General features: G+C 72.9%; 38 protein-coding genes. 25 read left to right on the forward strand and 13 right to left on the reverse strand.

Annotated elements, in window-relative coordinates:
* Window positions 1-285 precede the first annotated feature (285 nt).
* The 3 genes from ACFXGA_RS03555 to ACFXGA_RS03565 all read left to right on the forward strand — a co-directional run bounded on the left by ACFXGA_RS03555 (window position 286) and on the right by ACFXGA_RS03565 (window position 2,406).
* On the forward strand, window positions 286-744 hold the full coding sequence (locus ACFXGA_RS03555; RefSeq protein ID WP_378084024.1) for a helix-turn-helix domain-containing protein: 459 nt from the start codon (window positions 286-288) through the stop codon (window positions 742-744).
* Between the two features lie 14 nt (window positions 745-758).
* Window positions 759-1,568 (forward strand): RICIN domain-containing protein, encoded by an 810-nt coding sequence (locus ACFXGA_RS03560; RefSeq protein ID WP_378084025.1) that lies wholly within the window; start codon window positions 759-761, stop codon window positions 1,566-1,568.
* 94 nt (window positions 1,569-1,662) lie between these two features.
* Window positions 1,663-2,406 carry an SDR family oxidoreductase gene (locus ACFXGA_RS03565; protein ID WP_378084026.1) on the forward strand — a complete coding sequence of 248 codons (744 nt, stop codon included), beginning with the start codon at window positions 1,663-1,665 and terminating at the stop codon, window positions 2,404-2,406.
* Here the strand turns inward: ACFXGA_RS03565 and ACFXGA_RS03570 are convergent.
* Window positions 2,403-3,095 (reverse strand): hypothetical protein, encoded by a 693-nt coding sequence (locus ACFXGA_RS03570; RefSeq protein ID WP_378084028.1) that lies wholly within the window; start codon window positions 3,093-3,095, stop codon window positions 2,403-2,405. The genes ACFXGA_RS03565 and ACFXGA_RS03570 overlap by 4 nt on opposite strands.
* On the opposite strand from ACFXGA_RS03570, the gene ACFXGA_RS03575 reads away from it, so the two are divergent.
* Both ACFXGA_RS03575 and ACFXGA_RS03580 read left to right on the forward strand, forming a co-directional pair.
* Complete coding sequence (locus ACFXGA_RS03575; RefSeq protein ID WP_378084030.1) at window positions 3,094-3,693, forward strand: hypothetical protein; 600 nt, start codon at window positions 3,094-3,096, stop codon at window positions 3,691-3,693. The two genes, ACFXGA_RS03570 and ACFXGA_RS03575, sit on opposite strands and share 2 nt — an antisense overlap.
* Window positions 3,690-4,358 (forward strand): fibronectin type III domain-containing protein, encoded by a 669-nt coding sequence (locus ACFXGA_RS03580; protein ID WP_378084033.1) that lies wholly within the window; start codon window positions 3,690-3,692, stop codon window positions 4,356-4,358. Before ACFXGA_RS03575 ends, ACFXGA_RS03580 begins: the two co-directional genes overlap by 4 nt.
* Here the strand turns inward: ACFXGA_RS03580 and ACFXGA_RS03585 are convergent.
* Complete coding sequence (locus ACFXGA_RS03585) at window positions 4,355-5,038, reverse strand: aspartate/glutamate racemase family protein (protein WP_378084034.1); 684 nt, start codon at window positions 5,036-5,038, stop codon at window positions 4,355-4,357. The two genes, ACFXGA_RS03580 and ACFXGA_RS03585, sit on opposite strands and share 4 nt — an antisense overlap.
* Before the next feature lie 114 nt (window positions 5,039-5,152).
* Here ACFXGA_RS03585 and ACFXGA_RS03590 point away from each other — a divergent pair, with 114 nt between their 5' ends.
* On the forward strand, window positions 5,153-6,775 hold the full coding sequence (locus ACFXGA_RS03590; protein WP_378084036.1) for an AMP-binding protein: 1,623 nt from the start codon (window positions 5,153-5,155) through the stop codon (window positions 6,773-6,775).
* Window positions 6,776-7,058: 283 nt separating this feature from the next.
* On the opposite strand, the gene ACFXGA_RS03595 is transcribed toward ACFXGA_RS03590, so the two are convergent.
* Both ACFXGA_RS03595 and ACFXGA_RS03600 read right to left on the reverse strand, forming a co-directional pair.
* Entirely contained in the window at window positions 7,059-8,915 is a 1,857-nt protein-coding gene (locus ACFXGA_RS03595) for an ABC transporter ATP-binding protein (protein WP_378084176.1), read from the reverse strand.
* A gap of 46 nt (window positions 8,916-8,961) precedes the next feature.
* The gene (locus ACFXGA_RS03600) at window positions 8,962-10,167 is read right to left on the reverse strand and encodes an FAD-dependent monooxygenase (protein ID WP_378084038.1); all 1,206 of its coding nucleotides are present in this window, start codon (window positions 10,165-10,167) and stop codon (window positions 8,962-8,964) included.
* Window positions 10,168-10,259: 92 nt separating this feature from the next.
* Here ACFXGA_RS03600 and ACFXGA_RS03605 point away from each other — a divergent pair, with 92 nt between their 5' ends.
* From ACFXGA_RS03605 to ACFXGA_RS03615, 3 genes are read left to right on the forward strand one after another with little or no spacing between them, the layout of a single operon-like run.
* Entirely contained in the window at window positions 10,260-11,192 is a 933-nt protein-coding gene (locus ACFXGA_RS03605) for a TetR/AcrR family transcriptional regulator C-terminal domain-containing protein (protein ID WP_378084040.1), read from the forward strand.
* A gap of 19 nt (window positions 11,193-11,211) precedes the next feature.
* The gene (locus ACFXGA_RS03610; protein ID WP_378084041.1) at window positions 11,212-12,111 is read left to right on the forward strand and encodes a proteasome assembly chaperone family protein; all 900 of its coding nucleotides are present in this window, start codon (window positions 11,212-11,214) and stop codon (window positions 12,109-12,111) included.
* A 55-nt stretch (window positions 12,112-12,166) separates the two neighbouring features.
* Complete coding sequence (locus tag ACFXGA_RS03615; protein ID WP_378084043.1) at window positions 12,167-12,478, forward strand: chorismate mutase; 312 nt, start codon at window positions 12,167-12,169, stop codon at window positions 12,476-12,478.
* A gap of 185 nt (window positions 12,479-12,663) precedes the next feature.
* Here ACFXGA_RS03615 and ACFXGA_RS03620 read toward each other — a convergent pair whose 3' ends face one another.
* The 3 genes from ACFXGA_RS03620 to ACFXGA_RS03630 form a co-directional block, all read right to left on the reverse strand.
* Entirely contained in the window at window positions 12,664-13,632 is a 969-nt protein-coding gene (locus ACFXGA_RS03620; protein ID WP_378084045.1) for an LLM class flavin-dependent oxidoreductase, read from the reverse strand.
* 534 nt (window positions 13,633-14,166) lie between these two features.
* Window positions 14,167-15,246 (reverse strand): acyl-CoA dehydrogenase family protein, encoded by a 1,080-nt coding sequence (locus ACFXGA_RS03625; RefSeq protein WP_378084047.1) that lies wholly within the window; start codon window positions 15,244-15,246, stop codon window positions 14,167-14,169.
* A 22-nt stretch (window positions 15,247-15,268) separates the two neighbouring features.
* A complete protein-coding gene (locus tag ACFXGA_RS03630; protein WP_378084048.1) occupies window positions 15,269-16,507 on the reverse strand; it encodes a ricin-type beta-trefoil lectin domain protein in 1,239 nt (412 codons plus the stop codon).
* A 136-nt stretch (window positions 16,508-16,643) separates the two neighbouring features.
* Here ACFXGA_RS03630 and paaZ point away from each other — a divergent pair, with 136 nt between their 5' ends.
* Window positions 16,644-18,668, forward strand: a complete 2,025-nt coding sequence (gene paaZ, locus ACFXGA_RS03635) for a phenylacetic acid degradation bifunctional protein PaaZ (RefSeq protein ID WP_378084049.1) — start codon at window positions 16,644-16,646, stop codon at window positions 18,666-18,668.
* A gap of 121 nt (window positions 18,669-18,789) precedes the next feature.
* On the forward strand, window positions 18,790-19,629 hold the full coding sequence (locus ACFXGA_RS03640) for an aldo/keto reductase (protein ID WP_378084051.1): 840 nt from the start codon (window positions 18,790-18,792) through the stop codon (window positions 19,627-19,629).
* Window positions 19,630-19,636: 7 nt separating this feature from the next.
* Here ACFXGA_RS03640 and ACFXGA_RS03645 read toward each other — a convergent pair whose 3' ends face one another.
* Window positions 19,637-20,296, reverse strand: coding sequence for an MOSC domain-containing protein (locus tag ACFXGA_RS03645; protein ID WP_378084053.1), 660 nt, complete (start codon window positions 20,294-20,296; stop codon window positions 19,637-19,639).
* A 94-nt stretch (window positions 20,297-20,390) separates the two neighbouring features.
* Here ACFXGA_RS03645 and ACFXGA_RS03650 point away from each other — a divergent pair, with 94 nt between their 5' ends.
* Entirely contained in the window at window positions 20,391-21,128 is a 738-nt protein-coding gene (locus tag ACFXGA_RS03650) for a hypothetical protein (RefSeq protein ID WP_378084055.1), read from the forward strand.
* Here the strand turns inward: ACFXGA_RS03650 and ACFXGA_RS03655 are convergent.
* The 4 genes from ACFXGA_RS03655 to ACFXGA_RS03670 all read right to left on the reverse strand — a co-directional run bounded on the left by ACFXGA_RS03655 (window position 21,125) and on the right by ACFXGA_RS03670 (window position 28,060).
* Window positions 21,125-24,076 carry a helix-turn-helix transcriptional regulator gene (locus tag ACFXGA_RS03655; RefSeq protein WP_378084057.1) on the reverse strand — a complete coding sequence of 984 codons (2,952 nt, stop codon included), beginning with the start codon at window positions 24,074-24,076 and terminating at the stop codon, window positions 21,125-21,127. The two genes, ACFXGA_RS03650 and ACFXGA_RS03655, sit on opposite strands and share 4 nt — an antisense overlap.
* Window positions 24,077-24,163: 87 nt before the next feature.
* The gene (locus ACFXGA_RS03660) at window positions 24,164-24,376 is read right to left on the reverse strand and encodes a hypothetical protein (protein WP_378084058.1); all 213 of its coding nucleotides are present in this window, start codon (window positions 24,374-24,376) and stop codon (window positions 24,164-24,166) included.
* A complete protein-coding gene (locus ACFXGA_RS03665) occupies window positions 24,373-27,210 on the reverse strand; it encodes a type 2 lanthipeptide synthetase LanM family protein (RefSeq protein WP_378084059.1) in 2,838 nt (945 codons plus the stop codon). The genes ACFXGA_RS03660 and ACFXGA_RS03665 overlap by 4 nt, the downstream gene beginning before the upstream one ends.
* 298 nt (window positions 27,211-27,508) lie before the next feature.
* A complete protein-coding gene (locus ACFXGA_RS03670; protein WP_378084061.1) occupies window positions 27,509-28,060 on the reverse strand; it encodes a hypothetical protein in 552 nt (183 codons plus the stop codon).
* Between the two features lie 81 nt (window positions 28,061-28,141).
* On the opposite strand from ACFXGA_RS03670, the gene ACFXGA_RS03675 reads away from it, so the two are divergent.
* The 6 genes from ACFXGA_RS03675 (at window position 28,142) to ACFXGA_RS03700 (ending at window position 34,486) form a co-directional block, all read left to right on the forward strand.
* Window positions 28,142-28,684: an enoyl-CoA hydratase/isomerase family protein gene (locus ACFXGA_RS03675; RefSeq protein WP_378084062.1), complete on the forward strand. Its 543-nt coding sequence runs from the start codon at window positions 28,142-28,144 to the stop codon at window positions 28,682-28,684.
* On the forward strand, window positions 28,681-29,682 hold the full coding sequence (locus ACFXGA_RS03680) for a LacI family DNA-binding transcriptional regulator (protein ID WP_378084064.1): 1,002 nt from the start codon (window positions 28,681-28,683) through the stop codon (window positions 29,680-29,682). Before ACFXGA_RS03675 ends, ACFXGA_RS03680 begins: the two co-directional genes overlap by 4 nt.
* A gap of 195 nt (window positions 29,683-29,877) precedes the next feature.
* Window positions 29,878-31,236, forward strand: a complete 1,359-nt coding sequence (locus tag ACFXGA_RS03685; protein ID WP_378084066.1) for an ABC transporter substrate-binding protein — start codon at window positions 29,878-29,880, stop codon at window positions 31,234-31,236.
* Window positions 31,236-32,105, forward strand: coding sequence for a carbohydrate ABC transporter permease (locus ACFXGA_RS03690; RefSeq protein ID WP_378084068.1), 870 nt, complete (start codon window positions 31,236-31,238; stop codon window positions 32,103-32,105). The genes ACFXGA_RS03685 and ACFXGA_RS03690 overlap by 1 nt, the downstream gene beginning before the upstream one ends.
* A complete protein-coding gene (locus tag ACFXGA_RS03695) occupies window positions 32,102-32,941 on the forward strand; it encodes a carbohydrate ABC transporter permease (protein ID WP_378084070.1) in 840 nt (279 codons plus the stop codon). The genes ACFXGA_RS03690 and ACFXGA_RS03695 overlap by 4 nt, the downstream gene beginning before the upstream one ends.
* A 24-nt stretch (window positions 32,942-32,965) precedes the next feature.
* Window positions 32,966-34,486, forward strand: a complete 1,521-nt coding sequence (locus ACFXGA_RS03700) for a glycoside hydrolase family 13 protein (RefSeq protein ID WP_378084072.1) — start codon at window positions 32,966-32,968, stop codon at window positions 34,484-34,486.
* On the opposite strand, the gene ACFXGA_RS03705 is transcribed toward ACFXGA_RS03700, so the two are convergent.
* Window positions 34,470-34,967: a MarR family winged helix-turn-helix transcriptional regulator gene (locus ACFXGA_RS03705; protein WP_378084074.1), complete on the reverse strand. Its 498-nt coding sequence runs from the start codon at window positions 34,965-34,967 to the stop codon at window positions 34,470-34,472. The two genes, ACFXGA_RS03700 and ACFXGA_RS03705, sit on opposite strands and share 17 nt — an antisense overlap.
* A gap of 110 nt (window positions 34,968-35,077) precedes the next feature.
* Here ACFXGA_RS03705 and ACFXGA_RS03710 point away from each other — a divergent pair, with 110 nt between their 5' ends.
* From ACFXGA_RS03710 to ACFXGA_RS03740, 7 genes are all read left to right on the forward strand, one after another.
* The gene (locus ACFXGA_RS03710; RefSeq protein WP_378084075.1) at window positions 35,078-36,139 is read left to right on the forward strand and encodes an alkene reductase; all 1,062 of its coding nucleotides are present in this window, start codon (window positions 35,078-35,080) and stop codon (window positions 36,137-36,139) included.
* Window positions 36,140-36,558: 419 nt separating this feature from the next.
* Complete coding sequence (locus ACFXGA_RS03715) at window positions 36,559-37,320, forward strand: DeoR/GlpR family DNA-binding transcription regulator (RefSeq protein ID WP_378084076.1); 762 nt, start codon at window positions 36,559-36,561, stop codon at window positions 37,318-37,320.
* 69 nt (window positions 37,321-37,389) lie between these two features.
* Window positions 37,390-38,733, forward strand: coding sequence for an ABC transporter substrate-binding protein (locus tag ACFXGA_RS03720; RefSeq protein WP_378084078.1), 1,344 nt, complete (start codon window positions 37,390-37,392; stop codon window positions 38,731-38,733).
* Window positions 38,734-38,773: 40 nt separating this feature from the next.
* On the forward strand, window positions 38,774-39,715 hold the full coding sequence (locus tag ACFXGA_RS03725; RefSeq protein WP_378084177.1) for a carbohydrate ABC transporter permease: 942 nt from the start codon (window positions 38,774-38,776) through the stop codon (window positions 39,713-39,715).
* Window positions 39,712-40,512: a carbohydrate ABC transporter permease gene (locus tag ACFXGA_RS03730; protein WP_378084079.1), complete on the forward strand. Its 801-nt coding sequence runs from the start codon at window positions 39,712-39,714 to the stop codon at window positions 40,510-40,512. Before ACFXGA_RS03725 ends, ACFXGA_RS03730 begins: the two co-directional genes overlap by 4 nt.
* The gene (locus ACFXGA_RS03735) at window positions 40,509-41,498 is read left to right on the forward strand and encodes a zinc-dependent alcohol dehydrogenase family protein (RefSeq protein WP_378084081.1); all 990 of its coding nucleotides are present in this window, start codon (window positions 40,509-40,511) and stop codon (window positions 41,496-41,498) included. Before ACFXGA_RS03730 ends, ACFXGA_RS03735 begins: the two co-directional genes overlap by 4 nt.
* Window positions 41,499-41,639: 141 nt before the next feature.
* The gene (locus ACFXGA_RS03740) at window positions 41,640-42,215 is read left to right on the forward strand and encodes a hypothetical protein (RefSeq protein WP_378084083.1); all 576 of its coding nucleotides are present in this window, start codon (window positions 41,640-41,642) and stop codon (window positions 42,213-42,215) included.
* The last annotated feature ends 33 nt before the right edge of the window (window positions 42,216-42,248 follow it).

Raw genomic sequence — 42,248 nt, forward strand, 5'->3', positions numbered from 1 at the left:
GCGCGCCGCCCACCCCCCCGCCCGGGTCGGTTACGTGTACCTCCCAACCCGGGGTTTCTCCCCGCCGGGGGGCCACGGCGCGCGCGGGCCCCGCCCCGGGCCGCGCCGCACCCCTCGTTCGGCGCGGTTCGAGCGTCGCCGAGCCCGCCCGCACCGGCAAGAGGTCCGGTGCGTCCCGGACAAGTCCGCGGTGTCCGGGCAGGTCGGCCGCCCGCCGTCCGGCGTGCCGGACAGCCGCCCGGCCACTTGCCCGGCATCGCCGGCGACCAGCAGGATGCGCGTGTGATGTCGGAGGGTGGCCGGCCGGACACCGCACGTGACGCGGCCGGGTTCGTGGCGATGCTGCGGGAGCTGAAGGAGCGGTCGGGGCTGACCCTGCGCGGGCTGGAGGAGCGTGCCGCGGCGCGCGGCGAGGTGCTGGCCCGCAGCACCGTCGCCGACATGCTGCGCAAGGACGCCCTGCCCCGCCCGGAACTGCTCGCCGCGTACGTGCGGGCGTGCGGGGTCGAGCACCCGGAACCCTGGCTCCGGGCCCGCGAACGACTGGCCGTCGGCCTGGTCGATCCGAGCGCGCCGCCCCCCCCACCACCCCGTCTGTGCCGCCTGTGCCGCCTGTGGAGCCGTCCGCCACCCCGCCCGTGGCGTCGCCGGTGGATCCGCTCGCGCCACCGCCCGGCCGGCCGCCTTCGCCGCCGTCCGCGCCGCCGTGGGGAGGGTCGCCCTCGCTGCCGTCCGAGACACTGACGGGAGAGCCGCCCGTGCCGCCGTTCGACCGGTCGCCCTCGCCGCTGTCGGGCGAGTCGCCCGCCGTGCCGCCCGTGCCGCTCGTGCCGCCCGGCGAGTCGCCCGCGCCGCCGTCTCCGCCGCCGTCCGGCGGGCTGCTCGCGCCCCTGTCCGGCGAGCCGCCCACATCGCCGAAGCCGCCGTGGCGACGTCCGGCGGTGGTGTCGGTCGCGGTGGCGCTGGTCGCGTTCGTCGTCGCGGCGGTCCTGGTCCGGGCCGACCAGCCGAACCCGCCGGGCACGACCGCGCTGGAGCAGACCGGCGGGTCGAACGCCGAGCCGGGCGACACCGGCGGGCCGAGCGCCGAACTCCTGCCCGTGGCGCCGGCCGGCAGTTGGGCGACCATCCACGCGGCGGACGCGCCCGACCTGTGCCTCACCGAGGGGCGTGACGGCTCCGGCCGCTACCACGCGGCCGTCGCGGCCCTCCAGCCGTGCGCCGCACCGGGGCCGCGGGTGCTGCTGGAGCCGGTCGACGACGAGTTCACCACGATCAAGTGGGAACACCCGAGCGAGAAGGTCCTGGGCTGCCTCACGGTGCTGCGCTCGGGGCCGGCGCGACACCTGCTCGAACCCTGGGACAACTGCGCCGACGACAACCTGGACCAGCTCTTCCGCGTCGAACGCGTCCGCGACCAGCGCTACCGGTTCCGGTCGGCGGGCGGTTCGGCGTGCGTCGGGCTGCGCGGCGGCGTGGTGCGGGAGGGCGCGGAGGCGGTGCGCGAGCCGTGCGCCGACGAGCGGGACCAGGAGTTCACCGTCGACCTCCGGACCGGAGGGGGCTGACCCGGCGGGGCGGCGCGCGGCCTCGGTCGGCGTGCCCCGCCCGCGCGTTCCCGCTGCCGCCGAACGGACCAGTGCCGTTGTTACGCTCACCGCCGTGCGCAAGACGATCCTGATCACCGGCGCGAGCGCCGGCCTGGGCGCGGAGATGGCCCGCCAGTTCGCCGCCCTGGGCCGTGACCTGGCGCTCTGCGCGCGGCGCACCGACCGGCTGGACGTCCTGCGCGCGGACCTCACCGCGGCCCACCCCGGTGTCTCGGTGTCCACCCGGCCGCTCGACGTGACCGACCACGACGCGGTGTTCACCGTGTTCCGCTCGTTCGCCGAGGAGTTCGGCACGATCGACCGGATCGTGGTCAACGCGGGCATCGGCAAGGGCAGGCCCATCGGCACGGGCGGCTTCCCCGCCAACCGGCGCACCGCCGAGACCAACTTCGTCGCCGCCCTGGCCCAGTGCGAGGCCGCGATGGAGCTGTTCTACCGCCAGGGGCACGGCCACCTGGTGCTGATCTCGTCGGTGAGCGCGGTGCGCGGCATGCCGAAGTCCATGACCACCTACGCCGCCACGAAGGCCGCCGTGTCGGCGCTGGCCGAGGGCATCCGCGCGGACGTGCTCGGCACGCCGATCAAGGTCAGCGCGATCCTGCCCGGCTACATCAGGTCGGAGATGAACCCGGAACAACGCGCCCCGCTGCTGGTGGACACGGCGGTGGGCGTGCGGGCGATGGTGCGCGCCGTCGAACGCGAGGCGCCGAGCGCCTGCGTGCCGGCGTGGCCGTGGAGGGTGCTCGCCCCGGTCATCCGCCACGCGCCCCTGCGGCTGATCAAGCGCGCGCTCTAGTCGCCGTCCTCCTTCGACTCGCCGCGACGGCGCATGAACGCGAACCCGGGGATGCCCAGGATCGCCTGCCGCACGTCGTTGGTGACCTCCAGCAGTTGGTGGATGTCCGGCCCCACGCGGTCCAGCGTGGCCAGGATCGGCAGCACGTCGTCGATCAGGTGCCTGGTCAGCACCGGGAGCTGGTCCACCAGCTCCACGGCGGCGTCCACCTCCTGCGGCGACAGGTCGTCCACGAACCGCTGCGCCAGCGGCTGCGCCTTGAGCGCGATCGGGGCGTAGCTGTCCAGCAGCTCGCGCGACGTGCGGGCGGTGCGGCCCACGTCGGTCGTCACGCCCTCGGCCGTCGCCGTGACCGCCTTGGCCCGCCCGACCAGCGCCTCGGTCTCCTCCAACACGCGTTCGGTGCGGGTGACCAGCTCGTCGGCGCGGCGCACGACGGCCTCGGCCGCGCCCAGCAGGTCGAGCACGCGGCCGGGCACGGACACGGCGGTCTCGACGGTCGTCCTCGCCAGACCGAACAGGGCACGCGGGGTCAGGTCCATGCCCCCACTGTGCCGGACGGAGCCGTCGCGGGCCTCAGGGAGATCCCTGAGCGAGTGATCCTTGTCCGAGTCGTCCAGACCAATTACAGTGACCTGCGCCACCGCCTTGACGTTCCCCCTCGCCGGGGAGTCGAAGGAGGCGCGCATGCCCAGAACGCTCCGAGCCCTCGTCGGGGCGGTGCTCGCCGGTGGCCTGCTGATGGCGTCGCCGGTCGCGCACGCCCAGGTCGAGTCCGGACCGTGGACGTCCTACTCGCCCACGTTCACCGTGCAGGAACGGGGCTGCGGCGAGGTCGCGGACCTCACCTTCCGCCTGACCTGCGCCACCGCCAGCGGCGACCAGCGCGCCGAGCGCCGGTACGCCACCTACACCGGCGGCACCCGCCAGTTCGAGGGGTCGGTCCGGATCACCAGCCTCGGCGGCACCCGGATCAGCCTGAAGCAGACGTTCCACGAGTCCGCGGCCGGCCCGTACTTCATGCTGGCCGTGGAGCGGGGCGGGCGGCTGTACGCGGTGCACGGCGGCGCCACCGTCGCCACCGGCGCGACCGTCGGCGCGACCGTGCGGGTGAACACCGTGCACGTGGTCGGCGGCGAGCACCGCACGTACGTCAACGGGTCGCTCAAGCACACCTACGCCGGCCCCGGCGGCAGCTTCTACGACAAGTTCGGCGCCTACCGCACCAACAGCGGCCAGGGACCGGCCACGGTGGTGTGGAGCGGCATCCGGTTCTGGCGCAAGTGAGGCGGCTCGTCCTGGTGTCGGTGCTGCTCCTGGCCGCGTGCGGTCGGGAGCAGCACCCGACGCTCACCGCCACGCTGACCTCGCCGACCGACGTGTCCCTGGTGTGGGAGGCGGAGCCGGGCACGGCGGGCCAGGTCGTCGAGTACGCCCACGAGCCCGACGGCGCGTACACCGTGCTGGGGTTCGTGCCGCCCGACCGGACGTCGTTCGAGCACCCGGACCTCATCCCGAGGACGTCGTTCCACTACCGGATCCGGTCGTTCCACGGCCCGGCCTCGCCGACCGTGGACGTCACCCTGCCTCCCGGCGACGACGTGCCCGAGTCCGACGACCACGCCTGGGCCGAACCCGTGACCGGCGCCGGCGGCGACCGCCCGGTGCGCTCGGCCGACGCCGGCCCCGCCGACTTCCGGGCCGAGGTCCGGCACGCCAACGGGATCCTGTTCACGTGGACCGACCGGGCACAGGGGGAGGAGGGCTACCTGCTGGAGGTCCGACCCGCCGGGGCGGCGGACTTCTCGGTGGCGGCGCAGCTCGACCCGGACGTGCGGTCGTTCGGGCTGATCACGCTGCCGACGGAGAAGACCGCCACCTACCGCGTCCGCGCCTACTACTACGGCGCGACGTCCAACATCGCGCACCAGACGACCGGAGGGGACGTCTAGGCCAACGCCAGGTCGACGCCGGTCTCCACGTGGATGCGGGTGGAGTCGACCAGCGGCACGGTGCTGTCGGACTGGTCGACCAGCAACGTGATCTCGGTGCAGCCGAGGATCACCGCCTCCGCGCCCCGTTCGACCAGCCGCGCCATCACGTCCCGGTATGCGGCGCGCGAGGCCGGCTCGACCCGGTTTTGCGTGAGTTCCCGGTAGATCACGTCGTGCACGAGCGTGCGGTCCGGCTCGTCCGGGACGACCAGCTCGATGCCGTGCTCGCTCATCCGGTCGCGGTAGAAGTCCTGCTCCATGGTGAACCGGGTGCCCAGCAGACCGACCCTGCGGTAGTCGGTCAACCGCCGCGCCGTGGCGTCCACGATGTGCACGAACGGCACCTTGACGGCGTCCGTGATCGCGTCCGCCACCTTGTGCATCGTGTTGGTGCACAGCAGGACCAGCTCCGCGCCCGCGCCTTCGAGCTTGCGCGCGGCGTCGGCCAGCAGCTCGCCCGAGCGCTCCCACTGCCCGGTGCGCTGGAACTCCTCGATCTCGGCGAAGTCGACCGTGAGCAGCACGCTGGGCGCGCAGTGGTGACCGCCGAGCCGCCGCCGCGTCTCCTCGTTGAGCAGCCGGTAGTACTCGGCGGACGACTCCCAGCTCATGCCGCCGATCAACCCGATGGTTCGCATGCCGACGATTGTGTCGGTCCACCGCCCAGGAGCAACCACGAATAACGTCGCCGCAGGTCACGCTGGCGCGATTCGCGGCGCACCGGCCGTTGCGGACTGCGGTACGTTGCCTTGATGGCGCACCTCAGCTACTCCTCGGGCACCTCCGATGTGTCGCTGCTGGGCGACACCATCGGCGTGAACCTCGACCGCACGGTGGCCGCGCACGGCGATCGCGACGCGCTGGTCGACCGCGCCACCGGCCGTCGTTGGACCTACCGCGAGCTGGCCGCCGAGGTCGACGCGGTCGCGGCCGGGCTGCTGGCCTCCGGGGTCGCGGTCGGGGACCGCGTCGGCATCTGGTCGCCCAACCGCGCGGAGTGGGTCGTCGTCCAGTACGCGACCGCGCGCATCGGCGCGATCCTGGTCAACATCAACCCGTCCTACCGGGTGCACGAGCTGGAGTACGTGCTCAACCAGGCAGGCGTCCACACGCTCGTCGCCGCCCCGTCGTTCAAGACGTCCGACTACGCCGGGATGATCGCCGAGGTGCGACCCCGGTGCCCCGACCTGCGCCGGGTCGTGCTCCTCGACAGCCCCGAGTGGACGGACCTGCACGCGGACACCCCGCCGGCGTGGCCGGAGCTGTCGGCGGACGACCCCGTCAACCTCCAGTACACCTCCGGCACCACCGGCTTCCCGAAGGGTGCGACGCTGTCGCACCACAACATCCTCAACAACGGCTTCTTCGTCGGCGAGCTGCTGGGGTACACCGAGCACGACCGGATCTGCGTTCCGGTGCCCTTCTACCACTGCTTCGGGATGGTGATGGGCAACCTGGCCGCCACCTCGCACGGCGCGTGCATCGTCATCCCCGCGCCCGCGTTCGAGCCCGCCGCCACGTTGCGGGCCGTCGCCGAGGAGCGGTGCACGTCGCTGTACGGCGTGCCGACGATGTTCATCGCCGAACTCGCCGACCCGGAGTTCGACTCCTACGACCTGTCGTCGCTGCGCACCGGGATCATGGCCGGCTCGCCGTGCCCGGTGGAGGTCATGAAGCAGGTCGTGGAGCGGATGGGCATGACCGAGGTGTCCATCTGCTACGGCATGACGGAGACCTCGCCCGTGTCCACCCAGACCCGGCGTGACGACTCGCTGGAACGGCGCGTGTCCACCGTCGGCCGCGTCGGACCGCACCTGGAGGTCAAGGTCGTCGACCCGGACACCGGCCGCACCGTGCCGCGCGGCACCCCCGGCGAGCTGTGCACCCGCGGGTACTCGGTGATGCTCGGCTACTGGCAGCAGCCGGACAAGACCGCCGAGGCGATCGACGCGGCCCGGTGGATGCACACCGGCGACCTCGCGGTGATGGACGACGAGGGGTACGTCAACATCACCGGCCGGATCAAGGACGTGGTCATCCGCGGCGGCGAGAACCTCTACCCGCGCGAGATCGAGGAGTTCCTCCACACCCACCCCGACGTGCTCGACGCCCAGGTCGTCGGCGTGCCCGACGTCAAGTACGGCGAAGAGCTGATGGCCTGGGTGCGGATGCGCCCTAGCGCGGAACCCCTGACCGCCGAGGCGCTGCGGTCGTTCTGCGCGGGCAAGCTGGCGCACCAGAAGATCCCCCGGTACGTCCACGTGGTGGACGAGTTCCCCATGACCGTGACCGGCAAGGTCCGCAAGGTCGAGATGCGCAAGCAGGCCGTGCAACTCCTCGGCCTCGCCGACGCCGACGCGGTGCAGCACGCGTAGTCCCCGCGCCCCGACCCCGACCCCGACCCCGACCCCGACCCCGACCCCGACCCCGACCTCGGCCCCGTCCTCGGCTTCGTTGCCGCGGCGGACGACGGACCTTCTCGGCGTCCCGTCTCCCCGCCGTCGGCCTCCGATGCCGCCGGGCGGAGTACGCGAAGGACTTGCGTCCCCAGCCCCGCTCCCGACCCGCGCACCCGGCCCGGCCGAACTGGAACTCGACGGCGAGACCGTGCCGCCGATGTGGCGGTGCGCGCGACGCCCTGAGCGTCCCTGTTCTTGTCTACGACACCCGTGCCTCCTCCGTCTCCGTGAACTGCGTCCGGTACAGCTCCTCGTAACGACCGCCCGCGGCGAGCAGGTCGGCGTGCGTGCCGCGTTCCACCACCCGCCCGTCCTCCACCACGAGGATCAGGTCGGCCGACCGCACGGTCGACAGCCGGTGCGCGATGACCACCGCCGTCCGCCCCTGCAACGCTTCACCCAACGCCTCCTGCACCGCGGCCTCGGAGGTCGAGTCCAGGTGCGCGGTGGCCTCGTCCAGGATCACCACCCGCGGCTTCGCCAGCAGCAGCCGGGCGATCGTCAACCGCTGCCGCTCACCGCCGGACAGCCGGTAGCCCCGCTCGCCGACCACCGTGTCCAACCCGTCCGGCAGCGACGCCACCAGGTCCGCCAGCCGAGCGCGGCCCAGCACCTCCCACAGCTCCTCGTCGGTCGCGGACGGCTGCGCCAGCAGCAGGTTCGCCCGGATCGATTCGTGGAACAGGTGACCGTCCTGCGTCACCATGCCCAGCACGTCCCGGATCGAGTCGGCCGTCAGGTCGCGCACGTCCACACCGGACAGCCGCACCGCACCCGCGTCCACGTCGTACAGCCTGGGCAGCAGTGACGCGATCGTGGACTTCCCCGCGCCCGACGAGCCGACCAGCGCCACCACCTGGCCGGGCTCGGCCCGGAACGACACGTCGTGCAACACCTCCACTCCGCCGCGGTGGTCGAGCACCGCGACCTCTTCCAACGACGCCAGGGACACCTTGTCCGCGGCGGGGTAGGCGAACCGGACGTGGTCGAACTCCACCGACACCGGCCCGTCCGGCACCGTGCGCGCACCGGGCTTCTCGGTGATCAACGGCTTCAGGTCGAGCACCTCGAAGACCCGCTCGAAGCTCACCAGCGCGCTCATCACCTCGACCCGCGCACTGGCCAGTGCGGTGAGCGGCGCGTACAGCCTCGTGAGCAACAACGCCAACGCCACCACCGAACCCGGGTCCAACTCGCCGCGCAGCGCGTAGAACCCGCCCAACCCGTACACCAGCGCCAGCGCCAGCGCCGACACCAGCGTCAGCGCGGTCAGGAACACGGTCTGCACCATGGCCGTGCGCACCCCGATGTCCCGCACCCGCCGAGCCCGCCGCGCGAACTCCGCCGACTCGTGCGCGGGCCGGCCGAACAGCTTCACCAACGTCGCGCCCGGCGCCGAGAACCGCTCGGTCATCTGGGTGCTCATCGTCGCGTTGTGGTTGGCCGCCTCCCTTTCCAGTCGCGCGAGCCGCGTCCCCATCCGTCGCGCCGGCACGACGAACACGGGCAGCAGCACCAACGCGAGCAGCGTCACCTGCCACGACAGGCCGATCATCACCACCAGCGTCAGCCCCAACGTGACCAGGTTGCCGACCACGCTGGACAGGGTGTCGCTGAACGCCCGCTGCGCGCCGATCACGTCGTTGTTGAGCCGGCTCACCAGCGCCCCCGTCCGGGTGCGGGTGAAGAACGCCACCGGCATCCGCTGCACGTGGTCGAACACCGCGGTCCGCAGGTCCAGGATGAGGTCTTCGCCGATGCTCGCCGACAGCCACCGCGTGACCAGACCCAACCCCGCCTCGGCGATCGCGATGCCGGCGATCACGGCCGCGAGGGTGAGCACCACCTGGTACGCCGCGCCGGTCACGATCGCGTCCACGATCCGCCCGGCCAGGACCGGCGTCGCCACCGCCGACACCGCCACGACCACGCTCAGTGCGAGGTACTGGGCCAACCTCACCCGGTGCGGCCAGGCGAACGCCCGGATCCGGCGGAGCGTGGCGGCGGAGAACGGCCGCTTGTCGTCCTGCGCGTTCGTCACGTGGTACAGCGACATCCAGGCAGTGGTCTCCATGTCCATGCCCGGAACGTAGGACCTGGAGTCAGCTGGAAGTCAAGCTCGGGGACCGGTAATCCTTCAGGGACACCATGTTCGCCAGCTTCTGCAGGTCGCCGAACATCCGGGCCCCGCCCGGGAGGTGCGGCACGACGCGCAACGCGATGTCCCGCATGCGGATGAACCCCCGCGACCGCGGCAGCAGACCGCGGGCCCCGCTCAGCGCGAAGTCCTGGCACTTGGTCACATACGCTCTCATCACCTCCTCGTAGCGTCTGTACGCGGTGACGTGATCCGGCGCGGTGGCCAGCTCGCCCGCGAGGACGTACGCGCCCACCAACGCCATGCTGGTGCCGTTGCCGGCCATCGGCGACGCGCAGAAGGCGGCGTCGCCCAGCAGCGCGATCCGGCCGTCCGACCACGCGTCCATCCGGATCTGGCGCAGCCGGTCGAAGTAGAAGTCGGGCGCGGTGCGCAGGTCGTCGAGCAGCCGGGGCACCTCCCACCCGCCGTCCGCGAACGCGGTGGCGACCAGTTCCCGCTGCCACGCCGTGTCGCGCCGGTCGTGCTCCACCGGCGGCGAGGCGAACACGAACATCCCCTTCGCCCCGCCGTCCGGGGTGGGGTAGAGGCCCGCGGTGCGACCGGGCACCGTGTGCATGAGCTGCCAACCACCCAGGTCCTCGCGCCGGCCGGTGCCGAAGATGGCGATGTACGCGCCGAGGTCGCGGGCGAACCGCGATTCCGGGCCGAACGCCAGCGACCGCACCTTCGAGTGCAGCCCGTCCGCGCCGACCACGAGGTCGAAGGTGCGGGGCGCGCCCCGCTCGAAGGTCACCTCCACCCCCGACCCGGTCTGGGTGAGCGAGGTGATGCCGTCGCCGAAGACGTACTCGACGCCGGTCGTGGTCGCCTCGTGGAGGATCCGGACCAGGTCCTCCCGGAGGATCTCCAGCTCGGCGACCGCGCCGCCGGAGTCGCCCAGCGTGTCCGACGCCATGGTCGAGGTGCGCTTGCCCGCGGCGTTCACGAACGCCATCCCTCTCGCGCCCGTGTGCGCGGCGCGCACCTGGTCGAGCACCCCCATGCGCCGGGCGACGTCCCGGGCCGTGCCGCGCAGGTCGACCGCCTGGCCTCCGGGACGGGGCGCGGGCGCCCGCTCGACGACGGTCGGCGTGAGTCCGTGGTGGCGCAGCCAGTAGGCGAGCGCCGGGCCGGCGATACCTGCGCCGGAGATCAGTACGGTGTTCATGCGTACACCGTACATGGCTGTCCTACCTCGTCAAATCACTCGATGGTGCACTAGTGCTCTAGGCTGGGGTGTACTAGCTTGAGGAGGCGGGCATGACCGACGCGATCTACCAGCAGATAGCGCGCGAGATCCGCGCTCGGATCGAGTCGGGGGAACTCCGCCCCGGTGATCGGGTGCCGTCGACGCGCGAGATCACCGTGACGTGGGACGTCGCGATGGCCACGGCGACCAAGGCGCTGGCCACCTTGCGCACCGAGGGCTTCGTGCGTCCCGTGGCCGGCGTGGGCACCGTCGTGTCGGCGGAAGGCGGGGCTGCTGCGCGACCGCGCGCGCAGGAGACCGACCTGACCGGCGAGCGGCTGGTCATGACGGCGGTCCGCCTGGCGGACCGGGAAGGCCTCGACGCGGTGTCGATGCGGCGGGTGGCGTCACAACTGGGCGTGGCGACCATGTCGCTGTACCGGCACGTCGAGAACAAGGACGAGCTGGTCCTTCGGATGATCGACCACGTGTTGCGGGAGGAGGAGCTGCCCGACCCCGCGCCCGGCACCTGGCGGGAGCGGTTGGAGGTGTGCGCGAGGCTGCAGTGGGGGTTGTTCCAGGAACACGCGTGGCTGGCGCCGGCCATGTCGATGACCAGGCCGCAACTGCTGCCCAGCGCGGTCGCGCACACCGAGTGGATCCTGCAAGCGCTCGACGGGAAGGGGCTGGACCTTGAGGAGATGATGCACGCCGCGGTGACGGTGTTCGGCTTCGTGCGAGGTGTCGCGGTGAACATCGAGCAGGAAGCCGAGCAGCGGCGGGACACCGGGATGACCGGGGACGAGTGGATGACCCAGCAGGCGCCGGCCCTGCTGGACATCGTCGCCACCGGGAGGTTCCCGATGTTCAGCCGGGTGGTGCGCTCCGAGCTGGACATGGAGCTGGACACCCTGTTCGAGTTCGGTCTCGCGCGAATGCTCGACGGGATCGGGGAATGGATCAGTGGTCGCTCGACGTTGACCGAAGGGAGGACTGGCATGTGAGCACTTGGGGAGGCACGCGGTGGCGCTGGACCCGGAGGATCTGTACGAGGTCGACTCCGACGTCCCGGACCTGACCGGAGCGGTGCTGTTGCACCACTTCGACGGATTCATGGACGCCGGTGCGGCGGGCGGGGCGCTGGTCGCCCACCTGCTCGAGGCGCACGAGCACCGGGTGATCGCGCGGTTCGACATCGACGACCTGATCGACTACCGCGCCCGGCGGCCGCCCATGATCTACGCCACCGATCGCTGGGAGTCCTACGACGCGCCGCAGCTGGTCGTCTACCTGCTGCACGACGCCGTCGGCACGCCGTTCCTGCTGATGACCGGTCCCGAGCCGGACCGTCGGTGGGAGGCCGTCGTCGCGGCGGTGCGGTCGCTGATCGACCGGTGGGGCGTGCGGCTGGCCGTGAGCTTCCACGGCATCCCGATGGGTGTCCCGCACACGCGGAAGCTGTCGGTGATCTCGCACGCGACCAGGCCCGAGCTGGTCGTGGAGGGCTCGCCGTTCAGCCGGGTGCAGGTGCCGGGCAACCTGTCGGCGCTGCTGGAGCTGCGGCTCGGCGAGTCCGGTCACGACGCGATGGGCTTCGCCGCGTACGTCCCGCACTACCTCGCGCAGAGCACCTACCCGACGGCGGCGTTGGGCCTGTTGCAGGCTCTGACGAAGTCGACGGGCCTGGTCATCCAGGCCGCCGCCCTGAACGAGGCGGCCCGGCAGACCGATGCCGAGATCACCCGCCAGGTGAAGGAGTCGGCGGAGGTCGCGCAGGTGGTGGAGGCCCTCGAGCGCCAGTACGACGCGTTCAACGAGGCGTCGGAGAACCTGCTCGTGCCCGACGACCAGCCGCTGCCCAGTGCGGACGAGATCGGCGCGGAGTTCGAGCGCTTCCTGGCCGAGCAGCAACGCGACCACTGACCCGGTCCCTTCCGGGGCGGTTCGCCTCCCGGCGACGTCGTGGATGATGTCGGACGTGGCTGATTCCGCATCGTCCTCACCGCCGACGTCGCTGGCCGAGGTTCGCGCACGCATCGACGCGATCGACTCGGAGCTGGTGCGCCTGCTGGCGCAACGGCAGGGGTTGGTGCGGGCTGCCGCGTCGTTCAAGTCCGACGACCAGGCCGTGCGAGCGCCCGACCGGGTTGCCCAGGTGATCGCCTCCGTGCGGGAGCGTGCCGGGGAGGCCGGGCTGGAGCCGGCGGTCGCGGAGGCGGTGTGGCGGGCGATGATCGGCGCGTTCATCGAGGTCGAGCTGGCCGAACACGCCGAGGCTCGCGGTCGCTGACCCCACGCCGGCTGCGCCGAGGGCGGAGCGCTGGCCGGGTTGTGATCAGCTGGGTTTGTGATCAGCTGGGCCGCGATCGGTTTCGGTGTGATCGGGCGCGCGTCATGATCGGGCTTGGTTGTGAGTGGGCTCGGTTGTGACGGCCAGGGGTGGTGACATCGGCTGTGATCGGCCGGTGGCCGTGATCAGAGGTACAGGTCGGCCAGCCGGCGGTACGAGTCGAGCATGGCGGCGCGGTCGTAGGTGCTGGTGGTGACCAGCACCTCGTCGGCGGCGGTGCGGTCGACCAGGGCGTCCAGGGCCTTGGCGACCTCCGACGGCGTGCCGTGGATGTGACCCTGCAGCGATTGCTCGAACATCCTGCGTTCGCGATCGGTCATGGAGCGGGCGAGGATGTCGTTCGGGTCGCTCAGGGGCGGGAACTCGCCGCGGGTGCGCGAGTACGCCATCGACCACGCCTCCGGCACGAGGAGACGCCAGGCGTCCTCGGTGGTGTCGGCGACGGCGACCGTCGAGGAGATCACCACGTACGGCTTCGCTGCCCACGTCGAGGGGCGGAACCCGGTGCGGTAGGTGGTGATGGCGTCGATCATGGCGTCTTCGCCGCGGAAGCTGCCGATGACGAGTGGGACGCCGTGTGCCGCGGCCACCCGTGCCCCGGCGCCGGTGGCCAGGACGAACGGGGACACGCGCAGGCCGTCGGCCGGGTAGCCGCGCACCGCCTGGTCGCCGGTGAAGTAACCCAGCAGTTCGGCCAGTCGGGGGCCGAACTCGGCGGCGTCCTCCTTGTCGCGTCCCAGCGCCTTGCGGACCGCCTCGATGAAGCCGACGGATCGGCCGAGCCCCATGTCGATCCGGCCGGGGAACAGCGACTCCAGCACGCCGAACTGCTCGGCCACCACGAGTGGCTGGTGGTTGGGCAGCATCACGCCGCCGGTGCCGACCCTGATCCGGGACGTCGCCGCCGCGACCGCCGCTGCCAGCACGGTCGGCGCGGAGCCGGCGACGCCCGGCACGCCGTGGTGCTCGGACACCCAGAAGCGGTGGTAGCCGAGCTGTTCGACCTGGCGCGCGAACGCCACGGTGTCGCGCAGGGCCTCGGCATGCCCGAACCCCGCCCGCACCCGGGACCGGTCCAGCACGGAAAGCCTCACGACAGGTCCAACGGCCCCGCCGCACCCGACATTCCGCCTGATCCGACCCTTCGACCTCCACGAAGCCGCCCACCGCCCGAGACCGCCACCACAACCACCCGACAGCCGACGCGCACCCGGCGCACGCACACCGCACATGGCCCAGGCCACCCGCACACGGCCTACGCCACCGCACATAGGCCAGCTCACCGTGCCGGACTCGCGTCCAACCGCGCCCGGTTCGCAATCCCGCCGCGCCGGGCGAAGACCGCCGTAGGCCCTCGCCCCGGCCGCAACCCGCCGGCCGGCCCCACCTGCCCGGCACGTGCCCGAGCCGACCTGTCTGCTCGACCGCGCCCGGCGTGCAGGCCGGCTCGCCCTGCTGCCGCACCCGACGGCCCTGCCCGGACCGGCTGGGTTTGTGGCGCGGGCCGTGTGCGATCCGCCTTGCCCGCGCATCCGCCCCGGCCCGGCTGCGGCCGGGAAGGGGATCGCCGCAGGGGTGGGGCGAGCGGAGGCGGGCGGTGTGGGGCGGGCGGTGTGAGGTTGGGCTGGTCAGAGGCCGGTGGTGTCGGTGGGGACGCCGAGCTTGACCTTTCCGTACGCCTCGAACAGGCGGCGGGAGGTGATGGTGTGTTGGGCGGCTACGTGGGCGTCCCTCAGGCAGCGTTGGAGCGGGGAGTCCTCGAAGACCGCGGGGCTGCCGCCGATGTCGAACGCCAGCCTGGTCACCGAGGCCGCTTCGGCGGCGGCGTGGGAGCAGGCCAGGCGGAGGCGGGCGCGGGGTTCGGGTGGGCTTGGCCGGCCGTTCACGGCGTCGGACCACCGGGCCGCCACTTCGGTGTGCAGGAAGGCCCTGGCCGAGGACAGGCGCGCTTCGGCGGTGGCCAGGTCGCGTTGCACGTCCGGGCGTTCGGCCGGCGTGGAGGTCGCGCCGGGGGACGTCCCGGTCACGACCAGGGCCTCGGCTTCCTCGACCGCCCGCGCCGCGATCCCCAGCGTCACGGCGGCCACGCCGACGGCGAGCAGGCCGAAGAACGGGAAGGTCGGCAGCGGCGCGTCGACCCGCATCGCGGGTGGCCAGAGGGCGCGACGCGTCGGCACGAAGGCGTCCGCCACCTCCCACTCGTGGGTCCCGGTCGCCCGCAGCCCGGCCGCGTGCCAGGTGTCGTGCACCGTCACGGCCGACGCGGGGAAGAGCATGAGCCGCGGGCCGGCGGACGTCATCACGCCGCCCAGCACCCAGTCGCACAGCGACACGGCGCTGCCCCAGCCCCAGCGGCCGGTCACGCGGTGGCCGCCGGCCTCCTCGACCGCCTGCCCGACCGGGGCGGCGGTGCCGGCGACGACGGACCGCGGCGGCCCGAACACCTCCTCGGCCGCGTCCGGCGGCAGGTACCAGGCCAGGGAGGAGGTCGCGCTGGTCGTCATCGCCGTCCAGCCGGTCGAGCCGTCGGCGCACGCCAGGTCCTCGACCTCCCGCACCCACGAGGGCAGGTCCAACTCGCCGCCGCCGAGGGAGGCGGGCGCGAGCATGCGCGTCGCGCCCGCCTCGACCAGCGCCGCCACGACCGCCGGGGAGAGTCGGCGGTCGCGGTCGGCTTTGGCCGCCTCAGCTCTGATCAGGGTCCGCATGCCCCGATCATGCCGCGCCCGGTCAGGACACGGTCCACTTCTGGTTCGCGGTGCCGGAGCACGTCCACAGCTGCAAGCGGGTGCCGTTGGCGGAGCTGTTGTTCTGGGCGTCCAGGCACTTGTTGGCCTGGATGTTCACGATGTCGTTGGCGCCGCTGACCGCCCACCGCTGCGCGCCGCTCCCGTTGCAGTCCCACAGCTGGACCAGCGTGCCGTCCGCGGTGCCGCCCGACGCCGCGTCCAGGCACTTGCCCAGCGCGCGGATGGTGCCGTCGCCCGGCCGCGACCACTGCTGGGCCGCCGTGCCGTTGCAGTCGTACAGCTGCACGGGGGTGCCGTTGGCCGGGTTCGCGCCCGCCACGTCCACGCACTTGCCGCCGATGCCGGTGATCCGGCCGCCGGTGGGCTGGCCGCCGTCGATCGTGGACACGCGCACGTAGTCGACCACCAGCTGCTGCGGGAACGTGGTGCTCGCGTCCGGGTAGCCGGGCCACTCGCCGCCGACCGCCAGGTTCAGGATGATGAAGAACGGCTTGTTGAACACCCACTGCCGGCCGCCCAGGTCGGCGGGGGTGCGGCGCTGGTAGACGTTGCCGTCCACGGACCACGCGATGCCGGTCGGCGTCCACTCGATGGCGAAGGTGTGGAAGCCGTCGGCGAAGTTCGGCCCGTTGAAGGGCATCCCGATGCCGCCCGCGCCGGAGTACCCCGGACCGTGGATGGTGCCGTACACGGTGTCCAGGTCGTGGCCCAGGAACTCCATGATGTCGATCTCGCCGCTGTTCGGCCACGGGTTGCCGGAGTTGATGTCCTGGCCGAGCATCCAGAACGCGGGCCAGATGCCCCGGCCGCGCGGCATCTTCATCCGCGCCTCGACCTTGCCGTAGGTCGTGGTGAACTTGCCCGCGGTGTTGATCCGGGCCGAGGTGTACTGGCAGCGGCCGTACCAGCAGTTGTAGTTGCCGGGGTTCTCGCGGCGGGCGGTGATGACGAGGTTGCCCGCGCCGTCCATGGCCGCGTTGCTCGCCGACGTCGTGTAGTACTGGTGCTCGCGGTTGTTGCCGTTGTTGTCGCCGACCTCGGTGTTCCACTTCGAGGCGTCGACCCGCGTGCCCGCCGGGCCGTTGAACTCCTCGGCGAAGGTCACCGCCATCGTGCCCACGTCCGCGGCCGCGCCGGTCGCCGGAGCGGCTTGGGCGGCCGGCACGGCGAGCGCGCCGAAGGCGAGCGCGACCGCGCTCACCACCACTCGTGTCCTCATCGACACTCCCTTCACTGGAGGCGGCGGCCAGCCAGAAGTTACTGCATAACCTTGAATCAAGTCACGATGAAAGTAGGGGGCTTTACTGTCGGGTCATGCCGGGACACCCACCGGCCCGACGAGGAGGTCGACACCGATGGCCATGCTGCGCAGCTACGTGTCCGGTCGCTGGCACGTCCCCACCGCCGAGGGTGCGCCGCTGCACGACGCGGTGACCGGCGAGGAGATCGCCCGGATCTCGTCGCAGGGCATCGACATGGCGGCGGCGCTGGACCACGGCAGGCGGGTCGGCGGGCCGGCCCTGCGCGAGCTGACGTTCCACCAGCGCGCCGCCCTGCTCAAGGCCCTCGCCTCGCACCTGCGGGAACACCGCGACGAGCTGTACGCCCTGTCCGCCCGGACCGGGGCCACCAGGACCGACTCGTTGATCGACGTCGACGGCGGGATCGGCGTGCTGTTCGGCTACGCGAGCAAGGCCAAGCGCGAGCTGCCCAACGACACCGTCCACGTGGAGGGCAACGTCGAGCCGCTGAGCAAGGGCGGCACGTTCGTCGGCCAGCACGTCGCGACCCCGCTGCGGGGCGTCGCGGTGCAGATCAACGCCTTCAACTTCCCCATGTGGGGCCCGCTGGAGAAGTTCGCCCCCGCGTTCATCGCGGGCGTGCCGTCGCTGATCAAGCCGGCCTCCCAGACCGCCTACGTGACCGAGAAGCTGGTCGAGCTGATGCTCGCCCCGGGCCTGCTGCCGGAGGGCTCGCTCCAGCTCGTCACCGGCAGCGCGGGCGACCTGCTCGACCACCTGACCGGCCAGGACCTGGTCGGCTTCACCGGCTCGGCGTCCACCGCCCAGGTGCTGCGCACCCACCCGACCGTGGTGCGCAACAGCGTGCGCTTCAACGCCGAGGCCGACTCCCTGAACTGCTCGATCCTCGGCCCGGACGCGGTCGAGGGCACGCCCGAGTTCGACCTGTTCGTCAAGCAGCTCGTCACCGAGATGACGGTCAAGGCCGGCCAGAAGTGCACCGCGATCCGGCGCGCCCTGGTCCCCGCCCCGCTGGTCGACGCGGTCGCCGACGCCGCCTCCGCGCGCCTGGCCAAGGTCGTGATCGGCAACCCGGCGAACGAGAGCGTGCGGATGGGCGCGCTGGCCGGGCTGGAGCAGCGCGAGGAGGTCCGGCGGTCGCTGAAGGCGCTGCTGGAGGTCGGCGAGGTGGTCTACGGCTCGCTCGACCGCGTCGACGTGGTGGACGCCGACGCCGAGCGGGGCGCGTTCCTGTCGCCCGTGCTGCTCAAGGCGGACCCCGACCACGCCCAGCCGCACGAGGTGGAGGCGTTCGGCCCGGTGTCCACGCTGATGGCCTACCGCGACGCGGAGCACGCGGTCGAGCTGGCGGCCCGGGGCGCGGGCAGCCTGGTCGGCTCCGTCGTCACGCACGACGCGGAGTTCGCCCGGGACGTCGTGCTGGGCGTGGCCCCCTGGCACGGCCGCGTCCTCGTGCTCGACCGGGACGACGCGAAGGAGTCCACCGGTCACGGCTCGCCGCTGCCGATGCTGGTGCACGGCGGTCCGGGCCGGGCGGGCGGCGGCGAGGAGATGGGCGGCATCCGCGGCGTCCTGCACCACATGCAGCGCACCGCCGTGCAGGCCAGTCCCCGCGTGCTGAGCGCGGTCACCGGGCGGTGGGTCACGGGCGCGCCGCGCAGCGAGTCGGACGTGCACCCGTTCCGCAAGTCGTTGCGCGAGCTGAAGGTCGGCGACACGGTCGTCGCCGGTCCCCGCACGGTCACGCTCGCCGACATCGAGCACTTCGCCGAGTTCACCGGCGACACGTTCTACGCCCACATGGACGAGGAGGCCGCGGCGGCGAACCCGTTCTTCGGCGGCCGGGTCGCGCACGGCTACCTGGTCGTGTCCTTCGCGGCGGGGCTGTTCGTCTCGCCCGAGCCGGGGCCGGTGCTGGCCAACTACGGCCTGGAGAACCTGCGGTTCCTCACGCCCACGTTCCCCGGCGACGAGCTGACCGTGACGCTGACCGCGAAGCAGATCACGCCCCGCGAGGACCAGGACTACGGCGAGGTGCGCTGGGACGCCGACCTGGTCAACCAGAAGGGCGAGTCGGTGGCCAAGTACGACGTGCTGACGCTGGTCGCCAAGCAGTAGCGGGCGTTCCACCAGGTGGACGCGCGTCGGCCGGATTCACCCGGACGGGAACAACCGGCGCGCTCCACCGGGTTGGCGGGAGGAGGACCGAGCAGCAACCGAGTATCGAGGAGCACCAGAGGTGTCTGAGACCTTTTCGCTGGGTGGCGACCTGACCGTCAACCGCCTCGGCTACGGCGCGATGCGGCTGACCGGTGAGGGCATCTGGGGGTACCCGGCCGACCGCGACAACGCGATCGCCCTGCTCCGGCGGGTGGTCGAGCTGGGCGTGAACTTCATCGACACCGCGGATTCCTACGGCCCGCACATCAACGAGGAGCTGATCCGGGAGGCGCTGCACCCGTACCCGGAGGACCTGGTCATCGCCACCAAGGGCGGGCTGCTGCGCACCGGCCCGAACGAGTGGCCGGTGCTCGGCAAGCCCGCCTACCTGCGGCAGGCCGTGGAGACCAGCCTGCGCAGGCTCGGCGTCGAGCGCATCGACCTGTACCAGCTGCACCGCGTCGACCCGGACTTCCCGCTGGAGGACCAGGTCGGCGAGCTGCGCAAGCTCCAGGAGGAGGGCAAGATCCGCCACATCGGCCTGTCCGAGGTGGACGTCGCCCAGCTGGAGGCGGCGCAGGCGGTCGCGCCGATCGTGAGCGTGCAGAACCTCTACAACCTGGCGGCCCGGCAGCACGAGGCCGTGCTGGAGCGCACCACCGAGCAGGGCATCGCGTTCATCCCGTGGTTCCCCGTGGCGACCGGCGAGCTGGCCCGGCCCGGCGGCGTGCTGGACGAGGCGGCCAAGGAGCACGGCGCGACGCCCGCGCAGCTCGCGCTGGCCTGGCTGCTGCGCAAGTCGCCGGTCGTGCTGCCGATCCCCGGCACGTCCTCCATCGCGCACCTGGAGGAGAACGTGGCGGCGGCGCGGATCAAGCTGACCGACGAGGAGTTCGAGAAGCTGTCCGCGCTCGCCTGAGCCCCGGTCACGCCGGGTCGAACGCCCGCCGTTCGGCCCGGCGCCGCAGGTCGTCGGGCAGGTCGTCGCCCGCCGCCAGCAGGCCCGGCAGCAGGTCGGGCTCGGTGGTCAGGGCGCGGAACGCGAGCGACACCGTGACGTCGTGGTCGGGCCGGTGCTCGACCACGATCTCGTCACCGGCGGTGATCGCGCCCGGCTCCAGCACGCGGAAGTAGGTGCCCGGCAGCCCGCGCCGGGTGAACGTCCTCACCCACCCCGGCTCCTCCATCACCCCGGCGAACGTGCGGCACGGGATGCGCGGGGAGGTCGCCTGGAGCAGCGCGCCGCCGATCCGCCACCGCTCGCCGATCCGCGCGCCGCACACGTCCGCGCCGACCGTGGTCAGGTTCTCGCCGAACAGCCCGGACCGCAGGTCGCGGCCGAGGTGCGCCGCCCACTCGTCCAGGTCCTCCCGCGCGTAGGCGTAGACGGCCTGGTCGTCGCCGCCGTGGTGGCGCAGGTCGGAGATGTGGTCGCCGACGACGCCGCTGCCGCCGGCGCCGCGCGGTCCGGGAGGCCGGACGTCCACGGGCCCGCGCACGGGCAGCTTGCCGATCCCGGTGTGGCCGACGACGGCCTGGTCGGACTCGACGCGGGAGCCGACGTTGACGGAGAGCACGTGGGGCATGACCCGACCGTAGCCCAGGCACTTTCCGGGTTCGCACTCCTTATCCGCCGCCGGTGCGGGAGTATGGCGGTGTTCACCGTCCGCGGGGGGAGTCATGCGCAGGTCCGTCGTCGCTCTGGTGCTGGTCGCGGTGGCGGTGGTGGCGGGCTGCGCGGAGCGGACCGGCCTGCCCGCGCCGACCCTCGGCCCGGTGGTGGAGGACGGCGCGACGCTGCTCGCCGGCCTGGCCGCCCGGTCCGCCGAGCAGCGGTCCGTGGGGGTGGAGGCGGAGACGACCCTGTCCGGGCTGCGCGTGACGCTGTCCGGCGGCCTGCTGCGCACCCGCGAGGGCACGCTGGTGTCGCTGCGGCAGGGTTCGGACACCGAGGTGGTCGTGCTCGCCGACGCCGGCTACTCCCGCACCGGCGACGGGGCGTGGACCAGGCTCGACCTGACCGACCGCGCGCCCGTGCGGGTGGACACCACGGTGGCCGGCCTGACCGACGAGGTGGACCCGGCGTCGGTGGTGGAGTCCCTGGCCGGCAGCCTGCTCGTGGAGACGGGCGACGACCGGGTGGACGACGTGGCGACCCACCGGTACACGCTGCTGGTCGACCTGCGGGCGCAGGCCGAGCGCACCGTCGACAGCTCCCGGCGCGGCCGGCTGCTGGCGGCCTACGAGTCGGGCTTCACCGCGTCCGCGACCGTCTGGGTGGGGCCGGGCGACCTGCCGGTGCGGGTGGAGCAGGTGCTGAAGACGTTGGAGGGCAACGACTTCCAGCGCACCGTTCACCGGTTCGCCGACTGGAACGCCGACATCCGCGTGACCGCGCCGACCTCGCCGGGGCGCTAGGGCCGGTCGGCGGGTCCCAGCGACGCCGCGAACGCGCTCAGCGACTCCCGGTCCGGCTGCGCGGTCTTCGTGATCAAACTCGCCACGTGCTTCTCCACCGTGCGCGGCGAGATGTGCAGCCGGGTGGCGATCGCCTTGTTCCCCAGCCGGCCCGCCAGGAGTCGGAACACCTCGAACTCGCGCACCGTCACGCCCAGCGCCCGCAGTTCGCGCGGCACCTGGTCGGACCCCGTCCGCCGCTGCGGCACGGTCGCGCCGACCTGCCGCAGCAGCCCGCGGCACGCGCTGGCCACGGCCGCGTGACCGGCCTGGTGGAAGTACTCCTCCGCGCCGCGCAGCCACCCGACCGGCTCGCCCCACCCGTCCGCCACGGCGGCCTCGGCCACCAGCCGCAGCCCGAGGTTGCGCGCCAGCGGGTAGATCGCCGCCGCCTCGCGGGCCGCCCGGACCGCCTGCGCCGCCTCCGCCTCCCGGCCGTGCCTGCCCAGCACCACGGCCAGCGCGAACTGCGCGAACACCCGGTTCCAGCGCATCCGCGCCGCCGCCGACCGCGTCACGTCCAGGTAGGCGTCCACGTCCGACGCGCCGGCCAGCGCGTCCAGCAGCAGCCGCAGCCCGTGCCGGCCCGCCAGGTGGAACACCGTCGGCGTCTGCGCCTCGAACGCGATGGCCCGCGCCAGGTCCTGCTCGGCCGCCGCCCGGTCCTCCTCCAGCAACGCGCAGAACGCCCGCGCGAGCCCGTGGCACAGCGGTCGCTCCTGCGAGCCGCCGCCCGCCGCCTCGAACTCCTCGATGGCGGCCTCCATCTCGGCCCGCCTGCCCTGGTGCGCCGCGGCCGTGGCCCGCGCCATCAACCCGTAGGTGGTCAGGTTCCGCAGCTGGAGCCGGCGGGTGTCCGCGACGGTGCGCGCGAGCCGGTCCGCCGCGTCCGCGTACTGCCCGCGCAGCACGGCGTCCAGCCCGAGGATCGCGTCCACGTTGTAGGCCACGCTGATCGCGCCGATGAGCAGCGCCTCCTCGCGCGCGTCCGCCAGCTCGCCCGACGTGCCCTCGGCCAGCCAGTCCAGGCCGCCCTGCCGGATCACCGCGTACACCCGCTGGATCGGCAGCCCGTGCTCCTCGGCCAGCGCCCGCGCCCGGTGGAAGCACTCGGTCGCCTCGGCCAGGTCGCGGTCGCGGGCCAGCACGCCGAGCAGCTGCCACGTCTCGCAGCCGACCTCGGGCAGCGGCACCCGCTTGGCCGCGTCGGCCGCGCGGCGGGCCAGGAACTCGGCCGAGGCGATCCGGTCGGGCGCGTCCACGTTCAACGTCAGGAACGCGGCCACCGCGTCGAGCCGCGCGGTGTGCTCGTCGGTCGCGTCCGCGCCGAGCAGCGCCCGCGCCGTCTCCACGTGCGCCATGCCGTCGGTCCACCGGCCCGCGGTGTTGGCCACCTGCGCCAGCTTGGTGTGCAGCTCGGCCCGCCGGACCCGGCCGAGCCCGGCCGCGCTCAGCTCGGTCACCGCGTCGACCAGCGCGAACGCCCGCTCGAACTGGCCCGCCTCGGCCAGCGCGGGCAGCAGCGAGTCGAGCACGTCGGCGCGGATCGACACGTCGACCTGGCTGGCCAGCAGCCGGTGCGCGTGGTCGAGCAGCCGCACCGCCGACCCGGCCGCGCCGTCGGCCAGCGCCCGCCTGCCCGCCTCGGCCAGCAGCGTGCCCGCCTCGGCCGTCTGCCCGGCGTCCAGCCGCAGCGACGCCACCAGCGCCCGCCACTCGCCGTGCAGGCCGGGGTGCAGCTCCTGCACCGCGTCGGCGGTCCGCCGGGCGAGTTCGGCCCGGTGCGGCGGGGGCAGCTGGGCGAGCAGCGCCTCGGCGGTCAGCGGGTGCCGGAACGCGTACCAGTCCGGCACCGGCTCGTCCGGCGTGACGAGCTGCGCCGCCACCCCGGCGTGCAGGTGCGACAGCAGGCCCCGGTCGTCCATCCCGGTCACCCGCCGCAGCACCGACAGCGGGAACCGGTGGCCCAGCACGGCCGCCACCGACAGCACCTCGCGGCCCTGCGGCCCGAGCCGGTCCGTGCGGTGCGCGATCGACCGCACCAGGGCCGACGGCACGTCGATGCGCAGCTCGCCGAGCACCTGCCAGCCACCCGGACCGCGCACCAGCAGCCCGCCGTTGACCAGGCCGTGCAGCATCTCCTCGACCACGAACGGGTTGCCCGCGCTGTCGGCCCACAGCCGCTGCACCACCTCGGCGGGCACCTCGTGGTCCTCCGCCTCCAGGCACAGCCCGACCATCCGGCGCACCTGCCACTCGTCCAACCGGCGCAGCTCCAGCAGCACGCCCGCCTGCCGCTGGGCGGCCAGCCGGACCACGTCGAGCGCGGGGCCGGGGTCGGCGCGGGCGGTCACCAGCAGCGCGGCGGGCGCCTGGTCGAGGTTGTCCACCAGGTAGTCCACGACGGCCAGCGTCTCGGCGTCGGCGTCGTGCAGGTCCTCCAGCACCACCAGGCACGGCTGCTTGCGGCCGACCGCGGCCAGCAGCCGCAGCACCGCCTCGGCGAGCACCAGCACCGAGTGCGCCGGGCGCTGCTCCTCGGGACCACCCGCCTCGGCGCTCCACTGCGCCGGGTGCCACTCGGGCACCAGCCTGCCCAGCGCCCGCTGGTACGGGCCCAGTTCCCGCAGGTCGGGGCCGTCCCCGCCGCGCAGCAGCGACATCAGCGCCTCGGCCAGCGGCCGGAACGGCACGATCGGCCCGATGGTGCTGCCGCGACCGCGCAGCACGCGCATGCCGCGGTCGAAGGCGGCGGAGGCGGCGGAGCGCGCCAAGCGGGTCTTCCCGATGCCCGGCTCGCCGACGAGGAACACGGCCCGGCCCCGGTGGCGGGCCGCGTCGGCGAGCAGTCGCTCGAGCACCTGGAGTTCTTCGTCGCGGCCGACCACGACCGGCGCGCGGGTGTGCATGGGGCGACCTTAGTCAAGCCGATCGGGCGCATGCCAAACTGCCCGCACCCCCAGTGCGGGCGGGCAGTTCGGCGGCGGAGCGCGGCGCTACAGCGTGAGGCCGGGCGCGCTCACGGTGGTCATGCTGGACTCGCTCACGGCGACCGCGGCGTACGCGCCGACGGCCAGGGTCAGGCCGGCCAGCGCGCGGGCGCGGGCGCCGGCCTTGGTCCTGCGGGACAGCGCCATCTCGCCGGCGGGGTGGTCGCCGTCCCGGGCTTCGCTCCAGGTGGTGACCTCGTCGCGGTTGGCGTCGTTCATCGGGTGTTCTCCTCGGGGGTGTTGATGTCGTGCGTGGAACCGAGCAGGAGCACGGACGGCACCTGGTCGGGGAAACCGAGGCGGAGCAGGCCGTAGCCGATGCCCGAGAGCCCCGTGAGCAGACCGGCCGACGGCACGCCGTCGGGCGTGCCGCAGCGCGCCCCGTACTGCTCCAGCGCGCCGAGGACGAGCCCGGCCCGCCGGGTCTGCGCGGCCGCGGCCAGACCGTGCCCGCGTTCCGCGAGGACGGTCAGCGCCTCGACCACGCCCAGCTCGCCGTGGCACAGGCTCAGGTCTCGCAACGGTTCGTGCACCGCCAGGGCGTTCAGGCACCGGTCGAGGTGCAGGGTGTGCGCGTCGACCGGCAGGCCGGGGTGCGCGCAGTGCGCGAGCACCGCGCCCGACAGCCCGGAGCACCAGCTGTGGTCGGCTTCGGTCACGTCGAGCAGCCGCTGCCGCAGCCCGTGGTCGGACCGCAGGTTCGCGCGGCCGACCACACCGTAGCGGTCGTCGCCGACGGCGCGCGCGTAGCGCAGCAACGCCCAGCCGACGCCCGCCCGGCCGCGGGCGAAGCCGTCGCCGCCCGCGCCCGCCGTGAGCAGCCGGTCGGCGTAGGCGCGGGCCAGCCGCCCCGCCGAGGCCAGACCGGTCTCCCGGCGCACCGCGAGCATCGCGGCCAGCCCGCCGGCGCAGCCCTCGACCACGTTCGCCGGGTCCTCGCCGACCGCCTCCACCGCGGTCGCGACGTCCACCGCGGTGCGCAGCCAGCCCCGGATGTCGTCGTCGTCCAGCAGGTTCGCCAGCCGCGCCAACGCGTAGCAGACACCGCCGAGGCCGTGGAACGCGCCGCTGCCCACGGCCGCCGCCAGCTCGGTGTCCTCGGCGAACGCGGCCAGCAGGTCCGGGATCGGCGCGAGCGCGTCGCGCGCGTACTCGGTGTACCGGGCGGCGCCGGTGAGCCGGCCGAGCTGCGCCAGGAACAACGCGACGCCGGTGTAGCCGTTGGACAGGCCCGCGCCCATCGCGGACACCGCCCAGTGCCGGTCGTCCACCAGCTCCAGGCCGACCCAGTTGACCCGGCCGGCGGCGGTCGCGGCGTGCGCGAGCACCTCGTCGGCCACCCCGCACGCGGCCACCAGGAGCCGTTGCGGGTCGGGGACGCACGCCTCGACCGGCGCGGCCACCCCGGGACCGGTGCGGTGGTCCACGGGCCTGGGCCGGGTGGCCAGCCCGGCGCTGATCAGCCACTGCTGGTCGTGCCGGTCCACCTCGTCCAGCGCGGCGATCTTGGCCGTGACCGCGTCCAGCGCGGACGCCGGCAGCAGGTCGGGCAGGCGCTGCCCGGTCGAGGTCCACACGTCGCGGCTGCCCGGCCGGGTGGTGAACATCGGCACGTCGCCCGCCCACAGGTCGCGCATCTCGTGCGGCACCAGGGCGCGCAGCACCTCGTCGCCCTCGGCGTCGTCCCACAGCACGTCGAGGACGTCCTGGCGGGCCGCCGCGCCGCCGAGCGCGTCGGGGTGCGTCGACTCGTCCAGCGCCGTCGCGTAGAGCTGGGTCATCCGCGGCACGAACCGCACCGGCAGGTCGGCGAACGCGGCGAGCAGCCCGTCCGGGCCGAGCAGGTCGGCGCGGTGGTCGTACAGCGCGTCGTAGCCCAGCCGGAACCCGGCCAGCAGCGCGCCCCGGTAGTCGGCGGGCTCGGCCTCGCGGCCGTCCACCACGGGCCGGTTGTGGGCCGGCGGCAGCGGGGCGGGCCTGCGCACCAGCCGCATCCGGTCGGTGCCGGGGTGCAGCCAGGCCACGCCGTCGGCCGGGAGCCGGTCGCCGTGGTCGCCGCCCAGGCCGCCGACGTCCAACGCGCCGTGCTCGCCCAGCAGCACGCGCGGCAGCACGGCGGTGCGGTGCACGGACCGGGCCAGCGCCCGGACCGCGGGGTCCGCCGGCAGCCCGACCGTCGGGTGGAACAGCGTCTCCACGTCCACCAGCACCGGCTGATCACCCGCCGCGACCAGGTTCTCGTAGTGCATGTCGGTGCCGTCCACCGCGTACAGCAGCGCGAGCAGCGCGCCGAGCCGCTGGTAGAACCGGCCGACCTCGGTCACGTCGGCGCACGGGCGGTGCGCCACGAACTCCAGCCACCCGTACCCGGGCCGGCCGAGCACGCGCGGCAACCGCAGGTCCAGGCGCGTGTGCCCGTCGAACCAGGCCAGGAGGTCCGCGAACGCCCCGTGCAGCGCCACGGGCCGCGGCTTGTAGACCACCTTGCGGCCGTCGGCGAAGGTCAGCACGGCGACCGAGCGCCCGCGGGCGTGCGGGTCGCCGCGACCGGTCTCGACGCGGGCGACCGGGCCGGGGTCGCGGCCGTCCAGCAGCGCCCGCACGATCTCCGGCCGGTCGTCGGCGAACCGGTCCAGCAGCTCCCGGTGCGCCTCGGCGGCGTGCAGGCAGGTCTGGCCGAGCAGCCGGGCCAGCACCGGGTACCGGGCGAACAGCGCGGGCAGGTCGACGTGCCGGATGAAGTCGGCGAACCGCTCCTGGGGCGTGTCGCCCGCCAGCCGCCCGCCGACCCGCTGGAGGTTCAGCTCCAGCACGAGGGTGCGGGCCGCGATGCGGGCCAGCCGCCGGCCGAGGGCGCGGGTGAAGTCCGCGTCCAGGCGGGGGTCGAGCGCCGCGGTCGCGCGCACCAGGGGTCTCAGGGCGCAGGCGAACGCCTCGTCCCAGCTGCCGCCGGTGAAGTCTGCACGGGCCGCGGTCGTGGTGGCGCGTTCCACGAACGCGGCCCATGAGGGCCGTCCACGGGGGACGACCAGTTCCTGGGGGTTCCCGCGCACGCCGCTGACCCACCAGGCTGCTGGCGGCCGTTCCACGGCGGAGGGAAACATGCCGCACAACGTGTCATGGGGGCGCGTGGCGCACATGGGGGTCGTGCCCCCAGATTTGCGGTCGGCGGGGTACGGGGCCGCACATGTGCGGAGACGGCTCCGCCGCAGGTCACCAGCACACTTCCGGCCGGTTAACGGACCGCTGCGCCGGGCTGTTGCGCCCGGTCGCGGGCGACGGGACCGCCTCACGCCGACCGGGTGCGGCGGGACGCGACGGGGTCGGGGTGGCGCGGTGCGCGCCGGGTCGTCAGACGTCGCAGTTCTCGGCCTGGCCGGCGGCGGCGCGGAACTCGTCCGGCAGCGAGATCACGGACATCTTCTCCACCGCCTCGTTCATCACCGTGACGGCCTCCGTCATGTCCTGCATCACGGCGGAGAAGACGTCGGTGGTCAGCTCCGGCGCGGCGTCCACCGTCGACCTGGCCGAGACGAACTTGTCCCTGGCCCTGGTCAGCGGCTCGCTGATGACCTCGACGGCGGTGTCGGCGGCGGGGCTCGGGGCGGGGGTCAGGCCGTCCAGGTCGTGCAGCACGACGTTCAGCACGTCGACCACCCGGCCGAGCGAGTCGCTGACCGACTTCTTCGCCGCGGCCGGGTCGGTCTGGGTCTCGTCGAGCTTCACCCCGCCCGAGGCGACCATGTAGTTGGCCACCCCGCAGAAGTTGTCCATCCAGCGCACGACCTCGGGCTTCGCCGCCGCGACCGCCGACGTCGGGCCCGGCGTCGGCTCGCCCGCCACGGGCACCGCGCACCCGGTCAGGCCCGCCAACGCCACCGCAGCCACCCACCACCGCTTCACAGGGGATTTGTACCCTGCCGTCACTCGATGGAGGGGCGGAACATGACAACCGGGGGAATCCTCGGCCACGATGTTGCTCTCATGACCGTCTCACTCGAGGTGTCCGGCGGGATCGCGGTCATCCGGATCGACGGGCCGACGGACACCGTGCTCGCCGACGTGCGGGCCGTGCTGCCCTCGGTGGTCGACGCACGCGCCGTCGTGCTCCTGGTCGAGCCCGGACTCGGCGCCGTCGACATCAAACGGCTGGTCCGGACGTCGGCGGCCCGGCGCGGAGCCCCCGCCGCCCCGCTGCGCGGCGTGCGGGACGAGGTCGCCAACCTGCCCGTGCCGGTGGTCGCGGCGATCGGCGGCTGCGCGTCCGGCGAGGTCGTGGAACTCGCGATGGCGTGCGACCGGCGGGTGCTGGCCTCCGACGGCGCCCTCGGCCGGGTGACAGGCTCCCGGGTGATCGGCGGTCACGTGCTGATGGCGCGCCGGGTCACCGCCGACGAGGCGCTGCGCACCGGGCTGGTGGACCGGGTGGTGCCGCCGTCGTCGGTGCTGCCGGCCGCCGTCGAACTCGCAAACGAATGCAAATCCACGCAAGCCGAGCGTAAATCCTGCCGTATAGTTGCTCCATGACGCAACGGCGGTTGGCGGAAGTGGCCGCGAAGGTCGGCGTGAGCGAGGCGACGGTCAGCCGGGTGCTGAACGGCAAGCCCGGCGTGTCCGAGGCGACGCGGTCGGCCGTCCTCACGGCCCTGGACGTGCTCGGGTACGAACGGCCGACCCAGCTGCGCGGCGAACGCGCCCGGCTGGTCGGTCTGGTGCTGCCGGAGCTGCAGAACCCGATCTTCCCGGCGTTCGCCGACGTGGTCGGCAACGCCCTCGCGCAACGCGGTTTCACCCCGGTGCTGTGCACCCGCACGGCCGGCGGCGTGACCGAGGCCGACTACCTGGAGCTGCTGTTCGAGCAGCACGTCTCCGGCGTGGTGTTCGCCGGCGGGCAGTACGCCCAGGCGGACGCCTCGCACGAGCACTACCGCCAGATGACCCGGCGCAAGCTGCCCGCCGTGCTGGTCAACGCCGCCATCGAGGACCTCGGCTTCCCGCGGGTGTCGTGCGACGACGCGGTGGCGGTGGAGCAGGCGTTCGGGCACCTGGTGGCGCTGGGCCACGTGCGGATCGGCGCGGTGCTCGGCCCGTCGGACCACGTGCCGTCGCGGCGCAAGCTCACCGCGCTCACGTCGTGCGCGGCGGCCGCCGGGGTGGAGTTGTTCGAGGAGCACGCCATGTTCTCCCTGGAGGGCGGGCAGGCCGCGGCGACCCGCCTGCTGCACCGCGGCGTGACCGCGATCGTGTGCGCGTCGGACCCGTTGGCGCTGGGCGCGGTGCGCGCCGTGCGGCGGCACGGGCTCAAGGTGCCGCACGACGTCTCCGTGGTCGGTTACGACGACTCGCCCCTCATGACCTGCACCGAACCTCCGCTGACCACGGTCCGCCAGCCGATCGAGGCGATGGGCCGCGCGGCCGTCGAACTCCTGGCGAACCAGATCTCCGGCACCCCCGTCCCCGACGAGGAGCTGCTCTTCGAGCCGGAGCTGGTGGTCCGCTCGTCCACCGCGCCCGCCCCGCGCTGACCGTCCGCCACCCCTTCCGCTGCCGTCCACCCGCCGGGTGGGCGGCAGTTTTCGCCTGCCCGTCTTCGAACGACCTCCTCGGCCCAGCTTACGACTTGATGTCGTGAAGTTGCGAGGTTTAGTAGACATCTTGCGCATCGGTGGTGGGGCGACTTACCGTGTGCGCCACACCACAGCCGAGAAGGGTCCGGTCCCATGAACTCATCCAGCCTCCGCAGAGCGGCGGGGTTGCTGCTGGCAGGCAGCCTGAGCCTGACCGCCGTCGCGTGCTCGCAAGCCGACGACAACGCCGCCGCCGGTGGCGGCAAGGTCACGCTGTCGGTCAACGGGCAGCCGCCGCAGACGCAGGCGTTCGAGCGCAAGATCTTCGACGAGGACGTGGCCGAGTTCGAGGCCGCCAACCCCGACATCGACATCGAGCCGCACGAGGGGTTCATGGACCCCAAGACGTTCTCCGCCAAGCTCGCCGGCGGCCAGCTCGAGGACGTCTTCTACGCGTACTTCACCGACCCGGCGAACCTCATCGCCCGCAGGCAGGCCGCGGACATCACCGAGTACGTCAAGGACCTGCCGAACTACGACGCCATCCGGCCCGAGCTGCGCGACGTCTTCGCCAAGGACGGCAAGGTCTACGGCGTCCCCACGGCCAACTACTCGATGGGCCTGATCTACAACCGCGCGCTGTTCACCGAGGCCGGCCTGAACCCCGACCAACCGCCGAAGACCTGGGACGAGGTCCGCGAGGCCGCCAAGAAGATCACCGCGCTGGGGAACGGCAAGGTCGGCTTCGCCGAGTACAGCAAGAACAACCAGGGAGGCTGGCACTTCACCGCGTGGATGTACTCCGTCGGCGGGCGGATCGCGCGCCAGGAGGGCGACAAGTGGGTCGCCGACTTCAACAACGACAAGGGCCGTGAAGTCCTCCGGCGCCTCAAGGACATGCGCTGGACGGACAACACCATGGGCGAGAAGCAGTTGCTCGTCATCGAGGACGTCCAGCAGATGATGGGCGCGGGCCAGCTCGGCATGTACCTGGCCGCCCCGGACAACGTGCCGACCCTGGTCAACCAGTTCAAGGGCGACTACGCGAACTACGGCCTGACCGGCATCCCGGACGGCGAGGGGACGCTCATCGGCGGCGAGGGCTACATGATCAACCCGAAGGCGTCGCCGGAGAAGATCAAGGCCGGGCTGAAGTGGATCGGGTGGAAGTACCTCAACCCGGACCGGTTCGAGAAGAACCTCCAGCGGTACAAGGACCAGGGCCAGCCGATCGGCCTGCCCGTGCCGCCCGTCGCGGACATCTGGACCGGTGACATCGCGGCCAGGCAGACGCAGCTCAAGGAGAGCCTGGCCACGGTGCCGGTGGCGAACTTCCGGTCCTACGTGGACGCCAGGCCCAAGGGCCTGATCGAGCCGCCCAACGCGCAGCAGGTCTACGCGATCCTCGACAACGTGATGCAGGCCGTGCTCACCAACCGCGACGCGGACCCCGATCAGCTGCTGGCCGACGCGGAAGCCAAGGTGAACCCCGTCCTGGCCCAGGTCAAGTGATGCGCCGCCGCGTCGCGGAGAACCTGGCCGCGTACGGGTTCCTGTCCGCCGCGCTGGTCTGCTTCGCGGTGTTCTCCTGGTACCCCATCGCGCGCGGGGCCGTGCTGGGCTTCCAGCAGGTCGACTTCGTCACCGACCCCGCGTGGGTCGGCTGGGAGAACTTCGAACGCCTCTTCGCCGACCCCCTGTTCGCCACGGCGTGGCGCAACACCCTGCTGTTCACCGCGCTGGCCCTGGTGTTCGGCTTCGTGGTGCCGTTCGTGCTCGCGGTCGTGCTCAACGAGCTGCGCCACTTCAAGGCGTACTTCCGGCTCGTCGTGTACCTGCCCGTGATGCTGCCGCCGGTGGTGGCCGCGCTGATCTGGAAGTGGATGTACGACCCGGGGCCGGGCCTGCTCAACACCGCGTTGCGCGGGCTCGGGCTCCCGGGCGCGGCGTGGCTGGACAGCGCCGACACCTCGATGCTGTCGCTGGTGATCGTGTCGACGTGGGCCAACCTGGGCACCGCGACGCTGATCTACCTCGCCGCGTTGCAGGGCATCCCGGGCGACCTGTACGAGGCGGCCGAGCTGGACGGCGCGAACGTGCTGCGCAGGCTGTGGCACGTCACCGTCCCGCAGACCCGGTTCGTGCTGCTGGTGCTGCTGCTGTTGCAGGTCGTGGCGACCATGCAGGTGTTCACCGAGCCGTACGTGATGACCGGCGGCGGTCCGGAGGACTCCACCGTCACCGTGCTGCTCCTGCTGTACCGGTACGCCTTCTACTACAACGACTTCGGCACCGCGAGTGCCCTGAGCCTGTTGCTGCTGCTGGTGCTCGGCGCGTTCAGCGCCCTGTACCTGCGGGTGACGCGGAAGGCGGACGCGTGAGGACGCTGATCGCGCCGGGGCGCTCGCGCGTCGGCTACACCATCGCGCTCGTGGTCACCACCGTCGTGCTCACCGCGGTCTTCGTCGTGCCGCTGGTGTGGGTGGTGGTCTCGGCCATGAAACCGGCCGCGGAGCTGGCCCGCGTGCCGCCGACGGTGCTGCCGGAGACGTGGACGCCCGGCACGTACGCCGAGGCGTGGGACCTGATGGACCTCGGCCGGTACTTCCTCAACACGATCGTCGTCGCGGTCGGCACGTGGGCGGTGCAGCTCGCCGTGGACGTGCCCGCGGCGTACGCGCTGTCGCGGCTCAGGCCCGTGCTGGGCAAGGGGATCCTCGGCATGATGCTGGTGACCCTGATGATGCCCGCCGCGGTGCTGCTGGTGCCGACCTACCTGACCATCTCCGACCTCGGGTTGCTCAACAACCCGGTGTCGCTGTGGCTGCTCGGCGCGGCGAACGCGTTCACCGTGTTCCTGCTCAAGCGGTTCTTCGACCAGCTGCCGGTCGAGGTGCTGGAGGCGGCGCGGATCGACGGCGCCGGTCAGCTCACGATGCTGTGGCGGATCGTGCTGCCGCTGTCCCGGCCGATCCTCGCGGTCGTGTCCATCTTCGCGGTCGTGGCCGCCTGGAAGGACTTCATCTGGCCGCTGCTGGTGTTCTCCGACCCGGCGCGGCAGACGCTGAGCGTCGCGTTGCAGCGCTTCGCGCCCGACACACCGGTCAACCTGCTGCTGGCCGGCCTCGTGCTGTCCAGCGTGCCCGTGATCGGCCTGTTCCTGGTGTTCCAGCGGCACGTCCTGGCGGGGCTCACCGCCGGCAGCGTGAAGGGCTGACGCCATTACCGAGGGAGGATCCACATGAACTGGTGGCGCGGTGCGGCCATCTACCAGGTGTACCCGCGCAGCTTCGCCGACGGCAACGGCGACGGGATCGGCGACCTGGCGGGACTGCGCCAGAAGTTGCCCTACCTCGCCGAGTTGGGTGTGGACGCGATCTGGCTCAGCCCCTGGTACCCGTCGCCGCTGGCGGACGGCGGCTACGACGTCGCGGACTACCGCGACATCGAGCCGGTGTTCGGCACGCTCGTGGAGGCGGAGAAGCTGATCGGCGAGGCGCACGCGGTCGGCCTGCGGGTGATCATCGACATCGTGCCCAACCACTGCTCGGACCGGCACCCCTGGTTCCAGGAGGCGTTGCGGGGCGTGGGGCGGGACCGGTTCTGGTTCCACGAGGGCGACGAGCCGCCGAACGACTGGCGGTCCCGGTTCGGCGGGCCGGCGTGGAGCCAGGCCCCGGACGGCTCGTGGTACCTGCACCTCTACAGCCCCGAGCAGCCGGACCTGAACTGGACCAACCCCGAGGTGCGCGCGGAGTTCGAGTCGATCCTGCGGTTCTGGTTGGACCGGGGCGTGGACGGCTTCCGCATCGACGTGGCCGACGGCCTGGTCAAGGACTTCTCCAAGCCCGACGCCGAGCTGCCCTACTCCGACCAGGACGGCGTGCACGAGATCTACCGGTCCTGGCGGCGGGTGCTCGACGAGTACCCGGACGAGCGGGTGTTCGTCGGGGAGATGTGGCTGCCCGACCCGGAGCGGTTCGCCCGCTACCTGCGCCCGGACGAGCTGCACTCGGCGTTCAACTTCGACTTCCTGTGCTGCCCGTGGGAGCCCGGCGAGCTGCGGCGGGTCATCGACGCCACGCTGGCCGCGCACGCGCCGGTCGGCGCGCCGCCCACGTGGGTGCTGTCCAACCACGACGTGACGCGGCACGTGTCGCGGATGGGGCGGGAGGACACGTCGTTCGACTTCGGCCGGCGGCAGCACCTGACCCCGACGGACCTGGAGCTGGGCACGAAGCGGGCGCGTGCGGCGATCATGCTGACCACGTCGCTGCCCGGCTGCGTGTACGTCTACCAGGGGGAGGAGCTGGGGCTGGAGGAGGTGGACGACCTGCCCGACGAGCTGCGGGAGGACCCGGTGTGGGTGCGGTCCGGGCACACCGACCGCGGTCGGGACGGGTGCCGGGTGCCGATCCCGTGGGGCGACGACGGGCCGTCGTGGCTGCCGCGGCCGGCGCACTGGCGGTCGTTGTCGGTGGCCGCGCAGTCCGGCGACCCCGACTCGATGCTGGCGCACTACCGCGCCGTGCTGGCGTTGCGGCGGGCGGAGCCGTCGTTGGGCGACGGTCCGATGGAGTGGCTGGACCTGGGGCCCGACGTGGTGGCGTTCCGCCGCGGCGACGACTTCGCGTGCGTGCTCAACCTGTCCGCGGCGCCGGTCGCCCTGCCCCCGCACGACGCCGTGCTGCTGACCAGCGGGCCGCTCGTGGACGGCGCCGTGCCGACGGACACCGCCGCCTGGATCAGGCCGGCCCGGTAGCGGGCCGGTTCGCCCGGGCCGCCAGGTTGCACTCCAGCAGGCCGAGCACCCTCAGGGTCTCGGCCTGCTGGTCGTCGTCCAGGTTCCCGAGCGTGGCCTCTTCGAGCTGTTCCCACATGCGCTCCACCTCGCGGCGCAGCGCGTGACCCGCGGCGGTCGGTTCGACCAGCACCGCGCGGCCGTCGGTCGGGTCGGGGGCGCGGCGCACGAAGCCCGCGCGTTCCAGGCGCTGCACCGTGCGGGTCATGGTGGGGGAGTCGGAGCCGAGCACGCCGCACAGGTCGGCCTGCCGCTGCGCGCCGTGGTCCCACAGGTGCATCATCACCATCTCCTGGCCGGGGTGCAGACCTGCCTGCCTGAGCAGCTGACCGGCGAGGAGGCGGTGCAGGCGGGCGACGCGGAAGATCGCGTGGCTGACCGGTCCGCGGCCGACAACCCCCGAGGCCGCCGGTGACGTGCTGTTTTCGCGTGTCCCGGCCATGTGTCGATTCTAGTGCGCCGGCGGGGTGAGGGTGGTCACAACGACTATGGGGAATCATCCGAGTTCGGATTGCTGTTCGGACAGCTAAACAGGGCACTCTGGAGGAAGCCATGAGCAGCGCGTTCGAGCCGTTGGACCTCGCCGGCACCAAGTTGGCCAACCGGATCGTGATGGCGCCGATGACCCGCAGCCGGGCGTACGGGACCGTGCCGACGCCGGTGATGGCGGAGTACTACGCGCAGCGGGCGAGCGCCGGGTTGATCATCACCGAGGGCATCCAGCCGTCCGTGGTCGGTCAGGGGTACCCGGACACCCCCGGGCTGCACAGCGCCGAGCAGGTCGAGGGCTGGCGCGGCGTCACGGAGGCGGTGCACGCGGCGGGCGGGCGGATCTTCGCGCAGCTCATGCACGGCGGCCGGATCGGCCACCCGGACGTGCTGCCGGGCGACCTGCACCCCGTGGGCGTGTCCGCGGTGCGCGCGGCCGGGCAGCTGTTCACGGGCAAGGGGATGAAGGACTACGTCACGCCGCGCGTGCTCACGGACGACGAGGTCGTGGCCACCATCGCCGACTACGCCACCGCCGCCCGCAACGCGGTCGAGGCCGGGTTCGACGGGGTCGAGCTGCACGGAGCGAACGGCTACCTGCCGCACCAGTTCCTGGCCGACAACACCAATTTGCGCGACGACCGGTGGGGCGGCTCGATCGAGAACCGCATCCGGTTCGTGGTCGAGGCGCTCCGCGCGATGTCGGACGCGATCGGCGCGCACCGCGTCGGCCTGCGGATCTCCCCGGCCGGTCGGTACAACGACATCGCCGAGGAGACGCACGACGAGCTGTACCCGGCGCTGGTCGACGCCATCGACCCGATCGGGTTGGCGTACCTGCACATCGGCGAGCAGGGGGAGCGGGCGCTGACCGCGGAGCTGCGCAAGCGCTTCTCCGGCGTGCTGATCCTGAACCCGTTGACGCCGGAGGGTTCGACCGGTCCGGAGCACCTGGCGCTGGTGGACGACGGCACCGCGGACGCGGTGAGCTTCGGCGCGCTGTTCCTGGCCAACCCGGACCTGCCCGCCCGCCTGGCGAACGGCGGCCCGTTCAACACGCCCGACCCGTCGTCGTTCTACGGCGGTGACGAGAAGGGCTACATCGACTACCCGGCCCTGACCTGAGCGTTGAACTCGGGGTACCGGAGCGTTCGACACACGCGACCCGAACGTACGACTCTCGCGCGAGTCCTACGTTCGGGTCGCGTGTGTCCTACGTCCAGGACACCCGAGTTGAACGTTCGGAACACGGCGACCGGCGATGGCCCGTGACGTGAACGTTGAACTCGGGTGTTCCGAACGTAGGACACACGCGTTCCGAACGTAGGACTCGCGCGTTGTGGAGGGAGGCACGCGGGAACGGGCGGTGGGGTGGGGGGATTCGGGCACGGATCCGGGGCGGTGTGCGCGTTCGGTCAGGGGAAGCGGGCGGAATCCGGGCATCGCCGACCGGGCTGTGGCGCTGGCCACACGAATTCGCCGGTGTTAAACCTGTTGCGCGGCCCGAACGGGCAGCGGCGGTCCGAGCGGGCACGGGAGGCGGCATGCGGGCGGACGAGCGCAAGCGTCGCATCCTGGCCCGCGCCCGCGCGGACGGCCGGGTCGACGTGGCCGAGATCGCGGCCGAGCTGGAGGTCGCGCCCGAGACCGTGCGCCGCGACCTGCGCGTGCTGGACGAGCACGGCCTGGTCCGCCGCACGCACGGCGGCGCGTTCCCGGTGGAGAGCGCCGGGTACGAGACCGGGCTGAAGTTCCGCTCCGCGTCCAGGGTGCCGGAGAAGCGGCGGATCGCCCGAGCCGCCGCCGACCGGCTCGGCGACGCCGAGACCGTGTTCGTCGACGAGGGCTACACGCCCCAGCTCGTGGCCGAGGCGCTGCCCACCGGCCGGCCGTTGACGGTGATCACCGCCTCGCTGCCGACCGCCGCCGCGCTGTCGGAGGTCCCGTCCACGACCGTGCTGCTCCTCGGCGGCCGGGTGCGGGGCCGCACGCTCGCCACGGTGGACCACTGGGCCACCCGCATGCTCGCCGAGATGGTGATCGACCTGGCCTACATCGGGGCGAACGGCATCTCCCGCGAGCACGGCCTCACCACGCCCGACCCGGCGGTCGGCGCGGTGAAGGCGCAGGCCATGGCCTCCTCACGCCGCCGCGTCTTCGTCGGCGTGCACACGAAGTTCGGCGTGGCGAGCTTCCACCGGTTCGGCGGCGTCGCCGACCTGGAGGCGGTCGTCACGGACTCCGTGCTGCCCGCGGGCGAGGCCCACCGCTACGCCCTGCTCGGACCGAAGGTCATCCGGGCCTGACCGCACCACCCACCGGAGACCCCCGACGCACCGGGGGTCCGGTTCCGCTCGCCCGAAGGAAGGCAGACGATGAAGTCATTCCGGTATGGCGGCCTGTTGGCCGCGGTGCTCCTGGCGACGACCGCGTGCGCCGGCGCGGGCGGCGGGGGCGGCGGCGGTGAGAACTCGATCAACGTCCTGATGGTGAACAACCCGCAGATGCAGGACCTGCGGGAGCTGACCGCCGAGCACTTCACCAAGGACACCGGCATCACGGTCAACTTCACCGTGCTGCCCGAGAACGACGTCCGCGACAAGATCAGCCAGGACTTCTCCAGCCAGGCGGGCCAGTACGACGTGGCCACGATCAGCAACTACGAGACCCCGATCTACGCCGCGAACGGCTGGCTCACACCGCTGGACGACCACGTCGCCGCGGACCCGGGCTTCGACCAGGACGACATCCTCGACCCGATCCGGCAGTCCCTGACCGCCGCCGACGGCAAGGTGTACGCCCAGCCGTTCTACGGCGAGTCGTCGTTCCTCATGTACCGCAAGGACGTGCTGGACGCGAAGGGCCTCACCATGCCCGAGCGGCCGACGTGGCAGCAGGTCGCCGACATCGCCGCCCGGGTCGACGGCGCGCAGCCCGGCATGAAGGGCATCTGCCTGCGCGGCCAACCCGGCTGGGGCCAGCTCATCGCCCCGCTGACGACCGTGGTCAACACCTTCGGCGGTACGTGGTTCACCGCCGACTGGCAGGCCCGGCTCAACGCGCCGGAGTTCAAGGAGGCCACCAAGTTCTACGTGGACCTGGTCCGCGCGCACGGCGAGGCGGGCGCGCCGCAGGCCGGGTTCGCCGAGTGCCTCAACAACATGACCCAGGGCAAGGTCGCCCTGTGGTACGACGCCACGGTCGCCGCGGGCCTGCTGGAGGCCGACGACTCGCCGGTGAAGGGCAAGCTGGGCTTCGCCCAGGCCCCCGTCGTGAAGACCGAGAGCTCCGCGTGGCTCTACACCTGGGCGTTCGGCATCCAGAAGGCCAGCACGAAGGCCCACAACGCCTGGAAGTTCGTGTCCTGGGCGTCCGGCAAGGGGTACGAGGAGCTGGTCGGCAAGACCCTCGGCTGGTCCAGGCTCCCCGACGGCAAGCGGAAGTCCACCTACCAGCGGCCCGAGTACCTGGCGGCCGGCGGCACGTTCGCCAAGCAGGCGGAGGCCGCCATCGCGAGCGCCAGGCCCACCGACCCCGGCGTGCAGGAACGGCCCGCGAGCGGGATCCAGTTCGTCGGCATCCCCGAGTTCACCGACCTCGGCACGCAGGTGTCGCAGCAGATCAGCGCCGCCATCGCCGGCTCCACCACGGTGGACGCCGCGCTCGACGCGAGCCAGGCGCTGGCCGAGGTCGTCGCCGCGAAGCACCGGGGGAAGTGATGGCGAACCCGACCCCGATCGGCAGGCTCCGGTGACCGCCGTGCGGGAGGCGGCGCACGCCGCGCCGACGCCGCCCCCGGCCCGGCCGCCGGCGACCCTGGCGGCGGCCGCCCGCTGGGCACGGCGCGCCCCGCTCCTGCCCGCCCTCGTCTTCACGATCGTGGTGACCCAGCTGCCCTTCGTCGCCACCCTGGTGATCTCGCTGATGCGGTGGAACTCGCTCGACCCCGCCAACCGGGGGTTCGCGGGCGTCGACAACTACACCGCCGTGTTCACCGACCCCGACCTGCGTGCGGCGATCGGCACGACGGTGGTGCTCACCGCCACCGTGGTGCTGGTCAGCCTGGCCCTCGGACTGGTGCTCGCGCTGCTGCTGGACCGCCGCTTCCCCGGGCGCGGCCTCGTGCGCACGATGCTCATCGCGCCGTTCCTGGTCGTGCCGGTCGCGGCCGCGCTGCTGTGGAAGCACGCGCTCTACAACCCGGAGTACGGCCTGCTCAACGGCGTGCTGACGTGGCTGTTCGGCGCGGACGCGCCGCAGCCGGAGTGGATCGGCGGCATGCCGCTGGTCGCGGTCGAGGTGGCGCTGGTGTGGCAGTGGACGCCGTTCATGATGCTGATCCTGCTGGCCGGTCTCCAGAGCCGCCCGCAGGACGCGGTCGAGGCCGCGCGCATCGACGGGGCGACGCCGTGGCAGGTGTTCCGCCACCTCACCCTGCCGCACCTGCGGCCGTACCTGGAGCTGGGCGCGCTGCTCGGCTCGATCTACATCGTGCAGAACTTCGACGCCGTCTTCACCATCACCTCCGGCGGCCTGGGCACGGCCAACCTGCCGTACACCATCTACCAGACCTTCTACCAGGCGCACGACTACGGCCAGGCGTCCGCCGCGGGCGTGGTCGTGGTGGTCGGCTCCATCGTCATCGCCACGTTCGCGTTGCGCGTGGTGTCGTCGCTGCTGCGCGAGGAGGTGCGGGCATGAGCCGGCTCCTGGGCCTGGCCGCGTGGGCGGCGGGCCTGCTGTTCTTCGCGCCGGTGGCGTGGATGGCGCTCACCTCGCTGCACCGCGAGACCGACGCGGCGACCAACCCGCCGTCGCTCGCCGCGCCGATCACGTTCGACGGCTACGCCGAGTTCTTCGACTCCGACCCGTGGCCGTCGCTGATCAACTCGTTGAGCGCGTCGGTCGGCTCGACGGCGCTCGTGCTGCTGCTGGCGATCCCGGCGGCCTACGCGCTGTCGATCAAGAAGGTCGAGAAGTGGTCGGACGTGCTGTTCTTCTTCCTGTCCACCAAGATGCTGCCCGTCGTGGCCGGGCTGCTGCCGGTCTACCTGGTCGCCCAGCACACCGGCATGCTCGACAACATCTCGTTCCTGGTCGTGCTCTACACGTCGATGAACCTGCCGATCGCGGTGTGGCTGATGCGCTCGTTCCTCGCCGAGGTGCCGGGCGAGATCCTGGAGGCCGCCGCGCTCGACGGCGCGGGCCTGGTCACCACGCTGCGCCGGGTCGTCGCGCCGGTCGCCATGCCGGGCATCGCCGCGACGTCGTTGATCTGCTTCATCTTCAGCTGGAACGAGCTGCTGTTCGCCCGCGTGCTGACCGGCGTGGTCGCGGGCACCGCGCCGGTCTACCTCACGGGGTTCGTCACCAGCCAGGGGTTGTTCCTGGCCAAGCTGTGCGCCGCCGCCGTGGTCGTGTCGCTGCCGGTGCTCGTCGCCGGGTTCGCCGCCCAGGACAAGCTGGTCCAGGGCCTGTCGCTGGGAGCCGTGAAGTGAGAGCAGCCGTCATCACCGGGGTCGGCGCGGTCGAGGTCGCCGAGGTGCCGGACCCGACGCCCAGCCCGCGCCAGGTCGTCGTGGACGTCGCGGCGTGCGGGCTGTGCGGCACGGACCTGCACATCCTGCAGGGCGAGTTCGCGCCCGCGCTGCCGGTCGTGCCCGGCCACGAGTTCGCGGGCGTGGTCGTGGAGGTCGGTTCGGCGGTGACGGAGGTGGCCGTCGGCGACCGGGTCGCGGTGGACCCCTCGCTGTACTGCCACGAGTGCCGGATGTGCCGGTCCGGGCGGGGCAACCTGTGCGAGCGGTGGGCCGCGATCGGCGTCACGACCGGCGGCGGCGCGGCCGAGTACGCGGTCGCGCCGGTGGCGAACTGCGTGCGGCTGCCCGACCACGTGCGCACCGAGGACGCGGCGCTGATCGAGCCCCTGTCGTGCGCGGTGCGCGGTTACGACGTGCTGCGCTCGCGGCTGGCCGACCGGGTGCTGATCTACGGCTCCGGCACGATGGGGCTGATGATGCTGCAGCTCGGCAAGCTGACCGGCGCGTCGTCCATCGAGGTGGTCGACCTGAACCCGGAGCGGCTGGCCACGGCCGAGCGGCTGGGCGTCACGGCCACCGCGGCGTCGCCCGACGAGCTGGACCGGCCCGAAGGGTGGGACGTCGTCATCGACGCCACCGGCAACGAGAAGGCGATCCAGGACGGGCTGGGACGCGTCGCCAAGGGCGGGACGTTCCTGCAGTTCGGCGTCGCCGACTACGCGGCGCGCGTGACCATCGACCCGTACCGCATCTACAACCAGGAGATCACCATCACCGGGTCGATGGCGGTGCTGCACTCGTTCGAACGGGCGGCCGACCTGTTCGCGGCGGGCGTGCTGGACCCGGAGGTGTTCATCAGCGACCGGCTGCCGCTGACCGACTACGCGGCCGCGTTGGCGCGGTTCCGGCAGGGGCAGGGGCGCAAGATCCAGGTGCTGCCGTAGGACACGGACACGGAAACGGACACGGCGCGGGCCCCCGCCCCCCCCCCGGCCCCGGGGGCACTGTCTCGTCCGGCCGTGCAACGTGCGCGCCACCCCAGGGCGTTCAAGCCAGTGATCGACCGATTACCGGGAGGAACGTCCATGAGGATCGTCAAGACGGTCGCGGTGGCGGCGCTGGCCGCGTCGGGTCTGCTCGCGGCCGGCGCCGCGGCGCTCGCCCAGCCGGCGGCCGAGGTCGGCGCGAGCGGGCCGCCGGCGTACGAGGCCACCGCGTGGCACGACGTCAACGTCCGGATCTGCCCCTCCACGGCGTGCCTGCCGGCGGCGGGCAGCCCGGTCCGCGCGGGCACGACCGTGGGCGCGTACTGCTGGGCGCACGGCGAGTCGATCACCGACTACGGCTACACCAACGACGTCTGGCTGAACATCGGCAGGCAGGACGGCGGCACGCAGTGGTCGAGCGCCGTCTACTTCGTCGGTGACGAGTACGCCGACCTGCCCGCGGACGCGGAGTGCGCCGACGTGCCCACGCCGCCGACGACCACCCGGCCCGCGCCCACGGCCACTCCCGCGCCGGCCCCGACGGCCACGCCCGCGCCGACCGTGACCGCAGCGCCCACGGTGTCGCCCGTGCCGACCGCGTCGCCGGCGCCCACCGCGACCGCCGTGCCCACGGCCGCGCCCGCGCCGGCCGTGCTCGCGCCCGCGCGGGGCTGATGCGCGGAAGCCCCCTCGGACTCGCGTCCGAGG

Source organism: Actinosynnema sp. NPDC059335, assembly GCF_042752395.1.
In the GTDB taxonomy this organism is placed as follows: domain Bacteria; phylum Actinomycetota; class Actinomycetes; order Mycobacteriales; family Pseudonocardiaceae; genus Actinosynnema.

Excerpts from the sequence above, each read along its gene's own strand:
- ACFXGA_RS03645 (WP_378084053.1), bottom strand. The coding sequence starts at position 20,296 with ATGCCCCACGTGCTCTCCGTCAACGTCGGCTCCCGCGTCGAGTCCGAC.
- ACFXGA_RS03570 (WP_378084028.1), bottom strand. The coding sequence starts at position 3,095 with ATGCGCGCCTCCTTCGACTCCCCGGCGAGGGGGAACGTCAAGGCGGTG.
- ACFXGA_RS03605 (WP_378084040.1), top strand. The coding sequence starts at position 10,260 with ATGACCGACGCGATCTACCAGCAGATAGCGCGCGAGATCCGCGCTCGG.
- ACFXGA_RS03740 (WP_378084083.1), top strand. The coding sequence starts at position 41,640 with ATGAGGATCGTCAAGACGGTCGCGGTGGCGGCGCTGGCCGCGTCGGGT.
- ACFXGA_RS03700 (WP_378084072.1), top strand. The coding sequence starts at position 32,966 with ATGAACTGGTGGCGCGGTGCGGCCATCTACCAGGTGTACCCGCGCAGC.
- ACFXGA_RS03685 (WP_378084066.1), top strand. The coding sequence starts at position 29,878 with ATGAACTCATCCAGCCTCCGCAGAGCGGCGGGGTTGCTGCTGGCAGGC.
- ACFXGA_RS03720 (WP_378084078.1), top strand. The coding sequence starts at position 37,390 with ATGAAGTCATTCCGGTATGGCGGCCTGTTGGCCGCGGTGCTCCTGGCG.
- ACFXGA_RS03710 (WP_378084075.1), top strand. The coding sequence starts at position 35,078 with ATGAGCAGCGCGTTCGAGCCGTTGGACCTCGCCGGCACCAAGTTGGCC.
- ACFXGA_RS03575 (WP_378084030.1), top strand. The coding sequence starts at position 3,094 with ATGCCCAGAACGCTCCGAGCCCTCGTCGGGGCGGTGCTCGCCGGTGGC.
- ACFXGA_RS03675 (WP_378084062.1), top strand. The coding sequence starts at position 28,142 with ATGACCGTCTCACTCGAGGTGTCCGGCGGGATCGCGGTCATCCGGATC.
- ACFXGA_RS03600 (WP_378084038.1), bottom strand. The coding sequence starts at position 10,167 with ATGAACACCGTACTGATCTCCGGCGCAGGTATCGCCGGCCCGGCGCTC.
- ACFXGA_RS03555 (WP_378084024.1), top strand. The coding sequence starts at position 286 with ATGTCGGAGGGTGGCCGGCCGGACACCGCACGTGACGCGGCCGGGTTC.
- ACFXGA_RS03655 (WP_378084057.1), bottom strand. The coding sequence starts at position 24,076 with ATGCACACCCGCGCGCCGGTCGTGGTCGGCCGCGACGAAGAACTCCAG.
- ACFXGA_RS03705 (WP_378084074.1), bottom strand. The coding sequence starts at position 34,967 with ATGGCCGGGACACGCGAAAACAGCACGTCACCGGCGGCCTCGGGGGTT.
- paaZ (WP_378084049.1), top strand. The coding sequence starts at position 16,644 with ATGGCCATGCTGCGCAGCTACGTGTCCGGTCGCTGGCACGTCCCCACC.
- ACFXGA_RS03625 (WP_378084047.1), bottom strand. The coding sequence starts at position 15,246 with ATGCGGACCCTGATCAGAGCTGAGGCGGCCAAAGCCGACCGCGACCGC.
- ACFXGA_RS03730 (WP_378084079.1), top strand. The coding sequence starts at position 39,712 with ATGAGCCGGCTCCTGGGCCTGGCCGCGTGGGCGGCGGGCCTGCTGTTC.
- ACFXGA_RS03590 (WP_378084036.1), top strand. The coding sequence starts at position 5,153 with ATGGCGCACCTCAGCTACTCCTCGGGCACCTCCGATGTGTCGCTGCTG.
- ACFXGA_RS03660 (WP_378084058.1), bottom strand. The coding sequence starts at position 24,376 with ATGAACGACGCCAACCGCGACGAGGTCACCACCTGGAGCGAAGCCCGG.
- ACFXGA_RS03715 (WP_378084076.1), top strand. The coding sequence starts at position 36,559 with ATGCGGGCGGACGAGCGCAAGCGTCGCATCCTGGCCCGCGCCCGCGCG.
- ACFXGA_RS03680 (WP_378084064.1), top strand. The coding sequence starts at position 28,681 with ATGACGCAACGGCGGTTGGCGGAAGTGGCCGCGAAGGTCGGCGTGAGC.
- ACFXGA_RS03650 (WP_378084055.1), top strand. The coding sequence starts at position 20,391 with ATGCGCAGGTCCGTCGTCGCTCTGGTGCTGGTCGCGGTGGCGGTGGTG.
- ACFXGA_RS03585 (WP_378084034.1), bottom strand. The coding sequence starts at position 5,038 with ATGCGAACCATCGGGTTGATCGGCGGCATGAGCTGGGAGTCGTCCGCC.
- ACFXGA_RS03690 (WP_378084068.1), top strand. The coding sequence starts at position 31,236 with ATGCGCCGCCGCGTCGCGGAGAACCTGGCCGCGTACGGGTTCCTGTCC.
- ACFXGA_RS03595 (WP_378084176.1), bottom strand. The coding sequence starts at position 8,915 with ATGTCGCTGTACCACGTGACGAACGCGCAGGACGACAAGCGGCCGTTC.
- ACFXGA_RS03630 (WP_378084048.1), bottom strand. The coding sequence starts at position 16,507 with ATGAGGACACGAGTGGTGGTGAGCGCGGTCGCGCTCGCCTTCGGCGCG.